The sequence below is a fragment of the Paraconexibacter sp. genome (assembly GCF_059438195.1).
The window spans coordinates 1-51,655 of the sequence record NZ_JBLKKY010000016.1; the positions used below are offsets into that span (position 1 = coordinate 1).

The following is a 51,655-nucleotide window of genomic DNA, read 5'->3' on the forward strand; positions in this document are numbered from 1 at the left end:
ACCACCGCGGCAAGGTGTCCACGCAGCAGGAGTTCGGACGGTTCTTCGTCGACCTCGCCCATGGCGCCCCGCGGGTCGCCGACCACGTGGTCACGGTGAGTCCTGACGTCGCTTCGTCGACGAACCTCGGCGGCTGGATCAACCGGGTGGGCATCTGGCACATCGGGGAGCGCATCGACTGGTTCGCCGACGACAGCGACCGCCTCGTGGGTTGGCGCGAGAGCGAACACGGGCAGCACATCGAGTTGGGGATCGCCGAGGGCAACCTCGTCGGGCTGCTCGGCGAGCTGGGAGCGACGTGGTCACGTGACGGCCGACCGCTTATCCCGATCGGGACGATCTACGACCCGTTCGTCAACCGTGCGCTCGAGCCGTGGTCGTTCGGCATGTATGCGGGGGGCCAGTCGATTCTCGTCGGCACGCCGTCCGGCGTGACGCTCGCACCGGAGGGGGGCGCGCACCACTCCGTGACCACTCCTTCCGTCGGGCTCGAGCAGCCGCGCTGCATCGCATGGGAGCCGGCCTTCGGACAGGACCTCGAGTGGACGCTGCTCCACGCGATGAGCCGCGTCGGGCGCCCCGACGGCGTCTCCGCGTACTTCCGCTTGAGCACCCTCCCCGTCGACCAGGCGCTCGCCGCCCTTCCCGAGGACGCCGATGCACTCGCCGAGCGGCGACGACAGGTGCTCGCCGGCGGCTACCGGCTGCGGATCGCCGACGGCCCTCCCAGGATCACGATCGTCGCCATGGGAGCGGTGGTGACCGAGGCGCTGGCCGCCGCCGACGAGCTCGAGTCCGGCGGAGTCCGCACCGACGTCGTCTGCCTGACCTCCGCGGATCTCGTCTTTCGGGCAGCCCGCGCCCGGCAGGCCGTGGGTGACGGCGACGCGAAGTTCCTCGACGACCTTTTCCCGGTCGACCGCGCGGCGCCGATGGTCACCGTGCTCGACGGTCACGCACACACGCTCGCCTTCCTCGGAGGCGTGCGACGCGTCCCCATCACGTCGTTGGGCGTCGACGACTTCGGGCAGTCCGGCGACGTCCCCGACCTGTACCGCCACTTCGGGATCGACGCCGACACGGTCGTCGGCGCGGCCCTCGACCTCATCGACTGAGGGAGTCCGCATGACCGAGATCACGATGCCCAAGCTCTCTGACTCGATGGAGGAGGGGACGATCCTCACGTGGCTCAGGGCGGACGGCGACGACGTGGCCGCCGGCGACGAGCTCGTCGAGATCGAGACCGACAAGGCGACGGCGACGCACGAGGCCGACGTCGCCGGATCGCTGACGATCGTCGCTCCGGAGGGAGACACCGTCCCCGTGGGTGCCGTCATCGCTCGCATCGGCGAAGCCGAGCGCGCCGGGGCCGCTGGTTCCGAGGACGCCGCCGACACCGAAGCGGCGGTCCCCTCTCCGGTAAGCCGGCCTGCGGCGGCCTTGGCGACCGCGCCGCCCCCAGCGCTCGGCAACGGCCCCGCGGAGCCCGCGACGTCCCCGCTCGCACGCCGGATCGCGGCCGAGCACGGAATCGCTCTCTCCGCGGTCACGGGAACCGGCCCGCGGGGACGCGTGACCCGTCGCGACGTGGAAGCGCACATCGGGGTCGAGAGGGCCGCGGACGAGCCGGTCGCGCCGGCGACGCCCCCGGCTCCGGGTTCTCTCGAGACGGGAGGGTCGGCGTCACCCGCGACCCACGACGTCCGTCAGCCTCTCACGCGCGTGCAGAAGACGATCGCCGGGCGGATGGTGGAGACGCAGACCACCGTGCCCGACTTCCAGGTCGCGACGGAGGTGCGTATGGACGCCGCGGTCGCGCTTCGTGCGGAGCTCAAGGCGCTCGCGGCGGACGGCGACGTGGTGCCCTCGATCAACGACATCATCGTCCGCGCGGTCGCGGTCGCCTTGCGCGACCACCCCCGGGCGAATGCGCGCTTCGACGGTGACGCGTTCCTCCTCCACGAGCACGTCAACCTCGGCGTCGCTGTTGCGACCGAGGACGCGCTCGTGGTCCCGACGGTCTTCGACGTCGACCGCAAGTCGCTCGGGCAGATCGCTCGCGAGACGCGACGGCTCGCCGCCGCGGTGAGGGACGGCAGCATCGCCCCCGCGGATCTCACCGGCGGGACGTTCACCGTGTCGAACCTCGGGATGTTCGGGATGACGTCGATCTCTCCGGTCATCAACGGCGGCCAGGCGGCGATCCTGGGCGTGGGGGCGACGCGCGAGGTCCTCGCCCGACGCGATGGCGAGATCGTCGACGAGCTCCTCATGACGCTCACTCTGAACTGCGACCATCGCATCCTGTACGGGGCCGACGGCTCGCGACTTCTCGCGCGGGTCCGCGACCTGCTCGAGGCGCCTCTCCGCCTCGCGCTCTGACGGGTCGACGAGGTGCAGTCGCGGATACGGTGTGCCACCTAGACGAGGCTCCGTCCGTGGAGATTCTTCAAGAGGTTCATGTTGACGCGCCAGCGCGTGATATGGAGCGCTCTGAGGAGCTTCTGTACGCGGTCGCACGCGCCCACCGCTCGCCGCTGGCGCGCGTGTACCGGCCGGGAGCCACCGTTGCGTTCGGCCGGCTGGACATGCATCACGAGGGGTTCGAGGCGGCGGCGGCCGCGGCCCGCGCGCTGAAGTTCACGCCGGTCGTTCGGCTCGGCGGTGGCCGGGCGGCGGCGTACCATCGCGGTTGCGTCATCGTCGAGATGATCGTCCCGACGAGGTCGATCGCTGAGGGTGTTGACCGGCGGTTCGCCGCGTTTGCCGAACTCGTATCCAACGTGTTCGACGCGTGCGGCCTCGTCGTGAGTCGGGGCGAGCTCGCCGGCGAGTACTGCCCGGGCTGTTGGAGTCTGCATGCTGGCGGGTTCAAGCTGGCCGGGGTCGCGCAGCGCGCTGTGCGCGGCGCGGCTCTCGTGAGCGCACACGTGGTCGTCGAGGGGAGCGCGCCGCTGCGCCGTGTGCTGACAGACGTCAATGGGCAGCTCGGGCTGACATGGAATCCGTCGACGGCGGGGGCCGCCGAGGATGTCGTCTCGGGGCTGCAAGTCGAGACCGTCCAGGCCGCGCTCGTCGCTGAGATCCAACAACGTGGGGCGTCGTGGCTCGATGACCCGCGATAGGTGTGATCCGACGATGACCTGCCGACTCCGGCAGCGCGCTGAGGGGTGGCTGGGCTCGCCTCATTGGCGTGGATGACCTCGCGCCGGCCCGAATGCAGCAGTGAGGAGGAAGCCTGGGTGAGCCGGTCGTTGAGGGCGCTCGTAGGGCCCACGCCGCACACCGGATAGCTTCGATGGTCCGGAAGTGGTGGACGGCTGTCACGGCGCGACCTTCACGCGCACCGCGCGACTCGCGCGGGTAAGGAACGGTGCCCCGGTGTCCATGCGGGTGATGGCGCGGATGCGGTAGCGGGTGGTGCGGGTCGTGTCGCGGAATCGGTAGCGGGCGGTGAACCGGCCGCGCCGGTCGGTGCGCGGGGTGGCGAAGACGACCCATCCGCGTCCGTGGACGTAGGCCTGCACGCTGACGACGACCCCGGCGGTGGGGAGCGGCCGGTTGTGGACGCGGCCGGTGAGCGTGAGGGTGTCGCCGTTGTGCAGCGTCCGGCGCTTAGCGCGGAGGGTGACCTTGCTGCGGACCGAGAGCCGCAGCCGGGCGATGCCTTGGACGGTGGCGTTGGCGGGGTTGGCCTTGTAGGTGTAGATGATCTCTCGGCTCGGCCCGCTCCCCGCGGTCCAGCGGAACCGGCCGTCCTGGTCGGTGCGCACCGACCCGACGGTGCGCAGGACGGAGTTGGGGGCGTAGCCGGAGCGACGGGGGATGATCGCGCGCTGCTGGATCGTGATGAGCGCTCCGGTGATCGGCTGGCCGTGCGCATTGAGGAGCCGTCCGGTGGTGCGGGTGCGGCGTCCCCAGTTCACGTGCCGCGAGCGTGCCCCGGCGAGGGTCATGGCGGTCCTGTTCGTCGCGGCGGTGCCGTTGGTCGGCGGGCCGTGGATGCCGTCGCGGTTGGAGTGGACGGGCATGCCGGCGGGGCTGCTGGCGACGAGAACGGTCTGCGTGGTGGTGTGGTGCGTCGCCGCCGGGGCCGGCGCGCTCGCCGCCGGCCCCGGCGCGGCCGAGGAGGGAGGCGCGGGCTGGGTCTGCGGGGCGGCCGGTGTGCTGGCCGGCGTGTCGTCGTGCAGGGGGCGCGGGTCGCGGTCGTCGGGAATCCCGTCGCCGTCGTCGTCGGGATCGGCGTGGTTGGGGACCGCGTCGCGGTCGTAGTCGCCGCACGGATCGGTCGGGGCGGTGGGCTGGCCGGCGCAGTGGGTCTTCACGGTCTGCCCGTCGGCGAACGGCCCGCTGGTGAGCGAGCTCGACCGCGTCACGGTGCCGCCGCCGTCGGTGGCGGTGACGCGGCACAGCAGCTTGCGGCCCGCGTCCGCGTCGGTCGGCGTGTACTTCGCGCTCGTTGCGTCGGTGATCGGCGTCTCCGCGGACCCGTCCGGGTTCGCGCGCACCCACTGGTAACCGAGCCTCGGGTTCTGACCGGCGGCAGCGGCGGTGCAGGTGAGCGGCGTCCCGACCCGCGCCTCGCTCCCCGTGACGACCGGGGCGTCGAGGGTGGGGGGCTGGTTGTCGACGGTGATCGTCCAGGTCGGGGTGGTGGCGTGGTTGTCGTCGGTGATGTCCGAGACGCGCAGCGCGACCGTGTGCTCCCCGTCGGGGATCGTCGCGGTGTCGAGGGTGAAGGTGTCGGCGACGGCGAGCCGGCACGGCACCCGCGTCGTCGCGGGCTGCGTGCACGCCCCGCCGTTGGCGTCGATCACGCTCGGCGCGGTCGCAGCGCCGTCGACGATGAGCCGACGGCGGTAGATGCCGCCGCCGCGGTCGGTGGCGTTGTAGGACAGCGACCGATACCGGCTCGTCGCCGAGCTGCTGGCGAGCGGCCCGCCGACCTGCGAGAGGACGGGGGCGTGGGGGTCGCGGATGGTGAGGGTGATGTGGCTGAGGCGGTTGTACACCTCGCCGGGTGGGCAGCCGCTGCCGGTGCACTGCACCGCGATCCCGACGGTGCGGGCGTCGGCGAGATCCCAGCTGCCGGTGCCGTTGACGCCGTAGCAGCCGTAGAACACGGTGCACCCGTCGACGCGCCCCTTGTCGCTGAACAGCACGGCGTGGGAGTCGCCGTGGAACTGGTAGGAGTCGGCCCTCCACTCCCGGTAGGCGCTGATCGCGGCGAGCGTGGTGTCCTGCGGCGCGTCGATCGACCACTGGCTCGACGTGCCCGGGTCGTGCGGCTGGGCGGGGTCGAACCAGGCCTGGAGGCTGCCGCCGGTGGCGCAGCTCTCCCCGTAGTAGGTCCACGCGCTCCCCGACCACGTCGGCGTCCACCCCGCGGCGCTCGGGTTGACGGGGTCGCAGTAGCGGACGCTGTAGGTGCCCGCGTGCGCGGGCGAAGCTGACGCGAAGGCGAGAAGGCCGCAGACCAGGAGAGCGGCGATGGTGGGGCGGCGGGTGATCGTGGTCATGGTTCGAGATCCGTGCGTGGTCGTGGTCGTAAGAGCAGAGGGTCGGGTCATCAGCCGCCGCCGATGACGAACTCGCCACCCGCGGCGGGAGCGGGCGGCGGCGCGGAACGCGGGGCGGCAGCGGCGGTCGGTGTCGCTGCGGCTCGCGCCGGTGCAGCGCTTGAGGGAACGGCCGCCGCGTTGAGCGCGGTGACCGACGGCTGCGGGGCCGGCGACGCCTTCGGCGCGCTGGCGGGGCGGGTGCTGCGCTTCTTCGCCGGCGGCTTGGCGCGAGGGGCAGTCCGCTTCTCCGCGCGCTCCTTGCGGGCGGCCTCCGCTGCCTCTTGCGCCGCGGTGCGGGCGGGCGCGCCGATGCGCTGGGCGAGCGCGTCGGGCGTGTCGGCGAGCGGGGCGAGCGCCCCGGCGCTCATGGGCCCGGGCGCCGGGGGCTGCTGGCGGTCCTGAGCGAGCTTGTAGACCCCGGCGACGCTGCCGGCAACCGCGAGGCCGGCGAGCGCGACCCCGACCTTCGCGGTGATCCCGGCGAGCACGGAGCCCGACCACGCCGACGTGGTCGTCGTGCCGAGCGTGGTGCCGCCGACCTCCGCGCCGACCTGACCGGCGAGCGTGCCGTCGGCCGGCGCGCCGGGCTCGGCGCCGCCGTCGCTCGGTCCGCTCAAGCGGTCGGCCGCGAGCTGGTGCCCGGTGAGCAGGAGGGCGGGGATGGGGAGGATGACGAGCGCGCCGTTGGTGCCGATGCTCTCGTCGAGGCCGAGGAGGCGTTGGCAGGCGGTGCAGTGCTCGATGTGCCGCTTGAGCTCGCGTGCGCGCTTGCCGGAGAGCTGTCCGTCGCGGTACTGCCACAGCAGCTTCGCCTCGGTCTCGGCGACCTTCTGGCCGTCGGCGTGCTCGATGAGCATCCGGCACAGCCGCCGGGCCCGCATGAGCGCCTCGCGCGCCTGCTGATGGGTGACACCGAGATCGGCGGCGATCTCTTTGCAGTCGTCGCCCTGGGCGGTCATGAACAGGACGCGCTGCTCGAGATCGGTGAGCGTCGCGATCGCGGCGACGAGGGAGGCCTTCTCGAGGTACCCGAGCTGGTCCTTCACGAGGGACTGCTCGGCGATCGCACGCCCGAGGTCGCGGGCGAGCCGCTCGGCCGCCGGGCCGCTCGTGGGGGCGGGCCCGTCGAGATCGGCGAAGTCGACCACCGTTTCCCCGGCGCGCGGGGAGTTGTCGCGGCCGGTGCGCTTGCGGATCGCCTCGAGCGCCGCGATCCGCAGCGACTCGCGCGCGAACCGGATCCGCTCCCCGTCGTCGGTGGGCCAGCGGTCCCACTTGTTCCAGATCTTGATGAGCCCGTCCTGGAGCGCGTCCTCCGCCGCGCCGGCGTGCGGGCCGTTGAGGCGGCGTTGGACGTAGTCGGTGAAGAGGTGGCGGTTGGCGTCGACGAACTGCTGGAACGCGACGTGGTTGCCCGGCCGGATCCCGACGACCGACCCGTGGTCGAGCGGGGCGTGCCGCGCCCGGACGGAGGGTTCGCGCAGGCGGGGCGGCGGTGTGATCGTCGTGGGCGATGCGATCGGCATGCCCCGTTCTTGGAGCGACGTGCGCGCGGTGTTGCCGCGCCCGTCGCGAAATGTCGTGCTCGGCATTCCTGCCGTTCCCCTGTGGTGCTGCTCGCCGCGATCCCCTGGACCATCCGGGCCCCTGTTCCCCTCGCGGCGGTGCGTTGCCAGCACGCATGGTTATGGAGCCTCGGCGGCTTGTCACGCCCCTCGACACCGCGACGCGCGGCGCCCGTCGCGTCCAGGGCGCTGCGTCCAGCCAAGCGCGGGTGACGCCGTCCGGCCCGTCGCCACGGGCGTGCGGCGACTACTCGATCTGGGCGATCGGTGTGTCGAAGCGATCCCGCTCGTAGCGGGAAACCCGGCGGGATCTGGACGAATGTTCGAGAGGACGTGGGACGCCCACGCCGACGCCTGATGGACCTTTGCGCGCTGAGCGGGCCGGACGGCCCGGACTACGCGACGCGCGGGAGACCCTCGAGGATCTCGGCGAGCGGCGCGTCGGGGTCGGGGTCGGGTCGCAGCGCGTCGCGCAGGAGGCGGCCGTCTTGGATCTGGGGGAAGGTGAGGACTTGGACGCGGTCCATGATGCGGTCGCCGTGGGCGTCTCTGAGGGTGCGGGCGATCCAGGCGGCGCGCTGGTCGGTGGGGCAGGCGAAGAGGACGCCGGTGGTGTCGGGGTCGGCGAGGAACGTGGTGAGCTTGCCGAGGATCCGCTGGCGGGTGTAATGGCCGAGGTCGACCTCGAGCATCACCGTGCGCCGGCCGGTGCTGTCGGGGCGGGCGCGATAGGTGGCGTCGGGGCGGTGGCGGCGGTCGCCGGTGAGGTCGCTGAGGTGCTCGGGGCGCAGGACGGTGCCCAGGAGCTCGCCGACGCGGTTGACGGCGAGCTGGTGGGGGATCGCGGCGTCGTCGATGTCGCCCTTGATGCTGCGTCCCTGCAGCACGCTGCCGGCGAGCGAGCGGCGGCGCAGAGCGGCGACGCCGCGGGGGGTGAGGGTGTAGGCGTGCACCCATCCCTTCGCGTCGTCAGTCGGGTGCACGAGCGCGGCCGGCGGCTTCTCCATGTAGACGCGCTCGAGGAACCCGTCGGCGACGAGGATCCCGAGCCGCCGCCGTGCGGTCTCCAGGGCGCCGCTCGGCCAGTGGCGGGCGTGGATGCTGCCGAGGCTGTCGGTGCGCCGCTGCAGGAGGTCCTCGAAGATCCGGGTGTCACGGGTCGTCAGCCGCACCCCGCGATCACGGCGCTGCCTACCCACGACGCCGCTCCACGTTCACGACGGTGGCGGGATAGGCGACCCGGCCGCACACCTGGCGGATGAGCGCTTCCCCGGAGCCCAGCTCGGTGACGCGGGTGGGGGTGTAGCGGGCTTCGTCGCGTTGCTCGGTTCGCACGGTGGCGGGCGGGGCGGGGTCGAGAATCGACCGGGGTGGCCGGGTGGTGGTGCGCTGCTCGACCTCGTGCTCGCCGAACGCGCGGGACCAGTGCTCGGCGTCGAAGGGCAGCGAGCCGGGCGTGATGATCTGTGTGGACGCGTTGGCCAGCAGCTGGTCGCGGTAGTCGATGTCGAAGTCGGCGATCGTCTGCGTGCTCATCACCGCCGCCCCTCCCTTGGAGCGGGCTTGGGAGAGGAACTTCGTGAACGCCGGCGAGACGAAGTTGTGGAACTCGTCGAGGACCGCCACCTTCCCCACCCCCGCACTGGAGGCCAGGACGGCCTGCTGGAACTGCGCGAGCGCCACGCGCCCCAAGGGCTCGGCGATGCCGGGGAAGCTGCCGACCGGCAGCAGCATCGCCACCGACCGGCCGGCGCAGACGTCGGCGAGCGTGAAGTCCGACCGTGCGCAGAGCCGGTCGAACGGCGGGGTGAGGAACACGGCGATGCGGTTCTCGAGGTTCGAGAGCACCGCCGCGCGCTCCTTGGCGGGGAGGGCGGCGAGGGTGCGGATCTGGGCGGCGAGATTCGCGAACCGCTCCCGCGCGAGATCGGTCGCCTTGTCGTCCAGCTTGCCGTCGAGCTCCTGGGCGAGCTGCTCGAGCTGCCCGTCGGTGAACAGCACGTCGTGCAATGCGGCGATCGTCGGCGTCCCAGCGCGCGGCAGGAGCAGCGTCTCGTCGATCGCGGGGGAGGGCCGGTTGTTGTGGGTGATGAAGTCCAGCAGCGCCTCTGGGCCCTGCCGCGGCCGCGTCGGATACCAGCGCAGCTGCTCCTCGCAGCGCCCGATGCCGTAGGTGAGGGCGTAGGACGCGTCGCTGTCGGACAGGCCGACCTCGAGCAGGGCTGCGCGGATCTCGTCTTCGGTGGCGGTCGGGGGCTTCTCGATCCCGAAGCCCGTGTAGGCGATCGCCGGCGCCACCGCCCGGATCGCGAACGCGCCGCGCACCTCGTAGTACACGGCGCCGGGGAGCCCGGCGGTGGGGAAGATCGCGTCGGCGAAGCTGCGCGCCGCCGCAAACGGATCACGGCCAGCGAGCGGATTCCACCGTGCTGAGCGCCCGGGCTCCTCGGGGCAGAACACGTGGTCGAACCGCACCCCGCCGGGCCCCTCATGGATTGGGTCGCCTTTGCCGTCCATGTAGAGCACCCCGGTCGCGGGTCGGTGGATGTGGGCGCGCAGGATCGGGGCGATGAACCCGTAGCTCTTCCCCCGCCCCGTCGGACCGGTGATGAGCATGTGCTGCGGAAAGCTCTCCCACCCCAGCACATACGGACGACGTCGCGCGAGGCGCCAGTCGCCGCGCACGGTGCCGATGACGATCCCCGCGCGCGGCGGATCCTGTCGTGCGGCGAGCGCATCCCGGATCCGCGCATGGACGACCAGCGCGCCCACCGTGATCCCCGCGAGCAGAGCCATCACGGCGATCGCCACGAGGGGGTGCCGGGTGATCTGGCGGGCGACGACCAGCAGCACGACCGACATAAGCGCGGTGGCGACGAGCAGCGCGTCGCGACGGGTCTGCTCGGGGGAGCCGGAGGCCGTGCGGGGCGGCGTCATGCTCGTCCTCCGCGACCCGTCTCGTGACGGGTGGGGCTGGTGGCCGGCCGGCCTTGGAGGCGCCCGTCCGGGCGCCGGGGCGGCATCGCCGCCGGGGCTGCCCCGGCAGCCGGGGACGGCGCGCAGCGACGTCCGGGAGGCCGTCCGGCCCTCTCGCCACGGAGACGGGCGAGCGCAGCGAGAGGGCCGACGAAGGAGGCCCGGACCGGCTCGCGTGAGCGAGACCGAGCGCCCAGCGCGAGGTGTCCGACCAGGACACCTCGCACAAATACCACGATTTGCAGGTCTTTCGCGAGCGGGACGCCTGTTCGGGCCGGGGGGACTTCCGTAGGACTTCCGTAGGGGTTCCGAGCAACTTCCGTAACCCGCATCCCGCTACCTCTCCTCGGCCTGGAACGGCCCCGGGGTGAGGTGCTCCCACAGCAGGTCGAGCGCGCGCTCCGTCGACGCGCTCAGCGGGTCGCCATCACCGTCGCCGGCCGCCTCGAGGTCATCGAGCTCGAGCTCGTCACGCCACGCCCGCCACCGCGCGTAGCGCAGGTCGTGGGTGAGGCAGTAGCCGTGCGGGTCGACCGCGGGCTCACCGCAGCCGGGCCGCCGACATGCGGGGACGGGTTCGCGAGATGGGGTCACGCATGGCTTCTCGGAGCGAGCGCACTGATGTGTTGCCCGGCGGATAAGAGAGGCGCGCCCGCGGCCCCCCCGCCGTGTAGCAGCGGATGGCGGCGCGCGAATGCCCGCGGGCGTCCGTGCGCTGATCATCGCGTGCTCTGCCGCAGCCGTTGGATCGGCTGACCAGCGGCGGATATTGACCGCACCGCTGGGAGGGCCGTGTGTCTGGCCGGGCGTGAGCGCGGCTGGCGCGAGCGCCTGCGTGGCGAGGAGGCGGTCCTCCTAGCTCAGCGCCGCGATCGCTTCGTCGATCTGCTTGATCGTCTGCTCCACGAGCTTGACCGCCTTCTCGCGGTCACGGATCTCCTCGCGGATCTGGTCGCGCTGCGCCACGAGATCGCTGCGACTCGCGCGCATCGAGGCCACCGCGCCGGACGCCCGACCATTGCTCGACACCTCGGGGGATCTCGACGCGGTCCGGCGCCCGCCCGCCGACTTGCGCGCCCCGCGCGACCCTGTCGCCCGAGACGCCTTCCGCGACGACGACTTCGGGGTGCCGTCTGCCGCGGGCGTCGCCTGTGCGGCCGAGGCCGCTGCCTTCTTGCGGCCGCCCTTGCGCGGGCTGGCGGGCAGGACGCCGCGCTTGCGCAGCCGCGAGATCTGGGTGTTGATCGACCCGGTCGTGGCGCCCACCGCCTCGGCGATCTCCGCGCTGCTCTTGCCCTGCTTGTACAGCTCGACGATCTGCTGCTGACGCTCGTTGAGCGACGTCGCCGCGGTTGCCATCAGCCGGCCCCCTTCAAGGGTCGTGGAATGCGAGAAAGCGCGCTCGACGGACACGATCCCTCGTGCGCAGCCATGAGAACCGTACCCAGAGCGCAATGCTCAATCAGCATCCCGCGACCTCGCCTGCAGCTCACCACCGCGTGCCGGCGGATTCGCCGCGTGCGCGCAGCCGGGGCTGACCTTGTCGCAGCCGCGCCACGGGTTCCACGTCGCCGTGGTCCACTCGATACGCGTCCGCTCGCTCATGCGGCGGCCCGTCCGGGGTCGCGGCCGTGGTCGACGGCGCGGAGCGCGCGGAGGCGCGTGTCGACGACGCGGCAATCCCGGTCGGTGAGCGGGATGAGCTCGAGCTCGACAGCGGCGCGTTCGGCGACCGCCGCCTCGTACGTCTCGTGGTTGCGGGCGAGCTCGATGCCGCGCTGCGCGGCGGCGAGCGCCCACAGCCGGCGTGTGCGCGGTTCGCCGGCGACCGGCGGTTGGTTCGGCTTGCTCATCGGCGCCGCCTCCTCTTCCGTGTTCGGTGTTCGCGCCTCAGCCGGTCGCGGCGCGCGCGGTTCCCCGCGGTCGGCGCGTCCTCGCCGAAGTGGTGGGGGCCGGCGTGACGGCACTGCGCGCAGACGTCGTGCTCGCCGCGAACCCACGACGAGCAGACGACGCACCACCAGCGCGGGCCCGTGCCGGTTCGCGCCAGGCGTGCCGCGCGACGGTCGGCCGCCCGCTCGTGCTCCTCGTCGAGCAGAGCGAGCGCATCGTCGACGCCGGAAAGCACGGGCGGGCGGCGGATGACCGTGTGGAGGCCGGGAAGGTCGCAGGGAGTGACGGCGGTGAGGTCAGGCAGCATCGGGCCATACCTCCGTGGCGGCGGCGGGTGTCGCGGCCGGTTCGCCGAGGTGGAGTCGCGCGATCATCAGCGATGCTTCGGCGCGCGTCGTCGGCAGTTCCTCGCCCATGAGCGCGAGCGAGAGCGCGGCGATCTGCCGCCACTGCCCGCGCGTGACCGGCAGCTCGTCCGACCAGTAGTCGTGCGGGCCGCTCACGAGCTTGCGGACGGGGTCATCGCCGGCGCTCATGCCGCCTGGGCCTCCTCCTCGTCGGCTCGTGTCGCGGAGGTCGTGTCGAGGACGTGCGCGAGCTCGGCGCGGTGCCCGCGCGGGCAGGTCTCGCCGATCGGACCGTGAAGGTGCGCGCCGCAGACTCGGCCGGGCCCGGTCGGGTGCCAGCACTGCCACTCGCGGTACCAGCCGTGCGCGTCGGGACGTCGGTGCTCGTCGGGGACGCTGACGAGGACGTACCGGGCGAACCGGCCGGGCTCATCGTCGACCTTCGCGATGCGGTAGCCGAGGTCGCGGAGGTCCTTCACGCGCGCGGCGAGCCGGGTGAACCGGCTGCCGCCGTCGGCGACGTGCCCGTCGGGCCCCGGGTCGAAGTCGCGCATCGTGACCCCACGGGTGCCGCGGGCGCGGAGGAGCGCGAGGACCCTGCCGTTCTGGGAGCCCGGCTTCATGCGGGCGGCTCCATTGCTTCGAGGCGGGCGAGCTCGCGGCGAGCGTCGTCGAGCTTGCGTCGGCGGCGGGCGATGTACCTGCCGTCGCCGGTGGCGTAGGCGCGCGCGAGCTGCAGGTCGCGGTGCGCGACGAGGCGCTCCGCGCGGAGGAGGTCGTGGACGTGCTTGACCGTCCATGCCGCCTCGGCCCGGCGGTGCTCAAGCCATGCGTCGCGGGCGCGCGCGAGCCGCGGCGCGATGTCGTGGAGCGAGACGGCAGCGGTGCTCATGCTGCGAGCTCCTCGGGCTCGACGTCCTGCCAGGTGAGGGTGATGTCGCAGCGGGCGGGCCGGCCCGGCTCGACGCGGAAGGTGAGCTCGCCGAACGTGAAGTGCTCGGGGGTGTCGTCGCTGATCCATCGGTGCTGGTGGTCGCCGAGCGGCGGGCAGAGCGCGTCGCCGAGGAACTTCTCGAGCGGCGCCCGGTAGTTGCCCTCGTCCCGCCGCCGGCGGGTGGGCGTGACGATCACCGCGGTCGCGTGGACGCGGTCGCCGGGGATCGGGCGCGGGACCCTCGCGGCGAGGAGGAGCATCGCGAGGTCGCCGACGAACGCGCGCTTGCGCTTCGAGGTCTGCGCCCAGTGCTCGCCTCGGGTGCGGTTCACCGACGGCGGGACCTGGCAGGTGATCGTCGCGGACGGCATCACGCGTCGAACGTGGTCTGGTCGGGATGGACGTCCTGGGCGGCCGCGTCGACGAGGTCGATGCCGCGCCGATCGAGCTCCTCGAGTGCCGCGGCGGCGGTCGGGTGCGCGCGGTGCCGCGTGTTCGCCTCAAAGAGGAGCTCGTCGTCCTCGGCGTTGCGCGCCCACCGCTCGAGGTACTCGGGGTCGTGTTCCGGCGGCGGCCGCTCGTCGAGGGTGGACGGGCCCGCCCCGGTGGGAGGAGAGTCGGGGGCGGGCCCGTCCGGTGTGCCCGCCTCGGTGGCGGGGGCGGCGGGCACGGTCTTGGCGACGGCGCGCATGAACACGACGAGCGCGTCGGGGACGCACCCGAGGTGCCCGGCGGTCGCGTCGACGAGGCGACTCGCGGCGTCGGGGTCGGTGAGACCGCCGACGATGTCGACGAGCTCGCGACGGCGGTCGTCGGTCGTGTCCTGCGCCCACGCCGGCATCTCCGCGGCCGCGGCGACGCGAACGGGGGTGGGGGCGTTCGGGTTGTCGGTCTCGGTGGGGAGGAGCCACTGCGACCGGATGAACGTCTTGACGGCGTTCGTGTACGCCTTCTGCGTGGCCTTGTCGCCGTAGTCGACGGCCTCGCCGCGCCACCCGGGGATCGTGAGCTCGTCGCCGGTCGGGCCGTGCCGGAACGTGAAGTCCATGACGACGACCGCGCGGACACCGATCGCGCCTTTCGCGCTCTTGACCTCCTGGTAGTCCCAGGCGGCCGGGTGCTGGGTGAGTACGAGGCCGCGCGCGAGGAGCGGGCCGCGGACGGCGGCGAGGATCTGCTCGGCGCTCGCGTAGTCGTAGTTCTGGTCGTTGTTCCGCTGGCTCTTCGTGACCTCGGCCGCGTCGTTCCTGGCGGCGGCGAGGTCCTCGACGAGCGAGCGGGAGGCGGCGGCGTTCGTCTTCTCGGTCATCGCGTGCTCGTGTGGCGGGGCTGGACGTGGACGCCCGACGGGGCGGGGCGGAGCGCGGCGGTGATCTGCGCCGGCGTGAGGGGCTGAGGCTGGCGGCGTGTCATCGCGCGCCCCGGTCTCGTTCGGTGGGGAGCCGGCCGTGGTCGTCGAGGCCGGCGTGCTCGAGCTGCCGGTCGCGAGCGTCGAGGCGCGCGTCGAGCTCGTCGCGCTCGTCCTCGCGTTCCTCGCGGCGCTCCCACGGCTCGCGGCTGTCGACGAGCGGGTCCATTCAGAGGGCCGGCTCGTGGTCGTCGCGGACGATGAACTCTTCCGCCTGGGCGCGCGCGCCTCCGTAGCCATCCCAGTACGCGCGGTGCAGCGCCTCGTCGAGGTCGCGGACCCCGCGGAGCATCCAGCCGCCGAGGAACACGGCGACGAGCGCGCATGTGAGGCCGGCGGCGAAGATCACGTCCGGGCTCATTGGGACGGCTCCGTCAGGTCACTGCGTCGCTCGGTTAGCGTCTCCTCATGGGAGATACGGAAGACGTTGTGTCGCGCCTCGAGCAGATCGAGGTGCGCCTCCGCCGCCTCGAGGCGCAGCAGCAGGCGATGAACCAGGCTGCCGAGCGGGCACGCGCAGCCCCTGTCGCGATCTTCCCGCCGCTCGACGGGGCGAAGTTGATCGAGCGGCTCGACCTGATCGTGGGCGCCCTGAACTCCATCGAGCGAAACCAGCGGCGCTGACCCGGTGAGGCGGGTGGCGTGCTCCCGCGCTCGGGCGGCGCGCTGCGCAAGACTGGCGAGGTCGGGGCTCATGCGGCCACCCGGACCGTGCCGCGCTCCCACAGGCTCACGAACTCGCCGTAGCCCTCGACGTGCGCGATCCCGAACGCTCCGAGGTCGCGCATGCACTGCTCCCCGTCGTACGGGGTGATCTCGGTGACGCGGAACCCGCGGTCGCGGAGGACGAGCGTGTCGCCGGCCTTGAGGTCGACCGCTGCGATCTCCCGAGAGCGCATCACGCCGCCTCGCGATCGAGCGGCATGAGGTCCACGACTCGCACGCCCATGTCGTCCGCGACGAGCTTCGCGTTCGCCGGGTGCACCCCGAGTCCGGCCTCGAGGCGACGCAGCGACTGCTCGGGGACGCCGAGCTTGTCGGCGTAGGCGCGCCGGCTGAGCCCGGCGTTGAGGTAATGCGCGCGGATCTCGGCGCCGGGGATCATGCGGCCTCTCGCTGACGCTCGAAGGGGAAGAGGACGACCCGCGGCACGTCCAGCGCGCGGGCGATCGAGTACTGGCTGCGCGGGTCGACGTAGTCGCCGCGCTCAGCGGCCCGGACCGTGTTCCCGCTGATGCCCGCCCGACGAGCGAGGTCGTTGCACGTGAGCCCTGCGTCGAGACGATGTTCGATCAGGACTCGGTTCCTCGAGGCCGCGGAACGACGCGATTTCGTGAACGTGCGTGTCATTTCGCGCATCGTAACACAGATTTGTGCTCCTGCGCGATCTTGTCTTCCCGCTGCGCGTAACGGCGCAACAATGCGCGGCGTGAAGGTTCCCGACGGACCCGAGAGGCTCCGAATCGCGAAGGCGATGATCGCCTACACCCGGGCGACGCAGCCGGTCATTGCGGCTCGCGTTGGCCTCACGTACAACCAACTGCGCAACGTCATCAACGGTCGGGGCGGCTACCCGTCGACCGACTTCCTACGTGACCTCGCGGAGGCAACGGGATGCCCGGACGCGTTCGCGGTCTACGGCTGGCGCATAGTCGACGACTGGGACCCTGAGGCCGCGGACGAGGCTATGGCCGCGCTGACAGCCGCGGCTGAGCAGGACGCCGAGACGCCCGATGACACTTCCGCCAGAGTGCCGCGAACGCGCCGCGCCGCGGATGATCAGCGTCCAGGGTCATGAGGGCTTCGGCGACGGCGTCCGCGACGATCGCCCACGCGCACGCGGTCTGCTCGTCGTGGCTCTTCCCTTCGCCATCGACGACGCGCATGAGGGGGTGCTGCAACTTCGGTCCTTCCTCGCGGTCCGCCTTCACCCGCCATCCTGCGCTGGGAGATGACCCCTCCGCCGGGCGCGCCGCGCTGCGTGAGCGAAGGGATGAGGAACCTACGATGCGGGTCGGACGGCGCACGTCACTACGCGAACACACCGGAGGGCGCAGATGACGCGCAACAGGACAATCGGTGCAACAGGGCTGCTAGCGCTCGCGCTGGCGCCGGCCGCTCAGGCCGCGGACCGACCGGCGACGCTCAAGGTGCGCGACGCGAAGATCCGCACGCGAGACGTGGTCGAACCCCGCGCAGGCGTCCGGCCGAAGAACGTCACCTGCCAGCGCCGCAGCCGACTTCGCGTCGCCTGCGAGGTGGACAAGATCACCGACGGTCGTCTCGATCTCTACAACGTCACGATCACCCGGTCGGGAACGCGCCGCTCACCGATCGATCGCTGGCGACTGCGGAACGACTACCTCACGGAGTTCGACGAGGGCGTGCATCGCGCAGAGGGGCGATTCGCAGAAGACCGCCGCGCCCCGGCCGGCAAGACGCTGCGTCTCTGGGTCGAGGACGACGTAGACCTCGAGATCACGATGGGGGAACCGGTCGACCCACTGTTCATCGCGAACCCCGTCGAGACACCCGGCTTCGGGCGGCGCTTCGTCGGTGTCGCCGTGTCGATGAGGAACGTCTCCGACGAGCGGATCGAGTCGTTCTCGTGGGACTTCGACGGTGTCCTCAGCGATCGCACGACTGCGCGCCGGACGTTCATCCACGGGTGCGAGCCACCTGGCGACATCGGCGCGGGCGAGATCCGGCGTGGCTGCGTCGCCTTCAATGTGGCGTACGGGGAGGGGCTCGCTCAGGTCGAGTTCGACGCTGGCCGCGAGACTGGGTCCTGGGAGATCTCGCCCTGAGCCAGGGAACTGTGTTCGTAGCGCGAATCTTCGCTGCACGATGCTCCTGAGTCCGTCGCGAGCACGAAGTCTCCCGCGCACTTGAGGAACGCGCCGAGACTTGAGTGCGCATAGGTGGCTATGCACGCGGGCTGGTCTGCATAGGGCTATAGGCAGCCCTGCGCGTCACGTGCACGGGTGCCTATCCCCCTAGGCAGACGAAGACACCACCGGGGTACAGGTTCTACAGGTGGGGGCCCCGGGGTAGGACCAGTCGATGGCGTCACGAACGCGGCGCGAGCTGATCACGGAGCTACGAAGCGTGACGTCCGCCGCGCTCGAGCTCACCGAGCTGCTCGACGTCGAGCAGTCGGCCACGGTCGCCCCGGTCGAAGCGCAGGATCTCGAGGACATCACCGTCCTGTTGCGTCGCGCCGGGGAGCTTGCCGCCGCGATGACCGATAACACGCCGGCGCCTCATCATGCGGAGCATCTCCGCCGGATCGTGCGTCGCCACATCGACTCTGCGCACGTCGCGGCTAACTGGCTCGGCTACAGCGAGCGGCATCACTGGGCGAACGAGGTCGCCCGACGCCTCGACGAGGTTCGCGTGCGGATCGAGGCCGCGGAGAACGACGGATGATCGTCCAGACCTCGGGTTTGGTTGGCGCGGGGCGGGTAGCGATATGTGCAACAGCGGTGGTATCTCGCCGGTCGAGGAGGATTCCGTGGGAAGCAACACCCGATATCCCGTGTACAAGTCCGCAGAGCTCACGCAGGCGCAACTCGAGGTGATCTCCGACCTCATCGACACTGCCGGCGACGTGCGGTCGATCTGGGTCGTGGAGTCGGACCTCCAGGGGACAGACATCTACGACGCCGTCACAGTCAGCGTCCTCTCCGGCGGCGCCGTGGACCCGGCGCGCCGCTGGGAGACCGTCGCCGTCGTCGCCGCCGATGGGGATCTCCTCGCCAGGACGACACGCGCCGCCTGACGGCTCGAACGGCACGCGGCGCGCATACCCCCCTAGGCAGACGAAGACACCACCGAAGGGCAAGTTGTTCAGACGGTGAGACGGGTACGCCTTCATCGGAGCCGGCTCGTCCCCTGCCCCGGCCGGCTCTGAGCCGAACGAGACTCCCCTGACGCTCGTTCGCAAGCGGCGATGCCCCCGGGGCTCGGGCCCCGGGGGCATCCACCGGTTGCGCGCGACTCCCTGTCGCGAGTAGCTTCACGCGATGAGGTCCAGAATCTTCGCTGTCGCGGTGGCGATGTTCGCGTTCGCCGCCCTCCCGAGCTCAGCGTCCGCCGCCACGTGCTCCGACTACGACAACCAGGCGGAGGCCCAGCGCGCCGCCGACACCCGCGACGCCGACGGGGACGGCATCTACTGCGAGTCGCTCCCCTGCCCGTGCTTGAAGCCCGGGTCGGGTGGCGGCGGCAGCGGGTCGGGTGGCTCATCCGGTGGTTCCACGAAGCCCAAGACGACGCCGAGGAAGAAGGCGCAGAAGATCAGCGCCAGGATCACGAGCGTCGTAGACGGCGACACGATCAAGGTGCGGGCGTTCGGCGCGAAGCGCGACTTCTACACGGTCCGCCTCATCGGGATCGACACGCCGGAGACGAAGCGGCCTGGTGTCGGGGTGGAGTGCGGCGGGAAGCGCGCGACGGCGCGCATGCTCAGCCTCGCGTTCACGAAGCCGCGCGACACCGACGACGACGGGCTGGCCGATGAGGAGGGCGGCGATGGCCGGCGCGTGACTCTTCGCACCGACCCGACGCAGGACACGTTCGATCGGTACGGCCGGCTCCTCGCGTACGTCACGACGCGCGGCGGGACCTACCTGCAGTCCCGGATGCTCGCAGACGGGTGGGCGAAGAACTACGTCTACCGCGGTAAGCGGTTCCAGAGGTACGACCGGCACCGCACCGCGGAGCGCCGCGCGAAGAAGCGCAAGCGCGGCGTCTGGCGGATCTGCGGCGGCAACTTCCACAAGGACGGCTGAACACCGGTCGTGCCGGCGTCGAACGCGACACGCGGAGGAAAGTCGCGCGGGCGGATGATCGTTCTGGCGGTTGCCGCAGCCGCGGTTCTCGCGGGGTGCTCGGATGACGATCCCGAGACGTCGGCCGTTGGCCTGCAGCTGCTCCCAGCGGTGCCGACGGTGACGACCGCTGCCGAACCCCCGCGTATCGATCGGGGGGCCGAGGTCGACACGGAGGACGCGGCGTCCGACGCCGGGGCGTCCCCGGTCGCGGACTTCCGCATCGCGATCGACGACCTCGCGATTCGCCTCGACGAGGCGATCGAAGCGGCGCTCGACAGCGGGGGCGCCGGCGCAGGCGAGATCGACCAGGTCCGTAGCGAGATCCTGTCCACGATCAGCGATCGGTTGCTCGCGGGCGAGGAAGTGCACAAGGGCGCCAACCTCCTGCTGTCGGCGGCCACGGACGCGCGCACGGCCGCTCGCGATAGCGACCTCCCGCGGCTGGCGGCCGCCCGTCGTGATGTCGCCGAGGCTCGGGCGACGCCGTGACCGTGGCAGCGGTCTCGCCGTGCCCTGAAACAGACGCCGCGGGCGTCGTCCCGCGCCGCCGCGCCCTGTCGTGAGGTACGACCTACGCCAGATCCGCGACCGGCTCGCCCGCGAGGAAGAACGTCACGCGGAGAAGATGCGCGAGCTACGCGAGGAGCGCGCCGAGCTCGCCAGGTCCGCGCGCCGCGGCGGACTCTCGGTCGCGGACATCGCGCACGAGCTCGAGCTGAGCCCTGGGCGCGTCCGCGAGATCCTCCGGAAGGTTTGACCAGTCGCCGGCTCCGGATAGACTCAGGCACCGCCTCGGTCTACACGGATGTCCACGCGCCCTCACGGCGCAGGCGGTACCGGCCGATAGCTAAGGTGGAGACATGCACCCGGGCAGCGTCGAGACACACCGCTTCCTCGCCGAACTCGTCCTCGAGACTGAGGCAGCCCTGCCCGAGAACGAGGTCCTCGACTTGGCGTGCGCCGTCGCCGAGACGATCGAGACGCGTTCGCACGAGGCGATCCTGGGCGTCGCCGTCGCGGGGTCATACTCGCCACCGGCGATCGAGGTCTCGCTCGACATCGCGGCGGTCCGCCTTAGCGACGTTCACGCACGCATCGCGGAGGTTCTCGGTCTTCTCGAGAACGAGCTCGGCCTCGCGCTCAACATGGCCGCCACGAGCGCTCGCGAGGACGAGCGCGACGACGAGCGCGAGCTCGTCTGCGCCTAGAAGTCGAGCCCGCGCTGCCGGAACTTCCGGCAGATCATGTTCTTCGTGCCCTGCTTACTCGGGGTCGCCTGCACCGCGATGAAGTGCGGCTTCACATGCTCGGGGAACTTCGCGACCCAGCTCGGCGGGGGCTCACAGACGATGTAACCGTCGCTACGGCGCCGTTCGCACCACCATCCTGCCTTCCACGCCGCCTTGACCGGGCGATCGAGGTCCTTGTCCTGGTGCTTCGGCCTCCTCTTCTGGGGATTCGCGAGGCGCTTCGGATGGATGTCCGGCGGCTCGTCGTCGGTGTCGTCGGTGGATGTCATGTCGTCACTTCCGTCCGGACGACGTGATGACCTATTCGAAGCTCAATGCCATCACGTCGAAGGTCTCGGGCCGTCCGGTTGCCGCCGGGCGGCCCTGTTGTTCGTGGGCGAAGCATTCTCCCCGGTGGACCGGACGACCCAGACTCCCGCCTGGGGCGGAAACGACAGAGCCCCCGCACCCTGTTCGGGTGCGGGGGCTCTGCGACGGCCAGCGAGCGAGAGGCCGCAGGTCTCAGCCGGACCGGACGACGTTCTGGTTGTGTGGCCCGGTCCACGAGGCGTCGGCGTCGAGGGCGGCCTCGGCGAGGTGCCGCCATCGGGACTGTTCCGAGGGTTGGAGGAGGTGCCAGTCGAGCGGCTGGGGGAGGTGCCGCTCGCGGTAATCGGCGCGGCGGATGCGGTCGGCGACGAACTCGACGTGCGTCATCGCCCTGCGAGGAACTCGAAGCGACGCATCGCCGGTCACGCCTGGGGGGTCACGCGGTGGCGCGCCGCCTCCCCGCCGAGGAGGATCGGCACGACGACCAGGAGCGCCTCGACCACGGACTGCTCGTCCACGACGACGCCGGCCTTCGCGAGGACGAAGACGACGACGGACGCGACGAGCGACGCGCAGCGCACCGGCTCCGCCGCCCAGAGCGCGCGCAGACCGTTGACCGCGGCGCTCATCGCGCCCTCTGCGCCGCGCGGTAGAACGGCGCCGGGTCACGATCCCCGCTGCCGCGGGAGTCGGAGCGGTGGTGGATCATGAAGTGGGCGTGCCACGCGTTCGCGAGGCCGCACCTGCCGATCGCGTCCCCCGCCTTCACGGTCGACCCGGCGCGGATACCCGAGACGGGGCCGCAGTGCCCGAAGCAGACGCGCATCCCACGCCGGAACGGCCCCGCATTCTCGGTGACCCGAAGGATCACGATGCCCGCGGCGGGGGGCGTCGGGTTCGCGGGGGCGCCCTTCCCCCACCAGCCGGCGTTGTCGGCGCGGATGATCTCCCCGGCGACGGGGGCGTAAAAGATCGCGCGGGGCGGGGTGATGATGTCGAGGCCGTCGTGGACGCCGGGCACCCAGCCCCACGTGTCGGCGTGCACCTGTGACGTGACGGGGTGCAGGCGGCCGCCGTGGGTCGCGCGGTGCCGCTTGCGCAGCGCCCGCCGGTACGCGATGCACTTCGGCCCGTACATGCGGGCCCGCTCGCGGGGGGTGAGGCGACGGTGCCGGATGCGGGTGCGGAGCTCCGGCGTGACGCCGTGCTCCATCACCTTCCAGTGCAGCATCCCGAGCGCCTTGCACAGCGACGCGCACGCGGCGCGCATCGTCGTGTCGTACACGCCGCGGGGACCGACCGCGGTCTCGGGCCAGTCGATGTCCATCCGCGAGAACTCGTGGATGATCTCCCGCTGCCACGACGCGATGTCGTCGCCGCGCAGGAGGGCCTCCCCGGGCGGGATGTAGAAGCGACGAGGGTCGCCAGGCATGTGGACCTCCTCGAGGTCGGTGATGGGTGCGACCGCTGGTCTTCAGTGGTCGCCGGTGGTCACGGTTCGGGGACCGTGGTGAGCGGCACGACGCGGCGGGCACTGGAGTTCGCGCTGCAGGGGGAGCGTCAGCCGATGAGGCTGATCACGCCGAGAACGACGGCGGTGATCGATGCCAGGACCCCGATGGTCCAGCCGACGACGCGCGCGTTGTTCCGCCAGGCGTTGCGGACCGCCTGGCCGTCGAGATGCGCGGCGCGGATCGGCGCGAGGTCCTGCGCGATCTGGTCGAGCTTCGCCTCGACCTGGGCGTGCTCCCGGGTGGATTGCTCGCGGGTTTGCGCGGCCTCGTCGCGCACCCGGTCGAACTCGACAGCCATGTCACGGCGCAGCTCGCCGATCTGCGCTTCTAGGTGCTCACGGAGTGAGACGCGTTCGTCGTCGGTCATTCGCTCCAGGTGCCCTCGATGTTGTCGAGCTGGCCGAGCAGGAGCCGGATGACCGCGTTGGTCTGGCGGGTCAACGCGCGGACCTGGCGCACCGCCTCTTCCGTCGTCGGCTTCTCGATCGTCAGGAACTCGATGTTCGCGGCGATCGCCTGCTCCGCCCGGCGCCGCAGGTAGTCGGCGTTCGCCTCGGTGTCGGGCACCGTGATGGTCTCCGTATGGATGAGCTCGCCGTCGCGGTGGGTTTCGATGGTGCGAGTCGTCGTCGCCATGGTGCCGCTATCTGATCGCGATCCAGTAGAACGGCGTGGTGATCGTGTTCGGGACGCTCGACCCGTCGACGATCCGGCCACGGACCGTGACCTGAGTCGAGGTGATCGCCGTGACCCCGAAGTTGACGTCGGGCCCGTTGGCCTGCACCACGAGCGCCGCGGAGGGCGTGGTGGCGAGCCCGTGGTCGACGGCCTTCGTGTTCGACGTGTCGGACCCGCCGGGCCAGCTGACGCTGTCGGTGCCGCCGGCCGCGATGCCGAGTCCGCTGGCGAGCCGGCCGAGGACGAGCGCGTCGGACCCCCACTTCAGGACGCCGACGGGGTCCCCCGTCTCGAGGCGCGCCCCGTCGATCGCCCGGACGTCCTCGTAGGGCTGGTCGGCGCCGCCGAGGGTGACGTCGAGCGGCTCGGTGTCGTCGACGACGCCGAGCCGGAAGCGGACCATCGAGTCCTCGATCCGCTTCACGCGCTGAAGAAGCTGGCGGAGCGTCTCGTCGTTCATGACGTCACCTGCTGCGCGCGTGTCTGCCCGGTCATGTCGCCATCGGCTGACAGCGGGATCGTGACCTGGTCGAGGATGTGATCCTCGTCGATGCCGGACCTGGCGCGCGTGATCCTCACGACGTCGTACGGCTCGAGATGCGGGAGCACGAGCGATCCGAACGTGACGCGCTCCGTGGTGCCGAGCTCGCGCGCAAGGATCGTCTCTGCCGCCGACGCGGCCTGGTCGTCGGTTGTGAGCAGCGGCGACGCGTAGAACCTCGGGACCCGCCCGAACGGCCCGTAGTAGTAGGTGGGGCTCGCGGGGTTCGTGTCGCGTGCGACGCCGCGCGCCGGCGTGGTCTGCCCGGTGTTCTCGCCGGTCGCGACGACCGCGTTGAACGTCCCCTCCCGCGTCCAGCCGCGGGACGCCTGGAGCAGCACGCCGTCCGTGCCCTCGGCGATCGTGGCGACCGGGATACCGGACCCGATCGCCGTTGAGGGTACGAGTCGGCAGTCGCCGTCCCCGTCGAAGTGGAGGTCCATGCCGATCGCCTCCGCCATCTTCTGCGCCTCCGCCCACCGGTCCGTCTGCTCCTCAAGAAGGATCGACGGGGTCGTGTACGACGTTGCGGTGAACTCGTACGGCATCGCGGGCCATGCGGCGAGGAGGAGGTCGCGGATCGCGTCCGCGTAGTTCGTGCCGGCGGCGATCTGGTAGGGCTCCTCAAGGCTGGCGTCGATGAGGCGCTGCGACCGATCGAGACCGGAGACCTGGATCTCCAGGCCGTCCGCGCCGTCGGTGACGTCCGCGGTCTGGATACGGTACACGCCGAGCGACACGAGCTCGGGCTGCGGCTGGCCGGGAAGGTAGAGGCCGCGCTCGACGCGGATCTCGTTGCCGTACGGGGCGAGGAGATCGTCGGCGTCGGACGGGACGAGCGCGGTGTCGACGAGGGTGAGGTCGCTGCGTCCGCGGACTTGGGCGGTCGCGTCGAGCGTCACCGACCCATCGACGATGTCGATCGTCTGCTCGTCGACGCCGTCGACGAGCACTGTGCATCGGGTGGCGAGAGGATGCGGCTGAGTGATCGCCTCGAGGAACGCTGCGGTGACCGGCCTCACTCCGGCCACTCCTCGACGTCGCCGCTGGGACGGGCGACCTCGACGAACGGGAGTGGGACGCGCCGGCTGTGCGCGAACGCCTTGTCGGCGATCCGCTCGGCGCCGGTCTCCCCGACGATCCGGATGTACCGGTCCGGCTCGTCGTCCGCCATCGGGCCTTGGAGGAGGAGCGTGTCGCGCGTGTCGATGAGATCGTCGATCAGATCGAGTTCGTCGCGGGAGTGGACGAGCAGCGAGAGCGAGCCGGACATGGTCGCGGTGCGGGTGTCCTGCACGATCACCGGGTACGCCGCGCCGAGCGGCTGATGCTGCCCGTGCCGGCTCTCGCGGGACACCTCGGGGAACTCGTAGATGGTGACCGCGGTGTTGAGCGACGGCCGCGTCGGGTGCTTCAACCACCACGACGTGCTCGACCACGTCGCCGAGGCGGTCACCCAGGCGGATGCGGCGTACACACCGCTGTAGTCGTGCAGCGCGCGCGCCCTGTAGTCGACCTCGACGCCGTTCGGGGCTTCGTAGTCCCACACGGTCTCGTCGCCCTCCGTGGGGTCGACGAGGTCGTCCTCGGTGACGCGCAGGTCGGCCCACGTCGCCCCGGCGTCGCGTGAGACCTGCACCTCGAACTTGTCGGTCGTCGCGTCGCCGCTGTTCGACTCGACCTGCACCGAGATCCGCGCGTTGTCGGCGTCAGCGGTGAGGGTGAGCGTCGGCTCGGCCGGGAGCGCGACGTCGACCACGAACCCGGAGAACGCGTAGTCCGAGAGGTGCAGCGACCCGTTGACGGTCTGCCCGATGATGACGTACGCGCGGTACGTGTCGTCGGGGAGAATCTCGTCGACCTGCCAGCTTGACGCCGAGCCGTACACCTCGCCGGACTCGGCGACCGGCGTCGACGTGAACGGGTCGAACCCGCCGCCCCCGTAGGTCGCGGAGTCGAAGATCTTCACGCGGTAGAACGTCTGCGCGCCACCGTCGACATCGAGCGTCGGTGTCCACTGGACCGTCGGCCGGTTCGTGTCGGTGATCGTCCCCGACGGCGCGTCGACGGCCACGACCGGCTTCTCGACGTAGATCGTGTCCTGGTACACCTCGGTCACGTAGTACGTGCCGCCGCCCAGCCGGTAGACGACGACCCGCGTGTCGTCAGCGTCGATCGGTGGGGTCGTGTCCTGGCACGCGGTCACCGTCTGGTCAGCGGTGTTGACGACGAGCTGCGTGCCGCTCGCCATGACAGTCCCGTCACTGTCGGAGACGAGGTTCACTTGGTTCTGAACGTTCGCGCCCGCCTTGTGATGCCGGATGCGCACCGAGACCGCCTTGACGACCGCGCCGGCCGGGACGGTCGGGTCGTCCATCCCGAAGCTGATGAGCGCGGTGCCAGAGGTGTACGCGTAGGACGCGTCGCTGTCGTCCTTCACCGCGGCTTCCTCGTCGGCCGCACCATCGGCCGCCCACGACGAGCCCGGATCGAAAAAGTCGTAGGGGCGTGTCGTCACGGTCCCCATCAGCGCACACCTGCCATCTGGCGGCGCTGCGTCCGCCGGTCACGCTGCTCCACCCGAACATCGATCAGGTCCGCGAGCGCCGCGTGCCGCAGATCGACGACGACCGCGGTCTCACGGTTCGCCGGGGTGATCGTCTCCCCCGCGTGCACGTGCGCGAGGCCGTCCCTGGGGACGACGCCGCCGGTCGCGTACGAGCCGACGAACGGGCCGATCGTCGCGCCGTCACCGCCGAACACACCGCCGCGCGCGAGCGCGAGATGCACGTGATCACCATGCCCGCCGAACGGGAATCCGCGTACCTGCCCGTTCTTCACGTGCTCGCCCATCGGGTCGTAGAACAGCTCCTTGATCGACGTCCCGTAGGACGCCTTCAGGAGGTTGTAGAGGCGGACCATCTCGCCGCTGGACTTGCCCGCGTCGCCGAAGTCGACGGCGCGGCCCACCCCGTGGTACGTCTTGCCCCCCGGCCGGTGAAGCTGCCCCGGACCGAAGTCCCAGTGAGCGATCGTCCGCGACAGCGCGATCGCTCCCTTGATCGCCTCCGTCACACCCGACGGACCGTCACCGCCGGTCGGGACGATCGACGCGACCTTGTCGACGATCCAGTCCTTCGCCCGCTTCAGCGCCGCCGACCCGACGCCCTTCAGCCAGCCGAGCCCATCGGTGCCGGGGAGCTGCTTGATCAGCCAGCCGGGGCCGAGCTCGACGAGCTTCCCGAGCACGCCGCCGATCGCGCCGGTCAGATCACCGATCGAACTGCCGGCGTAGCTGTCGAGGCCACGCATGTAGAACGATGCGGGGCCGCGCATCTGGTCGTACCGGTGCGGGAACGCGGACCCGTGCGTGCCCTGCGCGACCATGCCGGCGGTGAACCCCGGGTTGCGCGCAGCGATGCCGATCGCACCGCCGGGGTACTTCCAGAAGCCGCGGGTGAGGAACGCGAGCGCCGACGCGTACGGGTCCATGTTGTTGACGCCCATCGGCCGCGCCGTGCTGTCGCGGATCTGCAGCGCGCCGCGCGAGTCGCGGTCCCCGTACGGCAGGTTCCGCAGCCCGGACTCGACGAGCCCGGCCATCCACAGCGCCAGCTCCGGCTTCGGGTTCGCGTCCGTCCGGTCGATCGCGCGCCGAAACGCGCTGACGACGCCGCCCTCCGCGTACCCGATCGCGCCGGCCGCCTGCTCGAGGAGGCCGTGCGCGCGCTTCCGGTAGGCGGGGTTCGTCGGGATCACGAACTCCGGGTGGAGGGGCGCCTCTTCGCCCATCATGATCATCGGCGCGTTCACGACGCCACCCGTGCGGCCATACGCGCCGCCGCGCGCCAGGCCGAGGACGTTGTCGATCGCCTCGACGCCCTTCTTCGCGAGGCCACCGACGCCGGGGATCTTCCCGATGATGTTGAGGATCTTCTTCGCGAAGCTGCCGATCTTCTCGAGGCCGCTCGTCAACCCGTCGACGATCCAACCGACGACCGTGGACCCCACACCCTTGAAGCCGTCCGACGCGGCGGTGACGAGATCGACGAGCCGGTTCTTCAGCCAGCCGCCGAAGCTCGCGAGGTGACCGAACACGTCGGTGCTGGTGACGAACCCGAAGATCGCACCGACGACCGAACGGCCGATCGAGCGCAGCGCGTCAGCGACGAGACGGATGCCGTCCTGGATGCGGTTCTTGATCCACCCGCCGATCTGGCCGACCTTGTCGGTGATCACCATCACGCCGTCCGCGATGCGGTTGATGACCCACGAGCCGACCGCGACGTACGCGCCGGCGGCGCCCTTCACGAACTCGACCACGCGGTTCTTGATCCAGCCGGCGGCGCCCGAGAGCGCGCTCACTGTCGACTTGATGCCGCTCACGATCTGGTCGACGAGCCACTTCCCGAGGCTGCCGAGCGCGGACCCGAAGCCCTTCACGGCCCGGATGACCGCGTCCATGCCCGCCTTCACGACGAGCTTGAGCTGATTCCACGCGCCGGTCACGGCCGCCGTCATCGCCTGCCACGCGCCGCCGAAGATCGCCTTGATCCCGTCCCACGCGCGACCCCAATCGCCGGTGAAGACGCCGGCGACGAAGTCGATGAGCCCGCCGAGGATCTGCGCGATGCCCTCGACGATGCCGCCGATCGTGGCGAGCGCGTTCTGCGCGACCGCAATGATCGTGCCGCCGAATTGGTCCCACGCCACGATCGCGATGTCGACGGCGCCGCGGACCGCGTCGCGGATCGAGTCGAAGGATGAAGACAGGTTCCCGAGGAGGCCGGACAGCCGTGACGACTCGCTGCCGGTCCCGGTGAACATCGCCTTGAGCGACTCGAACGCGCCTCGGACCCGGTCGACGATCTGCGGGAGCTTGTCCATCGCCGTGCCGATCGCGTCGAAGACGCGGATCGCGACGGGCTCGAGCCAGACGAGGACGCGGTTCTTGAAGAGCTGCCACTTCTCCGAGAAGGACTGCGTGTCCTTCCCGGCCTTCATGATCGTGTCGGACCCGTTGCGGATCGCGTCGGTCATGTCGTCGAGCTCGAAGCGGCCCTGCCGGATCGCTTCGACCATGTCCGCGCCGGCGCGCTGCCCAAAGATCTCGAGCGCCTCCGACGACCCGATCGTGCCGTCCTGGATGCCGCGGAAGGTGTCGCGGAGCGCCTTGCCCGGCTCGAGTCCCTCCTTGAGGAACGTCTTCAGCGCGAACTTGAGGCCGGGCATCATCGTCTGCGTGTTGACGCCGGCCTTCTCGAAGCTGGCGAACAGGGCGGTCGCCTCGTCGAGCGAGAACCCGACCTGCCGCAGCGGCGCCCCGAACTCGACGACCTGCCGGGAGAGCTCGTTCACCGACGCGCCCGACATCTGCGAAGCGCGGAAGAACCGGTCGAGCGTCCGCGACTGGTCGCGGGTCTTCACGTCCCAGTCCCCGAACGCGCGCGTGACGTCCTTCACGTTCGCGCCGACGTCGGTGCCGGTGATCCGCGACAGCTCGAGGAACTGCTTCGAGATGCGCTGCAGTGGCTTCCCGGTGAGACCGAGCCGCGTGTTGATGTCCGCGATGGCGGTCGACGCGGACCCGAAGTCCGCGGGGACTTCCTTCACGACCTGCTTGAAGTCCTTCTTGAGCCCGTCGAGCGCCTTCCCGGTCGCGCCGGTTCCGACGCGGATCGTGTCGTAGGCGGCGTCGAACTGCTTGCCGACGTCGAACAGCGCCTTGCCGATGCCGGCGGCGGCGAGCGCCCCACCGAACGCGACACCGGCCGCCTTGCCGAGCTTCCCGAACCGGCTGCCGCCGAGCTGCGCGCCGATCTGCTTGTTCAGCGTCGAGAAGTCCGGCTGGATGTCCAGATACGCGGTCCCGATCGAGGCCATCGGCGCACCTCCCTTCAGCTAGTTGCGGTGGATGAACGCGGCGAGCGCGAGCGTGTCGGTGACGACCTCGCCCTGCGGCCGCGGGTCGGGGCGGCCCGGATGCTCGAGGCGGTCCGGGGCGGGGAACCGGCGGAGCTTCGGCGCCCACACGGCGCGCATGAGCTCGGTCTGCGCCCATCCCCACCCGTTGACGATGTCGGCGATCTGCGCGAGCAGCTCGTCGCGGTTCGTCCACACGTCGTCGTCGCGCCACGTCGCGGCGTCCGCCGGGAGGCCCTCGACGAGCGCGAGGAGCCGGCGGACGCTGACGCGGTGAACCTCGACGGTGAGGTCGAGGTTGTAGAACCGCTGCAGGTCGGCCTCGACGCTCCCCCACCTCGCGGTGAGGAGAGCGCCGAGGCTCACGATTCCCCCGGCCCCGCTCCGTACGGCTCGACGACGGCGCGCACGAGCTCGTCGAAGAGGACACCGAAGGCGTCCTGCAGCGACACGTCGTCCGCGACGAGCTGCGCGCGGACCTCCTGCATCTGCTCCTCCCCGAGGACGGAGAGCAGGACGCTGTAGACGCCGCCCGGGGTGCCGGACGCCTCGGCTGCGGCGAGGTCGAACGCAATCGTGCCGGGCAGCGTCGGCGGGCCCTCGAAGGTGAGTCCCCGCCACGTGATGACCTTCGGCTCGTCGGTCGCTTCGGCGCGGGCGGCCGCCGCCTTCTGCGCGGCGGTCGCCTTGCCGGTCTTCTTCTTCGCCTCGCTCACGGGACCGGGTCGTACGCCGGATCGTCGGAGAGGAAGTACCAGGCGCGATCTTCGCCGTCCGGGGTGAGCGCGTTGAGCGTGACGGGGATCGTCGCCGCGCCGTTGCGGACGAGCGACGTCTCGATGTCGTCGGTGATCGTCGCGCGCTTGAGCACGACGCGCGAGTTCCGCGTGCCGTCCTCGAAGTCGACGACGACTGCGTACTCGGCGAGCGCGTCGGTGTCCGCCGGCGGGTCGTACCGGAAGACGCCGGCGGTCGGCTCGGTCCACGTGCCGCCGCCGAACCCGAGCGCGAACGTGTCGAGGTTCGTCTGCAGGAGCGTGAAGCCCACGGAGGCGCCGCGGCCGGTGACGACGCGGCGGACGGGCGTCTGCTTCTGCCACGCCATGATGTCCTCGATCGTCTGCGAGCCGCTGAACGAGACGCCGTCCTCGGTCGTGTACCCGAGGTCCTCGAACGCGGCGTCGGGGGTCGCGAGCGTCTCGGGAAGCACGAGGCTGTCTGAGAACGTGGCGACGTAGATGCGCCCGGTGAGGGCGACTGTGATCTGGTCGGAGTCCTGCGCCATGAGGGTTGCCTTCCTCGCCCCGCGGGGCGGTAGCGGTGCCCGGCGTGTCGTGCGGTGCGCACACCGCGCCGGGATGGATGTCGAGCGGCGGTCCTGCCGCCGTCACGGGGTCAGCTCTCGGTGAGCTTGAGTCCGGCCGACTGGGCGCCCCTGCGGAGCGGCGCGTGCGGCGGGTTCTTCGCGCCGCCCCACTCCTGGAGGTGGCCGGCGTGGTCGGTGTTCACGAGGCGAAGACGGCTGCCTTGCCGCTCGAGCACGATCGGCTGGCGGCGTCCGGCGCGCGGCATCCACGGCGCGCCCGCCTGGGCGGCAAACTCGTCGGCGAGGCGCCGCGCGTCGTCGGCGAGCTCGTCGAAGCCCGCCTGGAACCCGGGGTCCGCCTGCATCTCGGCGGCGAAGTCGCGGTTTGGCCGGAACATGCCTAGCCTCCCGGTGCGTTGTGCATCCACACGGTCACGGTGCGCACGACGCGCTCACGGGCTGGCTCAAAGTCCGCGTCAGGGATGCGCGGGGCGGACACGAACTCGACGCCGGTCACGACGGCGCCGTACCACGTGCCGGGCATGGAGCGCAGCGACTCGCGGACGGTGCGCGACAGGGTCTGCGCTTCGGGTTGCCCGCCGGTCGCGCCGGCGTAGCAGTCGAGCTGCACGAGGAACTCGATCAGGTGATCGGAGCGCGACCCGCCGACCGCCCGGTCGTCGAGCTGCGTCAGACGGACCCACGGGGTCGACGTGTCGTCCGGGGTCTTCCCGACGATGCGCGCGCCGAGCGCGATCACGTCCGCGTGCTCGCGGAGGTAGCGGCCGACGATCTTCTCCCCGTCGGGGATCATGCGGTGCGCCTCAGCGTCGCCTCGACGTGCGACTCGCGGCCGGTCGCCGGGTCGCGCGCCTGCCACGGCGCACCGACGACCTCGTACGTGTCGCCGTCGACGGTCACGACGTCGGCGGTCGTGATCGTCGTACCAGCGGGCAGCACGAGGAGCCAGACGGTGTCGGACATCTCGCCTTGCGCGTCCTGCTCGTCGCGGCGGTTCTGCTGCAGCTCGCAGCGTGTCGTCGTCTGCGTCTCGTCGGGGATCGCGTTGCCGTAGTCGTCGAGAGTCGGCGACGCGGTGCGCGTCGTGATCGTGCAGTCCCTACTCAGGAGCGCCGTCGGAAGCATCGCCCTCGCCCTCCCCGCCCGGGAACAGCGCGTCGAGCCCGCGGAGGTGCTCGAGCTCGGCGTCGACCTCGGCGGGGTCCGCGTCGCCGTCGTCGAACGGGGACGGCTGCGAGAGCTCGAGGAGGTCGTCGGCGTCGAAGACGAGCGGCGACTCGCGGAGCGCCGTGATCTCCCGTTCGTCGTCGGTCTGGTAGCACCCGTCCTCGAAGCGGACGCGGACACCGTGCCGCGGCGAGTAGAAGCCGAGCGTCGGATTGCCGCCGGGCTGCACGTAGAACGTCGTCATGTCGGGCCTCCGGGTCAGCGGATGGGAAGGGGTTCGGAGCGGCGGCCGACGAGGCGACGCAGGCGACGGCGGGTCGCGGCGTCCACGGCGAGACCGGGTGGCGGCGCCTGCAGGCTGTACGTCGCGCCCGCCTGCCCGAGCCGGTAGATCATCGCCCCGGACGGGTTCGTCCAGACGCGCACGGTCATCTCGAGGACCTCGGTGACGACAGCCTCCGGCACCGGGTCGAACCCGTGCGTGTAGGTGATGACGAGCGCCTCGCCGGCGTGCCCCCATCCGCCGACGCGGACGAGGTGATCGCCGTCGAGGTAGTAGCTGCCGGCGTCGATCATCTCGCCGTCGAGCGTCACCGAGGAGACGGAGACGACGGGCCGCTCGGGGAGCAGGAGCGTCGACTCACGGGTGCCTCGGCGCGTGAGGACGTCGTCGGCGACCAGCTCGATCGTCTGGCCGACCGCGTCCTGCACGACCCCGGACGCGAGCTCGATCAGCGTCGCGGCGCGCGTCGCGTCGTCACCGGTGAGCGTGATCCCGAGGCGGGCGGCGAGCTGGTCGGTCGTGGCGAAGCTAGCCATCGTCGCCGTCGTCGTCCTCCGAGACGCCGTCGTCCGGCTCCTCGTCGGCGTCGAGGTGCTCGTCGAGGGCGTCGATCAGGTCGCCCTTCGACGCGAAGTCGTCGGGGTTGAGCCCGACGCTGCGCGCGAAGTCGTCCCACTCGCCGCGGCTCGCGGTCTTCGCCGGCCGCTCGTCGCCCGCGTCGGCCGCGGGCTCGGTGTCGGGCTCGATGGGGACGCCGACGTCGGCGTCGACGTAGCCGCGGCGGCGCAGGACCTCCGCGCCGGCGGTGGTCGCGGCGACGATGTCGCCGGTGTCCTGGTTCATCAGGTGGTGACGGCGGGCCATCGGGGGTCCTCCTCGCGGAATCTCGCGGCGGTCGCGCGCGCCATCTCGACGAGGTCGGTCGGGTAGTGCTCGGCGAGCACCGGCCACGGGTCGTCGACCTCGGGCCCGGCGGCGAGGTGCCGCAGGCGCGCGTAGGGGGTGATGTTCGTGTCGGACTTCCAGTCGACCCGCGCGAACGGGTGCGGGTCGTAAAACGTCCAGTGCGGCTTGCCCCACGTGGCACGGATGCCCGCGATGAGGTGCCCGTCGAGCCCGCTTCGCTTCCGCGGGTCGATCGGCTCGAAGCCGCACGGCTCGAGGAGGGCGCGGGGGATGATCCACGCGACGACCCCGTACCGGTTGCGCAGCGTGCACGGCTGCATCCTGCTCGTGGGAAGGTCGACGAACGCGATCCGTCGACCGCTCACGATCGGCCGCAGGCTCCCCGCCTCGAGGACCGGGCCGGCGACGGCGTCCGGATGGAGCCAGTCGTCCGAGCCGATGTGCACGAGGAAGTCGGCGCCCGCATCTCCGGCGTGCCGGAACCCGGCGTTGAAGCGCCGGCCGACGCCGCCATCGTTGTCGAGCTCGACGACGTCCGCGCCGTACTCACGCGCGATGTCGACGTTCTCGTCGTCGGCGACGATCACGCTGCGGCAGTCGATCCCGCGGGCGGCGAGCTCGACGGCGAGGTGCGCTCGCTGAGCGAGGGCGAGCCTCGTCACGTCGAATCGCCGGAAGGCCGGCGAAACGAGCCATACGCTAGGTCGCGGCACCGCAGACTGTGACGAGGGGTTGCCCGGGGGCGTAACGGCACGGCTGGCCCTTCACGTGCCCGAGGTACCTCCGCGTGCGCTTCGCGATGGCCGCAGGCTCACCGCAGCCACACATGCAGAGGCCGCTCGGGTTGGGACCAGCCGTGCTCGTCACGGGATCGCTCACCGTCAGGAGACGGTGATCTTGACGGAGCGCACGAAGCGCGCCGTGTCGTCGCCGTAGGCGGTGCCGGAGCCCGTGACCGGGTTGTCAGGGTCGGTGACGGGGACGAACTTCCCGCCGGCGGCCGGGTCGCCGTCGAACCGGCCGACGTCGGCGACCGTGTTCACGCCGACCCACGAGTCCGCGATGAAGCGGTTCTCGACCGTGTCGGGGTCCATGATCTGCACCGTGCGGATCGCGAGCCCCTGGTAGGACTGCGACGCGCCCCACGGCGCCCCGTTCGGGACGATCGGCGCGCGCTGCGCCATCGCGTACGCCGTCCGGTGGAAGGCGTACCCCTCGTCGGACGCGAGCGCCGGCGACGAGAAGACGTCGAACCCGGCGACCCGACCGATGCGCGCCTCGCGGAGCGTCTCGGTCGTGCCCGACTGGTCCGCCCGGACGAACCGGTCGGAGTTGAGGAATGCGGCCTCGAGGTCGGAGCCGCACACGATCACGCGTCCCGCCATCGGGACATGCGCGTTGTTGAGAAGCGTTCGCGCGCGTACCGCGACGTCGGAGTAGACGTCGTCGGTGGACTCGACGAACGCGATCGTGTTCGCGTAGGTCGCGCCGTTCATCGCGGTCGCGACCTCGTCCTCGAGCTGCTCGGCGATCCCCACGACGACCGGGTTGAGCACCTGCGCGGCGAAGTTGACGATGTCGAGCGTCATCTCCTCGTCGCTGATCCCGACGTCCTTGTAGACGTCGGTGTCGAGCGAGATGTCGACGGACCGCTCGTAGAGACCGTCCTTCGTGCGCGCGGCGCCGGAGCGCAGCGTGCGAGTGCGGGCCGGCGCGTAGGCGGGGAGCCGGATCGTGAGCGTGTCGTTCTTCCGACCCACCCAGTCGCCGAACCCGTCGCGCCACACGAGGCCGGGGAGCGTGAGCTCCCGCATGAGGAGGCCGAGAGCGGTCGAGACGACCTGCTCGGCCTTGACGAACGTGGACATCTGGAGGTTCTCCTATCTGGTTCTGCGACGAGTGGCGCGCACGCTCAGTACATGCGCGGCACCTTGGCCGCGAGTTTCTCCGGGTCTGACTCCTCCGGTTCGGAGGAGGGGGCGGCACCTGGCCGCAGTCGCTCCCGCGGACGCCGGCGGTCGTCGCCGTCGTCGTCGCGCTGGAACGAGGCGAGCAGCTCGTCGGCGTCCTTCTCGAGGTCCTCCTCGGAGTCACCGACGAGACGCTTCGCCTGCGTCTCGGTGAGGCCCTTGCGGAGCGCGACCCGAAGTCGCGCGGCCTCTGCCTCTGCCTTCCCGGCGCGGGACTCCGCGCCGGTGGCGCGCTCCTCGAGCTTCTCGTGGTCGCTCTTGGTCGCGTCCTCGTGCTGCTGCACCTTGCCCTTGAGGTCGTCCCGCTCGGACCTGAGCGAGCCGATGTCGTCGCGAAGGTTCGTGATGAGCTTCCACGCCTTCTCCGGGTCGAACTCCTCGGGGCTTCCCCACGGCGGCGTCTGTCCGCCGGCGTCGGCGCTACCGCCTCCGTCCGGGTTCGGGTTGCCGCCTTCGCCGGTGCCCTGCGGCTCCTGGCCGCTTTCGGCGCCGCCGCCCCCGCCGCCCCCGTCGCTGTCGAGGAGGAACCGGGGGTGTCGGTAGATGAACATGCAGACCCTCCTGGGGTCGATCGGTGTCGGCCGCCCGCCTGGGGCGGCCCGTCATCCGCCGGCGAGGAGCCGACGGAAAGCGTTGAGGGCGTCGTTGCTCGTGCCTCGCTCGAGCTCGCCCGCGTCGCGCGCGTCGCGCTGCGCCTGGTTGTAGAGGTCCCGGAACCGCTGGGACGCCTCGGGCATCCGCGTGTCCGCGTACGCCGGTTCCGCCGAGCACGCGCACGCGTCGTGCGCCTGGAACTCGGCGGTGTCCTCCCCGTGAAACACGGCGCCGCGCGAGGCGACCATCGCGCAGAACGCGCAAGGCCGCCCCGACGTGACGCGCTGCCAGCCGGTCGCGCGCCGGTCGGCTCCCGCGGAGAGGACGAGAGTGTCGCGTCCGCCCTGCAGGACGTGGCGGGTGACGGCGCCCGAAGTCTTCACGAGCGCGGTCTGCATCGCTGCCTGCGGCGACCGTCCGCCGGCGACGGCGCGCCCGACCGTCTGCTGCGCGGTGACGACGAGCGACGCGACGACGCGGTCCTCGTCGAGCGGTGGCGCCGGGATCGAGCGCGCCGCACCGCCGGCGCGCTCGGCGCGGCGGAACGACCCGAAGTAGTCGGCGGCCGCGGCACCCGAGACGCGGTGGTAGGTGCGGATGAGCGGGATCGTCGCGGCGGTGAGCTCGCCGAACGACGCGCCGTCGCCCTGCCAAATCGGCCAGACGCGCATGAAGTCTCGGAGGGCGCGCGCTCGCAGCTCGAGTTGCGCTTGCCGGTGCTGCGCCGTGAGCGTGGCGCCGGCGTCGGTGCGCGCCACGTCACGCCGCCTTGACGATCCGCACTTCGCGCTGCATCTCCCCGAACAGGAGGGTGTGCGAGGCGGGTTTCTGACCGCGCGCGATCTTGAGGTGCTCGATGTATCCGTCGCGCGCAGCCACCATCGGCACGCCGGCGTCGCGTAGCCGGGCCGACAGGTTGAAGTCGGAGCTGTAGCCGCGGGCGCGCCGCTCGGTGAACGCGCGGTAGGGGAAGCGTTCCCACATCTCGCGCGGCATCCCCGTAAGGCTGAAGCCCATGAAGTGCGTCGGGACGATCGCGTCCGGCCACGCGCGGACCGTGTCGACCGCGTAGAACGGGTACGCCTCGAGGCGCGGCTCGTCACCGACGAGCGGTGCGTGGCAGAGGTTCGCGAGCGGGGAGGTCGTGTGGAGCTTGCACCAGCCGGTCGCGGCCGGGTGTCCTTCCTCGAGGAGACGGACGACGCTGTCGAGCGCGGCCTGATCGACGATGCAGTCGTCGGAGCAGATGAGGTACGCGTCGTGATCGGTGTCGGCGACGATGCGCTCGTGGACCGGCCCGAGTCCGGCGTCGGTGTAGCCGCTCATCCATGCGACATCGCAGTCGAGCGCCTCGAAGCTGGCGAGCGCCTCGGGGATGCGGCGGATGTTCATGACGCAGACGAGCGGCTTCATGTGGCGTCTCCTGCCTGCCGCTCGAGGAGGTCCGCGAGGACTCGGAACGAGTCGCCTTGCTCGGCGGCCTGCTTCCACCGCTCGATGTCCTGGCGCGTCGCGCCGGGCACTCGCTCCCAGAGCTCCTGCGGCGGGATGCCGAGCATCGTCACGAGCTTGCCGAGCGCGTCGACGGTCGCGGCGAACGCGCGCGCCGACGTGTCCCGCCAGACGACCTGGGCGTCATCCGGGACCTCGGTCCCCATGAGGCGGCCGCTGAGCCAGAACGTCTGCTCGTGCGACTCGCCGAGGAGCGTCTTGCGCTCGTCGACCTTGCGGTCGCGGCCCGCCTCGGCGGCGGCGAGCGCCTCCGCGGACAGGTTGATGAGCTCGCCAATCAGCTCGTGCACCGGGGTCTGTGACAGCGTCGCGGCGTGCCGCAGCGACGCCTCCCGCGACTCGATGTACCCCTTGAGGTCGGTCTGCGAGAACTCGCCGAGCGTGAGGTCCTGCGGGTCCTCGTCGAACGTCCAGAGCGTCGAGGCGGCCGCCTTCATTTTCTCGGCCTCGTCCTCGGCGACCCACCCGATCGCGTACCGCTGCCGGAACGCGCTGTAGTGCTGCGCGACGAGGAGTCCGAACGTCGTGAGGTCGACCTGATCCTGCAGCCGCATGAGCGGCGCGATCTGCCCGCCCGTGGGCGTGTCGACGCGGGCGACTCCCGCGATCATGTCCGCGGGCTCGACCTCGTCGTCGGCGTCGAGGTCGTCCTCGTCGAGGTACCGGACGACGGGGACGACGGGGCTGCCGTGCGACCGCGTCTCGTCGTGCTCGAACTTGCCGTCCGACTTGCGGCGCACGTAGTAGACGTGCTCCTCGTCGAACATCCGCCAGAGCGTCCCGTCGAGCTGCTCGAGCGCCCACATCGGCCAGTCGAGGTCCTCGCCGTAGATGGCGGTCAGGCGACGAGGCGACGCGCCGCGGATCACGGGGCCGCGGTCGCCGGGCAGCACGACGGCGTACGCGGCGCCGTACGCGAACGCGGCGCGATGGATGCCGGACTGCCTGGCGTCGAGCCGGTTCCGCTGCCACGCCGCCCACACGTCGAGGTCGTCCTCGTCGTCCTTCCCGCGGAACCCGTCGACGAACGTCGACTGCGCGAGCGTCGAAACGACGATCTCGCAGAAGTTCACGCGGGCGATCCGCGCGAGCTGCCGGACCTGCGCCGGCGTGCTCGACGGGATGACCGCCGGGATCGCCTGGCGTCCCTTCCAGTACCGGCGGATCGTGTCGAGCTGGCGTCGCTCGCCAGCGTGGATCTCGTAGAGCTTCGCCGCCTGGTCGGCGGCGGCCTGCGCACTCAGCGGCACGCGAACCTCCTGACGTCACGTGAACACGGCGCGGCCGCTGCGCTTCTTCCGGGTCCGCTTGCCGCTGTTGAGGACGATCCGCCGGCCGAGGCGCGCGCCGACCATCGCGACGGCGTAGTCGACGAGCTTCGAGCTCGAGCGGGTCTGCTTCCCGATCGCGACGCCGAACTGGTTCGGACGCCGGCGCGCGTTGTGGACGTGGATGCGGAACATCGGCGGGCCGTCCCACGTGAGCGACGCGTCCTCGTCGATCGCCTGCGCCGTCTTCTCCGCTTCTTCGGTGAGCGCGCGGACGCGGTCGCGGCCGCCCGGTGTCGAGAAGCGCATGTCGAACGAGACGGCGGAGCCCTTCTTCCCTGGTGTCGCCCACTCGAGGACGTCGTCGCGGAAGTCGCGGTGCCACGCGTCGACGAGCTCCGCCCAGTAGAGCGCCTCGTCGTCGTCATCGCGGGCCGGCGACGGGTCGACGCCGAACCACTGGACGTGCCAGCGCTCGAACGCGTCGCGGACCTTCGCGTCGACCTCGTGCCGTGGCGCGAGCCATCCGGTGCCGCGGTCGCCTCGTGGCCGCTGCCAGCCGCCGAGCGCGAAGACGTGCCCGTCGCTGATCCGGCACCCGACGAGCACCGTCGCGTCCGAGGACTTCGAGCAGTCGAGGAACATCGCGATCCGCTCGCCCTCCTCGACGGTCGACTCGGACCGCAGGTCGTCGAACTTGCGCGGGTCGATCCACGCGTCCTCGGCGACGGGAAGGCTCGAGAAGTAGAACCGGATCGAGTCGGCGAGCGGGACGCGCGGGTCCTGCGCCTCGTCGCGGATGCGCTCGAGGTCGACCCACTGCGCGTCCGCGTACGCGGCGGCGAGCCCGGCCATCAGCTCGTCCTCGTCGTGCAGCGACAGGTGCGGCGGCGCCTCCCGCGAGTCGTAGAGGATGTCCCGCCGGCGCGTCCTGCCGGTCGCCTGCGCTTGCCACGCCTCGTAGGAGTCCTCGGCGACGGAGCCCTCGCCGGGCATGTGCGCGTTCGTCATCTCGAGGACGCGCGCCATGCCGCCGGGCGACTTGCCGACGTTGCGCCGTGCGACGCCGGCGAGCGCCTGCCCGCCGGACGTCTCGGTCATGTGGTGCGACTCGTTGAGGAAGACGGCGGTCGCCGGGTCGCCCTCCGCGGACCGCTCCGAGTTCGTGAGGAGCTCGATCCGCGAGCCGCCCTCGAGCTTCGTCGACAGGATGCCCTTGTCGAACCCGAACTCGGCGGCCATGTGCGAGTCGACCATCGCGTTCGCGACGCGCAGAGGGTCGGTCGCTTGCGCCTCCGAGTTCGCCGCGATCTGGACGAGCGCCATGCGATGGCGCTCCCCGATCCACCGGTCGCGGTGCCACACCGGCCGCGTCGGGCCGCAGAGCTCGGCGAGCGCCAGGACCGCGAGGAGCGGGTCCTTCCCGACGCCCTTCGCGCCGCGCTTCACGCCAGACCGGTAGCGCCAGCGTGGCACCGGGCCCGTGTCGCGCAGCGCGTACCAGAGGTGCACGAACCGGAGCTGGCCGCGGGTGAAGCGCCACGGCTCGCCGGTGAGGTGGTTGCGCAGCCATCGCTCGCACCACGCGACGACCTGCGGCCCGATCGTGAGGGAGTCCTCGAAGTCCGGTGGCCACGGGAGCGTGAGCCATGCGCCGGTCTCGGGCTCGACGTAGTAGCCGGGGAGGACCTCGCTCTCAGCCGACGCGGGCACGGTAGTCGTCGAGGTGCGGGACGTCCGCGTCCGCGTCCTCGGCGGCCGGCTCTGCGATCGTCCAGCGCAGGTCGGCGAGCGCCTTCGGGTTGAGGCCGAGTCGGTTGTCGAGCTCGCGCATCTCCTTCATGAGCGCGGTCGCGCCGCTCGCTGACTTCTTCAGCGTGGAGAGCGCGAACTCGACGCGCTTGATCGCGTCCTCGTCGGCGCCGGCGAGGAGATCGCCGAGGTCGAGGTCGTCGGTGAAGGCGATCGCGGCGAGCTCGTCCTCGAGCTGCGCGCGGCGAGCAACGAAGTACAGGGCGCCGTCGTCCCAGCGCGTCGCCTGGGGGAGGCGCCATGCCCAGCGCCACCACTTCGTGCCGGCCTCGCCGAGCTTGTACGCCTTCGGCACGGCGGGCGCTCGACCCTTGCGTCCCTCCGCGGGGAGGTGCGAGGTCTTGATCGTCGGCGCGTTGCGCCGACGGCGGTTCGGGTCCGGCAGCGGTCCGGACATCTCGGGGCCTCCTGGGCTCGTCCCGGCTCCTGGCCCGGGGTCCGATCGTGCGTCTCGAAGTTCGTGGCCGTTCGCGCGCCCGGGGGGAACTGAGAACCCGTACGCACTGTCAGGCGCTAACTCCCCGGTCTACGACGGAGAGGGATAGGGGGCTCCCCCCCCCACCCGCCCCTGCGCGGTCACGAGAGGAGACCGGGGTGCGGCTCGTTGCGAGCTGCGGTCGGCCGGCGGCTCGCGGTCGCGCGGTTGCATCGCTGGTGCTCAGGTCCGCGCGTGATCGACCGATCATCGTCGTCGTGCCCGAGGTCCCACGGCTCGTCGGGGCCGATGGGCTTGCCGCACCGCCAGCACGTGGCCGCGCCGGCAGCGACGTCACGGGCTGCGCGGGAGCGGCGCTGCTGGTGCGCAGCACCGTAGCCGCGGCGGGCGGAGCTGGGGCGCTTGCCGCTCACGCGTCGTCCTCGCGTGGTGATGGGACGATCGCGGAGATCGCGTCGATGCAGACGAGCGCGATGTCGCGCGTGTCGCCCCGGTCGATCGGCAGCTCGATGAACGCGAGCTCGTTGCTGAGGTTGCTCACCATGTCGGCAAGGTCGAGGAGCCGGGTGCGGATCGCGTCGACGGTCGCCGTCGTTCGGAGCGGAACGGGGTCGCCGTGGAGATAGACGTCCGTGCTCACGGTGGCGGCCAGGTCACTCATGCGGCCTGGCGGTGCTCGGCCTGGGCGGCGGCGATGATCTCGTGGGCATCGCGTGCGCTCAGCTCGCCGGCCTGGACGAGACGCACCGTGCGCTCGAGCTCGGCGACCTGGTCGTCGGGGAGGTCGAGCGCGGCGCGACGCACGAGCGCTGCGAGGCGCTCGTGCTGCCGGCGGCGGGCGGTGAGAATGCTGTCACGCATGACGAGGGGGGAGCGCGAGGCTCGTGTCGTCAGGCGGGGAGGAGAGGTCGTGACGCGCAGGAGACGAGGCCGATTCGTGCTGCTCGGCGTCGAAGGTCTCGCGCTCATCCGGGATGCTACGGCACGCGGCGGCAGGTGTCACGCGTCTTGGGGCGGCGCATCGTTACTCATGCCGACGTGCTCGCGGAGCAGGTCAATTGCGACTCGGATCTCGGCGATCTCCTGCATGCAGACGTTAAAGATCCCAACGAGCGTTGGCGAGTCGGGATAGTCCTCGTTTAGCTCTACGGCCTTGGCCCGCTCGGTGATCCGGTCGAGTTCTTTCTGAAGGCGATCCTCGTAGTTCATGACCTCACGGTAGACGGCGACCCGGAGACTTCTGGCGCCTGCCCGTGACGCACGAACTCCCGCTCACCTACGATCGGGTGATGTTCAAGGTCGGCGATCGAGTCCGCGGCACGCGCGGTCAGACCAGCGTCGAGGGGACCGTGCGTCGCGTAACGCCGCGGCGGATCTCCACGCTCGGCGGTGAGATTCCTGGGGACACGCAGCTCGACGTCGAGTGGGATGAGATCCCAGGCGCTACGACCGCCAAGCAGCGGACGTCCCGCGTGGTCGCCTCAGCGGTCGAGCCGGTGGTGCCTGAGTAGTTCACGAAGCGAGCCGCCGTGCGAGGTCGGCTGCGAGCGAGCGGCGGTCTCGCGCTCCGGCGTGCCGGCGGCTGGCCTGCTCGCGCCAGTGCCGGCCGAGCAGCCCGACGTCGACCGCCTCGGGCTCTTCGCGCATCGCCCGTGCCGGGTTGTTGGTGATCCCGAGCTCAGTGCCTGCGGGCCGAGAGGCTGGCGTCAGGAGGCGAAGTCCTTCGGCGAGCTCGAAGCGGATCACCCACACGAGCGTCTGGGCGTGCCGATCCTCGAAGCGATCGTGGACGTCCTGGTCGTCGACGGCGACGAGCTGCTCACCGGTCGCGTCGCACCGGTCGCACGGGTGCGCGTCGAGTGCGTGGACACGCAGCGGCCCTGCCGGCGCTTCCTTCCAACATTCGTGGCAGTCGACGGTCCCGTCCCCGTCGCACGCGTTGCACGGTTCGACCGGCGGCCACGCGTGGTCGTAGAGGGTCATCCAGTAATCGCGGAACGCGGTCGTGGTCTTGAAGCCTTCGCGCTGCGCGGCGCGCTGGTCGACTCGGCCGACCGGCTCGGGGCCGTCGACGCTCACGATGCGGATGCGCGCGATCTCGGGTTTCCCGCGGCCGCGCTGGACGGCGTAGTCTCGGCCGGACTTGAAGCGGCACGGGATGAGCCGGCCGTGGTTGTCGGTCTTCACCGGGCGGCGGGTCTCGGTCTTGCGACCTTCGAGGACCAGCCGGTCGAGGGGCTTCGAGAAGATCACGAGGGCACTTTCGTCGAGGCTTCTACGGTGGTCGCCATGCTTGAACTTCGGAAGTACCACCACATCCACGACATGGGCTGGAAGCGATTCGAGGACCTTGCGGAGGTGCCTCCGCTCGAGTTGCTCAGGGCGATGGACCGCCCCACCTTCAACGCCGACATGAGCGATGCGCTCGCCCTTGCCGCCGTGGTCTCCACGCTGCACCAGATGCAGGCGTCCGCGCGAGCTGCGGAGCGGCGAGCCCTGCGCGCCGCGTGGGCCGCCGTTCTTGTCGCGGCCGCTGCGGTGATTGTGACGGTGTTGCAGTAGCTCCCGGAGGTGACGTCGCGGTCGGCGCGTCGCCACCGGATGCGCCCGGTCGTCGACGCGGTTGGGGCGGGCCGGCCGATGCACTCGGCGAGGTAACGGTGGACGCGCTTACAGGTCCAGCGGTGCGACAGTCGCCGCTCGGCTTCCTCGCGAGCCCGTGCGAGCGGGTGAAGGATGCGTCGCGGCGCGAGCTCGTCGAGCGGTCGGCACAGGGCCCATCTGCCGGGCGGACTCGCGACCGGCGCGGGGAGGAGGGCTGTCGTGAGGAGCGCGCCCATGGTCATCCGCACGGGCCCCACTCCTCGACGCTGGCGATCTCGCTCGGAGGTCCGAGCTCGTCGTCGGCGGCGCGTGGGTGGCGGCGCTCGAGCGCATCGACACGGGTGCGCGCGAAGAGGAGGTTGAGCTCCGCGCGGTCGAGGGCGCGGTACGCTCGGCGGAGCTTGCGGGTGTGCCTGCCCGTCGTGAGGAACGCGGCGAGGCGTGCGAACTCAGTGCGAACACGCGGAGCCTCGTCGGGGTCGCCTGGGACCCCTTGAGGCATGTCGTTCGCCGGGGATTCGTCGGTTCCTGGGCCGGGGAGACGCCCATGGTAAGGAAGGGGTCGCCGGTTCGAGTCCGGCAGAGGGCTTCCGTCGTGTGCAGGTCTTCGGCGAGGCGGGCTGGGTCTCGCGGAGAACCGGGTTGGCTGGTTCCCTCTCATCGTTCACACGGGAGTCGCACCGCTCGGCCGAGGGAGCGGAGCGCTGTGCCGAGCGTCACTGGAAGGTGGAGCCGCACGGAGCCTGCAAGGGCGGTCGGCGCGGGGGGGGGGTCTGGATCAACCGCGATCCAGGTATCCGGTACGCCACGACCGCGTCTCTGTCGTGGGCCGACCTCCCGGCAGAGGGATCGTGAACCGGCGTAGCCTGGTTCCGTGAGCGTCGAGCCGAACGACCTTCCGGCAGTCCGGTGGCGCGTCCGTCCGGGCCTGCCCGTGGAGGCCGAGGCGGCGATGCGAGAGCTCGCGGCGACGCTGCTCGACGACGTCTCGTCCATCTCCCAGCATCTCGCCGACCACGTCCTGCGGCACGTGCCCGAGCTGTCCCGGCCGCAGGATCCGACGTGGCCGGCGACGGTCTACCGGGCCGCGCGGTCGAACGCCAGCGCGATCCTGTCGATGCTCGCGGAGGGGGTCGCGGGGAGCGCGGCGGAGACGCCGCTCGAGGCGCGCGCGTTCTACGAGCGCCTGGCCGAGCACGAGGACGGCCTGGTCGCGGTGCTGCGCACCTACCGGCTCGGCATCGCGGAGCTGTGGCAGATCTGGGCGGCACACGTCGGTGCCTCCGAGGACCAGCACGAGGCGACCTGCGCCATCCTCGCGGCCAGTACCGCCGACTTCGACGCCTACCAGGACCGGATGGCCGAAGAGTCGATCGCGCACTGGCGCGAGACCCGGCTGCGCAAGAGCGCGGGGCTCGACCGGTCCCCCGCCGACATCGTGCGTGAGGCTCTCGCCGGCGGGCGGGCAGAGGACCTCGCGAAGCTCGGCTACGACGTCGAGGCCGCGCACCTCGCGATCGCGCTGCCGCCCGGGGACGACGAGGGCCTCGCCTCCGCGCTGGCCACCCGGATCCGCGGCCGGCTTGCGCTCGCGACGGTGCTGCTCACCCACGAGGCGGCGCAGGTGGTGTGGGTCGCCATGACCGACGCAGCGGTGTCCGAGGAGCAGATCGGCCGGCTGGTGGCGCCGAAGGTCGCCGCGGGCTTCAGCAACCGCAACCGCGGCGCGGCGGGGTTCCGCACGAGTCACCGCGAGGCCGTCGACGCGCTGCGGCTGGGCGTCCTCGGCGGCCGCGATGCCGTCACGCACCACGATGACATCGCGCTCGTCGCCGCGCTCAGCGCCGACCCGGAACGTGCTCGAGCGCTCATCCGGCGCGAGATCGGGCCGCTGCTCGGCGACCGGGAGCCGTCGCGGCGGCTGCGGGAGACGCTGCGCGCGTACTTCGCCGTGGGAGAGAGCCACGTGCGGGCGGCGCAGCGCCTCGGGGTGCACGAGAAGACCGTGACCTACCGGGTCCGGCAGGCCGAGGACCTGCTCGGGCGCCGTCTCGCCGAGCGCCGGGTCGAGCTCGAGTCGGCGCTCCTGCTCCACGAGGTCATGTCGGTCGGCCGCTGAGCGCTCTTGTCGTCCGCCGATAAACGGCCGAGCGGATTCCTCTTCGGCCGCGGTCGCCTCCGGCGTGCGGCGCGCGTACGGTCGGCGCATGAGGACAGCGGTCATCGGAGGCGGTCCCGCGGGGTGCGCCGCGGCCTACACGCTCGGCAAGCGCGGGCATCAGGTGCTGCTCCTGGAGGCGCAGGACCAGATCGGAGGCCGCACGCAGCAGAAGCACCGCGAGGGGTTCAACCTCGGCTCCGGCGCGCTGTTCCTGATGGGCGGCATCTACCCGCGGACGAACGCGCTGCTGAAGGAGCTGGGCCGCGACGACGAGCTCGTGCCGTGGGACGCCCGCACGCACGTCATCGACGCCGACGGCTCCCGGTACGAGGTCGGCTTCGATCAAGTCATCAGCTTCCTCAAGCTGCCCGTCTTCTCCACGGCGGAGAAGCTCAGGATCGCGGCCGGGGTCGCGTCGCAGCTCGTGCGACGCGGCCCGACGTCGTGCTTCGACGGCCGGGACCTCGCGAAGTACGACCGCGGCGAGACGCTCGAGACGTGGTCGCGCCGCGTGCTCGGCGACAAGGGGCACGACTACATCACGGTCCCGTACATGGGGTTCCTCTACGCGGTCCCGATGACGTGGCTGTCGACGCCGCTCTTCCAGGCGATCCTGCAGCAGTTCTACAAGCTCGAGCTCTCCGTCCCGCCGGGGGGCGTCGGCCAGATCTCCGACTGGCTCATCGCCGGGACGCCGACCCTCGACGTGCGGACCTCGGCCCCGGCGAAGGAGCTCGCGCGGACCGCGTCCGGCTGGGCGGTGACCGCCGGCGGCGAGATCCACGAGGTCGACGGCGTCGTCATCGCCTCCGAGCCCGGCGTGAGCGCCGACCTGCTCGACGGGCTCGTGCGCGACGAGGCGATCGTCAAGCTCCGCGGCTGCCAGTACTCCGAGTACGCCCACGCGCAGGTGTGCTGGAAGAAGAACCCGTACCCGGGCGAGCGGATCAGCGTCGCCCTGCCCGCCAACCAGCCCGAGGCCGTGTGGGGAGCGGCCGTCCTGCAGAGCCACCGCCACCCCGGCACGGTGCCGCCCGGCGGCGAGGCCGTCGGCGTCTACTTCTACACGCCGCCGCTCGCCACGATGACCGACGAGGAGATCACGCAGGCCGCGATCGACGCCGCCACGCAGGCCTACGGCCCCGCCCCCGACCCGGACTTCGTGGAGCTCTTCCACTACGAGCGCGGGTTGTCGATCGCCGGCCCCGGCCACTACGCCACCCTCAACTCCGTGCACCGCGACATGCCGCAGGGCATCGCGCTCGCCGGCGACTACTTCGCCCACGCCGGCGTGGAGGCCGCCATCGTCAGCGGCGAGCAGGCCGTCGACCGTCTCGCCGAGGGCGCCGCGGCGACCCAGGTGGCCGCGCTCGGCCGCGCCCCCGAGGCGCTCTTCGCGCAGGTCCCCGCCCGTGAGCGGGTCGGCGAGGACGCCGCGCGCTGACCCGCGGGCCGGTCATCGGAGAAGCTCCCGCTCAGCGTGAGCGTCTCCGATCGGTGTCGTGAGCGCTGCCGCACCGCGTCCGTCGCGGATCCGGCCCATCCCCTGACGTCCCCACTCCGCGCGGGTACCGAAGATGACCCCCGCGGGAGAGGCGCGGCAGCGAGGCGTCGGCGAACGTGTGGCCCACGCACGTCGGAGCGAGGAGAGGCCAGGTCGGCGGCAGGTTCGCGACCCGCCCTCGTCCCCTCCGTCCCTCGACGAAGGCGACATCGGCACGCCGGTGTCCGTCGAGGCGTGAGAGCGCGCCGTGACTCACTGCAAGGAGACCAGAAGATGACCGCCACCCCACCCTCGTCGAGTACCGAGCTCCACCCCGGCTCACCGCAGGCCTTCGTGGATGGCAGCTACAGCTCGATCTTCGCCAAGCTGCGGGCGGAGGATCCCGTCAGCTACTGCCCCGAGAGCGAGTTCGGCCCTTACTGGTCCGTCACGCGTCACGAGGACATCATGTTCGTCGAGAGGCACCCGAAGGAGTTCTCCTCGGCCTCGCGGCACGGAGGCGTCCTCATCATGGACATCTTCACGTCGGACCTCCCGGCCTTCATCCAGATGGATCCGCCGGAGCACACCCCGCGTCGCAAGGCCGCATCCCCCGCGGTGGCCCCGGACAACCTCGCGAAGCTCGAGGACCTCATCCGCGAGCGCACGGGCGACGTGCTCGACTCGCTGCCGATCGGCGAGGAGTTCGACTGGGTCGAGAAGGTGTCCCTCGATCTCACCGCGAAGATGCTCGCGACGCTCTTCGACTGGCCGATCGAGGACCGCTTCCAGCTGACGCGCTGGTCCGATCTCACGACGACGATCCCCGGCGTCGGCGGCATCGTCGAGACCGAGGAGGAGCGCACCGCCGAGCTGATGGGCGCCGGCGCCATCTTCGGCGAGCTCTTCCAGCAGCGCGGCGCCGAGGAGCAGAGGGGCGACCTCATCAGCATGCTCGCGCACAACCCGGCGGCGGAGGACATGACCCCGCAGGACATCCTCGGCGACATGCTCCTGCTGATCGTCGGCGGCAACGACACGACGCGCAACTCGATGACCGGGAGCGTGCTCGCCATGAATCGCTTCCCCGAGCAGTACGCGAAGCTCTGCGCCCGCCCCGACCTGGTCCGCAACGCGGTGTCGGAGTTCATCCGCTGGCAGACCCCGCTCGCGCACATGCGCCGGACCGCGATCGAGGACGTCGAGCTCGCCGGCAAGCAGATCCGCAAGGGCGACAAGGTCGTCATGTGGTACATCTCGGGCAACCGCGACGAGTCCATCTTCGCGGACGCCGAGAGCCTCGACATCGAGCGCGACAACGTCCGGCGACACGTCTCGTTCGGCTTCGGGATCCATCGCTGCGTCGGCAACCGCCTCGCCGAGCAGCAGCTGCGGATCCTCTGGGAGGAGATCCTGAAGCGCTGGCCCGAGCCCGGCCAGATCGTCGTCACCGGCGACGCGGCGCCGGTCCCGTCGTCCTTCGTGAAGGGCTACCTCAGCATGCCCGTCCGCATCGACGCCTGAGCCGGGGAGGAGACGATCATGGGAACGGTCAAGTTCATCGCCGACGGCGGCGAGACGCACGAGGTCGAGGTGGCCGACGGCGAGAGCCTGATGGAGGCGGCGACCGCCAATCTCGTGCCGGGGATCGACGGCGACTGCGGCGGCGTGTGCGCGTGCGCGACCTGCCACGTCCACGTCGAGCCCGCCTGGGCCGACAAGCTCGCGTCCATGGGCGACGACGAGGACACGATGCTCGAGCTGACGGACGCCCGGGACCAGCAGTCGCGGCTCGGCTGTCAGATCAAGATGTCGCCCGAGCTCGACGGCATCACGGTCCGCCTGCCCCTCGGGCAGCACTGAGCCGGGAGGCGAGCGCCCGTGGGTGAGCCACGCTGCGTCGTCGTCGGCGCCGGCCACGCGGCGGCGCAGATCGCTCCCTCGCTGCGGCAGTCGGGCTGGGAGGGGGCGATCACGATCCTCGGTGAGGAGCAGGCCGTCCCGTATCACCGGCCGCCCCTGTCGAAGGCGTACCTGGCCGGGGAGAAGAGCCTCGACGAGATCCTCATCCGCCCGGCCGCCGCCTACGAGAAGATCGACGTCGAGCTGCGGCCCGGGTGCCGCGTCGAGTCGCTCGCCCCGGACGACGGGGCCGTGCTCCTCGCCGGCGGCGAGCGGGTGCCCTACGACGCGCTCGTCCTCGCGGTCGGCTCGCGCGCCCGACGCCTGCCGCTGCCCGGCAGCGATCTGCCCGGCGTCCACTACCTGCGTGACATCGCCGACGTCGAGCGCATCCGCCCGGACGTCCGCACCGGGGCGAACGCCGTCATCGTCGGCGGCGGCTACATCGGGCTCGAGACGGCCGCGGTCCTGAGGAGACTCGGGATGAGGGTCACGGTCCTCGAGATGATGGACCGGGTGATGCAGCGGGTGACCGCCGAGCCCGTGTCCGACTTCTACGCGCGCGTGCACCGCGAGGAGGGCGTCGAGATCGTCACGAACGTGGGAGTGACGACCTTCGAGGGGGACGGGCACGTGCGGTCGGTCGTGTGCGACGACGGGAGCGACCACCCTGCGGACCTCGTCGTCATCGGCGCCGGCATCGTCCCCAACGTCGAGCTCGCCGCCGAGGCCGGTCTCGACGTCGATGACGGCATCGCCGTCGACGAGCACTGCCGGACGAGCGGCGAGCGGATCTACGCGATCGGGGACTGCGCCAGGCACTACGACCCGCGGTACGGCCGCCGCGTCCGACTCGAGTCGGTGCAGAACGCCACGGGGCAGGCGAAGGTCGCCGCCGCGGCGATCTGCGGGAAGGCGCGGGCCTACGACGAGCTCCCGTGGTTCTGGTCCGATCAGCACGACCTCAAGCTCCAGATCGCCGGCCTCTCCCAGGGCTTCGACGACGTCGTGATCCGGGGCGACGCCGAGAACGGCCGGAGCTTCGCCGCCTTCTACTTCGCGGGCACCCGCCTCCTGGCCGTCGACGCCGTCAATCGCCCGGCCGAGTTCGTCTTCGGGAGGAAGGCGCTCACGACCGGCTCGCCCGTCGACAAGGGCCGTCTGCACGACGAGGGGGTGCCGCTGGGCGAGCTCGTCGGCTAGGACGACGCCCGGACCCTGTGCCCAGGGCCCCGGTGCATGTTAGGCGCGATTCACGCCAGGTTCGAAAGCACCCTTGATCACTGGTGGAAATCGTGACGAAGGCACGTTAGCCTGGTGCTATGTCACCGGGAGGGGTCGCCGCTGCCACCGTCGCCAAGCGCCCGAACCGGCGCACCGTGCGAGCACGTCGCGACCGCGGGTGCCGCGAGCCGCTGGAGTCCGCTCGGGCGCTGCTGCGACAGGCCGCGACGCTGACCGGCGACCCGGCGTTCGCCGAGCCCGTGGACGGGACGGATCCCGATGCCGTCGCACGACTGCTGGAGTCCGGCGTCGACGCGCTGTTCGACCACCTCAACGCGCCCGGCTCCAGGCACCCGGTCGAGGCGACCACGATGCTCATCGCCGGCATGTACCGCTGCCAGCGGGAGCTGCGCGAGCACGGAGCGCAGCGCCGGCTGCACGGCCTGATGTCGGTGCAGGAGGGGCTCACGCACCTGCACGCGGCGACGACGATGCAGCGCCTGCTCGAGCTCGCGCCGGCGGAGCTGTGTCGCAGCTGCGGCGTCGAGCGTTGCGTGGTCTTCCGGGTCGAGGACTCCACGCTCGTCGCGACCGGGGTCCACGTCGAGGGGGACGCCGAGCGTGCCGCGCAGCTGCTCGACTTCGCCAGCGCGCAGCCGCTGCCGCTCACCAGGATGGTCATCGAGACCGAGATGCTGCGTCGCCGGGCGCCGGCGATCGTCCACGACGCGGTCGAGGACGCCCGCACCTTCAAGCCCTTCGTGCGCGAGTTCGGCACCACGTCCTACGTCGCCGCGCCGGTCGTCTTCGAAGCCAACGTGATCGGCTTCGTGCACGCCGACCGAGGGGTCACCGGGCGGCCCGTGGACGCCGTCGATCGCGACCTGCTGTGGGCGTTCGCCGAGGGCTTCGCGTGGGCGGTCGAGCGCGCCACGCTGATGGAGCGCGTGGAGGCCCAGCGCGCGCACGTCAAGCAGATGCTGGCATCGACGTCGTCGGTACTCGACGAGCTGTCGGCCAGCGGCGTGGCGATCGTGGCCGGCGGGCAGCGAACCGGCCGCGCGGCGGTCACCGCCGCTGCGCGCATGGTCGCGCCGGAGCTGTCGGCCCATTCGCAGCTCGAGTCGCTGCTGACGCGACGCGAGCGGGAGGTGCTCGCCCTCATGGGAACGGGCGCCACCAACGCCGAGATCGCTCAGCAGCTGGTGATCGCCCACGGGACCGCCAAGTCGCACGTCAAGCACGTGCTGCGCAAGCTGCGGGCCTCCAACCG

General features: G+C 71.4%; 69 protein-coding genes and 1 pseudogene (1 of these 70 cut by a window edge). 19 read left to right on the forward strand and 51 right to left on the reverse strand.

Translation table 11 applies throughout. The features are described from left to right. From ACME2J_RS07650 to ACME2J_RS07660, 3 genes are all read left to right on the forward strand, one after another. Positions 1 to 1,115: transketolase-like TK C-terminal-containing protein (locus ACME2J_RS07650; protein WP_495544297.1), on the forward strand; the 1,115-nt coding region annotated here is incomplete at its 5' end. Positions 1,116 to 1,125: 10 nt separating this feature from the next. After that, a complete protein-coding gene (locus tag ACME2J_RS07655; RefSeq protein WP_495544298.1) occupies positions 1,126 to 2,382 on the forward strand; it encodes a dihydrolipoamide acetyltransferase family protein in 1,257 nt (418 codons plus the stop codon). Between the two features lie 56 nt (positions 2,383 to 2,438). Then, a complete protein-coding gene (locus ACME2J_RS07660) occupies positions 2,439 to 3,125 on the forward strand; it encodes a lipoyl protein ligase domain-containing protein (protein ID WP_495544299.1) in 687 nt (228 codons plus the stop codon). Between the two features lie 198 nt (positions 3,126 to 3,323). Here ACME2J_RS07660 and ACME2J_RS07665 read toward each other — a convergent pair whose 3' ends face one another. The 16 genes and pseudogenes from ACME2J_RS07665 to ACME2J_RS07740 form a co-directional block, all read right to left on the reverse strand. Beyond that, a complete protein-coding gene (locus tag ACME2J_RS07665) occupies positions 3,324 to 5,519 on the reverse strand; it encodes a hypothetical protein (RefSeq protein ID WP_495544300.1) in 2,196 nt (731 codons plus the stop codon). Between the two features lie 50 nt (positions 5,520 to 5,569). Next, on the reverse strand, positions 5,570 to 7,087 hold the full coding sequence (locus ACME2J_RS07670) for a zf-HC2 domain-containing protein (RefSeq protein ID WP_495544301.1): 1,518 nt from the start codon (positions 7,085 to 7,087) through the stop codon (positions 5,570 to 5,572). 434 nt (positions 7,088 to 7,521) lie between these two features. Beyond that, the gene (locus ACME2J_RS07675) at positions 7,522 to 8,298 is read right to left on the reverse strand and encodes a replication-relaxation family protein (RefSeq protein ID WP_495544302.1); all 777 of its coding nucleotides are present in this window, start codon (positions 8,296 to 8,298) and stop codon (positions 7,522 to 7,524) included. 19 nt (positions 8,299 to 8,317) lie between these two features. Further along, entirely contained in the window at positions 8,318 to 10,063 is a 1,746-nt protein-coding gene (locus ACME2J_RS07680) for a type IV secretory system conjugative DNA transfer family protein (protein WP_495544303.1), read from the reverse strand. Positions 10,064 to 10,438: 375 nt separating this feature from the next. Beyond that, positions 10,439 to 10,696, reverse strand: coding sequence for a hypothetical protein (locus ACME2J_RS07685; protein WP_495544304.1), 258 nt, complete (start codon positions 10,694 to 10,696; stop codon positions 10,439 to 10,441). Positions 10,697 to 10,957: 261 nt separating this feature from the next. Then, entirely contained in the window at positions 10,958 to 11,515 is a 558-nt protein-coding gene (locus ACME2J_RS07690) for a sigma factor-like helix-turn-helix DNA-binding protein (protein WP_495544305.1), read from the reverse strand. Positions 11,516 to 11,620: 105 nt separating this feature from the next. Then, positions 11,621 to 11,707 (reverse strand): annotated as a pseudogene (locus ACME2J_RS07695) (DUF5131 family protein); the annotation flags it as partial. After that, positions 11,704 to 11,955 carry a hypothetical protein gene (locus tag ACME2J_RS07700; RefSeq protein ID WP_495544306.1) on the reverse strand — a complete coding sequence of 84 codons (252 nt, stop codon included), beginning with the start codon at positions 11,953 to 11,955 and terminating at the stop codon, positions 11,704 to 11,706. The pseudogene ACME2J_RS07695 and the gene ACME2J_RS07700, both read right to left, overlap by 4 nt. After that, the gene (locus ACME2J_RS07705; protein WP_495544307.1) at positions 11,952 to 12,302 is read right to left on the reverse strand and encodes a hypothetical protein; all 351 of its coding nucleotides are present in this window, start codon (positions 12,300 to 12,302) and stop codon (positions 11,952 to 11,954) included. Before ACME2J_RS07705 ends, ACME2J_RS07700 begins: the two co-directional genes overlap by 4 nt. Next, positions 12,292 to 12,531 carry a hypothetical protein gene (locus ACME2J_RS07710; protein WP_495544308.1) on the reverse strand — a complete coding sequence of 80 codons (240 nt, stop codon included), beginning with the start codon at positions 12,529 to 12,531 and terminating at the stop codon, positions 12,292 to 12,294. The genes ACME2J_RS07705 and ACME2J_RS07710 overlap by 11 nt, the downstream gene beginning before the upstream one ends. After that, positions 12,528 to 12,965 carry a helix-turn-helix domain-containing protein gene (locus ACME2J_RS07715; RefSeq protein WP_495544309.1) on the reverse strand — a complete coding sequence of 146 codons (438 nt, stop codon included), beginning with the start codon at positions 12,963 to 12,965 and terminating at the stop codon, positions 12,528 to 12,530. Before ACME2J_RS07715 ends, ACME2J_RS07710 begins: the two co-directional genes overlap by 4 nt. After that, positions 12,962 to 13,234 carry a hypothetical protein gene (locus ACME2J_RS07720; protein WP_495544310.1) on the reverse strand — a complete coding sequence of 91 codons (273 nt, stop codon included), beginning with the start codon at positions 13,232 to 13,234 and terminating at the stop codon, positions 12,962 to 12,964. Before ACME2J_RS07720 ends, ACME2J_RS07715 begins: the two co-directional genes overlap by 4 nt. After that, the gene (locus tag ACME2J_RS07725; RefSeq protein WP_495544311.1) at positions 13,231 to 13,647 is read right to left on the reverse strand and encodes a hypothetical protein; all 417 of its coding nucleotides are present in this window, start codon (positions 13,645 to 13,647) and stop codon (positions 13,231 to 13,233) included. Before ACME2J_RS07725 ends, ACME2J_RS07720 begins: the two co-directional genes overlap by 4 nt. After that, complete coding sequence (locus tag ACME2J_RS07730; RefSeq protein ID WP_495544312.1) at positions 13,647 to 14,585, reverse strand: ERF family protein; 939 nt, start codon at positions 14,583 to 14,585, stop codon at positions 13,647 to 13,649. Before ACME2J_RS07730 ends, ACME2J_RS07725 begins: the two co-directional genes overlap by 1 nt. Positions 14,586 to 14,685: 100 nt before the next feature. Continuing rightward, entirely contained in the window at positions 14,686 to 14,853 is a 168-nt protein-coding gene (locus ACME2J_RS07735) for a hypothetical protein (protein ID WP_495544313.1), read from the reverse strand. After that, complete coding sequence (locus ACME2J_RS07740) at positions 14,854 to 15,045, reverse strand: hypothetical protein (RefSeq protein WP_495544314.1); 192 nt, start codon at positions 15,043 to 15,045, stop codon at positions 14,854 to 14,856. A 47-nt stretch (positions 15,046 to 15,092) separates the two neighbouring features. On the opposite strand from ACME2J_RS07740, the gene ACME2J_RS07745 reads away from it, so the two are divergent. Next, the gene (locus ACME2J_RS07745) at positions 15,093 to 15,308 is read left to right on the forward strand and encodes a hypothetical protein (RefSeq protein ID WP_495544315.1); all 216 of its coding nucleotides are present in this window, start codon (positions 15,093 to 15,095) and stop codon (positions 15,306 to 15,308) included. Between the two features lie 68 nt (positions 15,309 to 15,376). On the opposite strand, the gene ACME2J_RS07750 is transcribed toward ACME2J_RS07745, so the two are convergent. From ACME2J_RS07750 to ACME2J_RS07760, 3 genes are read right to left on the reverse strand one after another with little or no spacing between them, the layout of a single operon-like run. After that, positions 15,377 to 15,583 (reverse strand): hypothetical protein, encoded by a 207-nt coding sequence (locus ACME2J_RS07750; protein ID WP_495544316.1) that lies wholly within the window; start codon positions 15,581 to 15,583, stop codon positions 15,377 to 15,379. After that, a complete protein-coding gene (locus ACME2J_RS07755; RefSeq protein WP_495544317.1) occupies positions 15,583 to 15,789 on the reverse strand; it encodes a helix-turn-helix domain-containing protein in 207 nt (68 codons plus the stop codon). Before ACME2J_RS07755 ends, ACME2J_RS07750 begins: the two co-directional genes overlap by 1 nt. Further along, positions 15,786 to 16,043: a helix-turn-helix transcriptional regulator gene (locus ACME2J_RS07760; RefSeq protein ID WP_495544318.1), complete on the reverse strand. Its 258-nt coding sequence runs from the start codon at positions 16,041 to 16,043 to the stop codon at positions 15,786 to 15,788. Before ACME2J_RS07760 ends, ACME2J_RS07755 begins: the two co-directional genes overlap by 4 nt. 70 nt (positions 16,044 to 16,113) lie before the next feature. Here ACME2J_RS07760 and ACME2J_RS07765 point away from each other — a divergent pair, with 70 nt between their 5' ends. From ACME2J_RS07765 to ACME2J_RS07800, 8 genes are all read left to right on the forward strand, one after another. After that, the gene (locus ACME2J_RS07765) at positions 16,114 to 16,482 is read left to right on the forward strand and encodes a helix-turn-helix domain-containing protein (protein WP_495544319.1); all 369 of its coding nucleotides are present in this window, start codon (positions 16,114 to 16,116) and stop codon (positions 16,480 to 16,482) included. Between the two features lie 259 nt (positions 16,483 to 16,741). Then, on the forward strand, positions 16,742 to 17,491 hold the full coding sequence (locus tag ACME2J_RS07770; protein ID WP_495544320.1) for a hypothetical protein: 750 nt from the start codon (positions 16,742 to 16,744) through the stop codon (positions 17,489 to 17,491). Between the two features lie 256 nt (positions 17,492 to 17,747). Next, the gene (locus ACME2J_RS07775; RefSeq protein WP_495544321.1) at positions 17,748 to 18,113 is read left to right on the forward strand and encodes a hypothetical protein; all 366 of its coding nucleotides are present in this window, start codon (positions 17,748 to 17,750) and stop codon (positions 18,111 to 18,113) included. Positions 18,114 to 18,198: 85 nt separating this feature from the next. Beyond that, positions 18,199 to 18,465 carry a hypothetical protein gene (locus tag ACME2J_RS07780; RefSeq protein ID WP_495544322.1) on the forward strand — a complete coding sequence of 89 codons (267 nt, stop codon included), beginning with the start codon at positions 18,199 to 18,201 and terminating at the stop codon, positions 18,463 to 18,465. Between the two features lie 244 nt (positions 18,466 to 18,709). Continuing rightward, on the forward strand, positions 18,710 to 19,477 hold the full coding sequence (locus ACME2J_RS07785; protein ID WP_495544323.1) for a thermonuclease family protein: 768 nt from the start codon (positions 18,710 to 18,712) through the stop codon (positions 19,475 to 19,477). Between the two features lie 54 nt (positions 19,478 to 19,531). Then, positions 19,532 to 20,008 (forward strand): hypothetical protein, encoded by a 477-nt coding sequence (locus tag ACME2J_RS07790; protein WP_495544324.1) that lies wholly within the window; start codon positions 19,532 to 19,534, stop codon positions 20,006 to 20,008. Positions 20,009 to 20,078: 70 nt separating this feature from the next. After that, positions 20,079 to 20,276 carry a hypothetical protein gene (locus ACME2J_RS07795; RefSeq protein ID WP_495544325.1) on the forward strand — a complete coding sequence of 66 codons (198 nt, stop codon included), beginning with the start codon at positions 20,079 to 20,081 and terminating at the stop codon, positions 20,274 to 20,276. A gap of 103 nt (positions 20,277 to 20,379) precedes the next feature. Further along, positions 20,380 to 20,727 carry a hypothetical protein gene (locus ACME2J_RS07800; RefSeq protein ID WP_495544326.1) on the forward strand — a complete coding sequence of 116 codons (348 nt, stop codon included), beginning with the start codon at positions 20,380 to 20,382 and terminating at the stop codon, positions 20,725 to 20,727. Here the strand turns inward: ACME2J_RS07800 and ACME2J_RS07805 are convergent. From ACME2J_RS07805 to ACME2J_RS07950, 30 genes are all read right to left on the reverse strand, one after another. Further along, the gene (locus ACME2J_RS07805) at positions 20,724 to 21,038 is read right to left on the reverse strand and encodes a hypothetical protein (protein WP_495544327.1); all 315 of its coding nucleotides are present in this window, start codon (positions 21,036 to 21,038) and stop codon (positions 20,724 to 20,726) included. The two genes, ACME2J_RS07800 and ACME2J_RS07805, sit on opposite strands and share 4 nt — an antisense overlap. Before the next feature lie 232 nt (positions 21,039 to 21,270). Further along, on the reverse strand, positions 21,271 to 21,465 hold the full coding sequence (locus ACME2J_RS07810; RefSeq protein WP_495544328.1) for a hypothetical protein: 195 nt from the start codon (positions 21,463 to 21,465) through the stop codon (positions 21,271 to 21,273). A 35-nt stretch (positions 21,466 to 21,500) separates the two neighbouring features. Further along, entirely contained in the window at positions 21,501 to 21,707 is a 207-nt protein-coding gene (locus ACME2J_RS07815) for a hypothetical protein (protein WP_495544329.1), read from the reverse strand. Further along, positions 21,704 to 22,510 (reverse strand): M23 family metallopeptidase, encoded by an 807-nt coding sequence (locus ACME2J_RS07820; protein WP_495544330.1) that lies wholly within the window; start codon positions 22,508 to 22,510, stop codon positions 21,704 to 21,706. The genes ACME2J_RS07815 and ACME2J_RS07820 overlap by 4 nt, the downstream gene beginning before the upstream one ends. A 128-nt stretch (positions 22,511 to 22,638) precedes the next feature. Further along, positions 22,639 to 22,959: a hypothetical protein gene (locus ACME2J_RS07825; protein WP_495544331.1), complete on the reverse strand. Its 321-nt coding sequence runs from the start codon at positions 22,957 to 22,959 to the stop codon at positions 22,639 to 22,641. Then, positions 22,956 to 23,228 carry a hypothetical protein gene (locus ACME2J_RS07830; protein ID WP_495544332.1) on the reverse strand — a complete coding sequence of 91 codons (273 nt, stop codon included), beginning with the start codon at positions 23,226 to 23,228 and terminating at the stop codon, positions 22,956 to 22,958. Before ACME2J_RS07830 ends, ACME2J_RS07825 begins: the two co-directional genes overlap by 4 nt. Before the next feature lie 7 nt (positions 23,229 to 23,235). Continuing rightward, positions 23,236 to 23,730 (reverse strand): hypothetical protein, encoded by a 495-nt coding sequence (locus ACME2J_RS07835; RefSeq protein WP_495544333.1) that lies wholly within the window; start codon positions 23,728 to 23,730, stop codon positions 23,236 to 23,238. Continuing rightward, positions 23,727 to 24,833 carry a DUF5047 domain-containing protein gene (locus ACME2J_RS07840; protein ID WP_495544334.1) on the reverse strand — a complete coding sequence of 369 codons (1,107 nt, stop codon included), beginning with the start codon at positions 24,831 to 24,833 and terminating at the stop codon, positions 23,727 to 23,729. The genes ACME2J_RS07835 and ACME2J_RS07840 overlap by 4 nt, the downstream gene beginning before the upstream one ends. Then, on the reverse strand, positions 24,830 to 26,329 hold the full coding sequence (locus tag ACME2J_RS07845; protein ID WP_495544335.1) for a hypothetical protein: 1,500 nt from the start codon (positions 26,327 to 26,329) through the stop codon (positions 24,830 to 24,832). Before ACME2J_RS07845 ends, ACME2J_RS07840 begins: the two co-directional genes overlap by 4 nt. A gap of 8 nt (positions 26,330 to 26,337) precedes the next feature. Then, the gene (locus ACME2J_RS07850) at positions 26,338 to 29,694 is read right to left on the reverse strand and encodes a phage tail tape measure protein (protein ID WP_495544336.1); all 3,357 of its coding nucleotides are present in this window, start codon (positions 29,692 to 29,694) and stop codon (positions 26,338 to 26,340) included. An 18-nt stretch (positions 29,695 to 29,712) separates the two neighbouring features. After that, the gene (locus tag ACME2J_RS07855) at positions 29,713 to 30,099 is read right to left on the reverse strand and encodes a hypothetical protein (protein WP_495544337.1); all 387 of its coding nucleotides are present in this window, start codon (positions 30,097 to 30,099) and stop codon (positions 29,713 to 29,715) included. Further along, positions 30,096 to 30,449 (reverse strand): hypothetical protein, encoded by a 354-nt coding sequence (locus ACME2J_RS07860; RefSeq protein ID WP_495544338.1) that lies wholly within the window; start codon positions 30,447 to 30,449, stop codon positions 30,096 to 30,098. The genes ACME2J_RS07855 and ACME2J_RS07860 overlap by 4 nt, the downstream gene beginning before the upstream one ends. After that, positions 30,446 to 31,018 carry a phage tail tube protein gene (locus tag ACME2J_RS07865; protein ID WP_495544339.1) on the reverse strand — a complete coding sequence of 191 codons (573 nt, stop codon included), beginning with the start codon at positions 31,016 to 31,018 and terminating at the stop codon, positions 30,446 to 30,448. Before ACME2J_RS07865 ends, ACME2J_RS07860 begins: the two co-directional genes overlap by 4 nt. A 110-nt stretch (positions 31,019 to 31,128) precedes the next feature. Next, on the reverse strand, positions 31,129 to 31,437 hold the full coding sequence (locus tag ACME2J_RS07870) for a hypothetical protein (RefSeq protein ID WP_495544340.1): 309 nt from the start codon (positions 31,435 to 31,437) through the stop codon (positions 31,129 to 31,131). A gap of 2 nt (positions 31,438 to 31,439) precedes the next feature. Next, entirely contained in the window at positions 31,440 to 31,853 is a 414-nt protein-coding gene (gp17, locus tag ACME2J_RS07875; RefSeq protein WP_495544341.1) for a tail completion protein gp17, read from the reverse strand. Then, positions 31,850 to 32,185: a hypothetical protein gene (locus ACME2J_RS07880; RefSeq protein WP_495544342.1), complete on the reverse strand. Its 336-nt coding sequence runs from the start codon at positions 32,183 to 32,185 to the stop codon at positions 31,850 to 31,852. The genes gp17 and ACME2J_RS07880 overlap by 4 nt, the downstream gene beginning before the upstream one ends. Next, complete coding sequence (locus tag ACME2J_RS07885) at positions 32,160 to 32,471, reverse strand: hypothetical protein (protein WP_495544343.1); 312 nt, start codon at positions 32,469 to 32,471, stop codon at positions 32,160 to 32,162. Before ACME2J_RS07885 ends, ACME2J_RS07880 begins: the two co-directional genes overlap by 26 nt. A 14-nt stretch (positions 32,472 to 32,485) precedes the next feature. Continuing rightward, complete coding sequence (locus tag ACME2J_RS07890) at positions 32,486 to 33,046, reverse strand: hypothetical protein (RefSeq protein ID WP_495544344.1); 561 nt, start codon at positions 33,044 to 33,046, stop codon at positions 32,486 to 32,488. Next, complete coding sequence (locus ACME2J_RS07895) at positions 33,039 to 33,374, reverse strand: hypothetical protein (RefSeq protein ID WP_495544345.1); 336 nt, start codon at positions 33,372 to 33,374, stop codon at positions 33,039 to 33,041. The genes ACME2J_RS07890 and ACME2J_RS07895 overlap by 8 nt, the downstream gene beginning before the upstream one ends. Then, the gene (locus ACME2J_RS07900) at positions 33,353 to 34,078 is read right to left on the reverse strand and encodes a hypothetical protein (RefSeq protein ID WP_495544346.1); all 726 of its coding nucleotides are present in this window, start codon (positions 34,076 to 34,078) and stop codon (positions 33,353 to 33,355) included. The genes ACME2J_RS07895 and ACME2J_RS07900 overlap by 22 nt, the downstream gene beginning before the upstream one ends. A gap of 219 nt (positions 34,079 to 34,297) precedes the next feature. Then, the gene (locus ACME2J_RS07905) at positions 34,298 to 35,284 is read right to left on the reverse strand and encodes a phage major capsid protein (protein ID WP_495544347.1); all 987 of its coding nucleotides are present in this window, start codon (positions 35,282 to 35,284) and stop codon (positions 34,298 to 34,300) included. A 44-nt stretch (positions 35,285 to 35,328) separates the two neighbouring features. Further along, positions 35,329 to 35,937: a hypothetical protein gene (locus tag ACME2J_RS07910; protein ID WP_495544348.1), complete on the reverse strand. Its 609-nt coding sequence runs from the start codon at positions 35,935 to 35,937 to the stop codon at positions 35,329 to 35,331. Between the two features lie 51 nt (positions 35,938 to 35,988). Then, a complete protein-coding gene (locus ACME2J_RS07915; RefSeq protein WP_495544349.1) occupies positions 35,989 to 36,738 on the reverse strand; it encodes a VG15 protein in 750 nt (249 codons plus the stop codon). 1 nt (position 36,739) lies between these two features. Then, complete coding sequence (locus ACME2J_RS07920; protein ID WP_495544350.1) at positions 36,740 to 37,393, reverse strand: hypothetical protein; 654 nt, start codon at positions 37,391 to 37,393, stop codon at positions 36,740 to 36,742. After that, positions 37,390 to 38,742, reverse strand: coding sequence for a phage portal protein (locus tag ACME2J_RS07925; protein WP_495544351.1), 1,353 nt, complete (start codon positions 38,740 to 38,742; stop codon positions 37,390 to 37,392). The genes ACME2J_RS07920 and ACME2J_RS07925 overlap by 4 nt, the downstream gene beginning before the upstream one ends. 15 nt (positions 38,743 to 38,757) lie before the next feature. Next, positions 38,758 to 40,473 (reverse strand): terminase, encoded by a 1,716-nt coding sequence (locus tag ACME2J_RS07930; protein WP_495544352.1) that lies wholly within the window; start codon positions 40,471 to 40,473, stop codon positions 38,758 to 38,760. Continuing rightward, on the reverse strand, positions 40,457 to 40,969 hold the full coding sequence (locus ACME2J_RS07935) for a hypothetical protein (RefSeq protein WP_495544353.1): 513 nt from the start codon (positions 40,967 to 40,969) through the stop codon (positions 40,457 to 40,459). Before ACME2J_RS07935 ends, ACME2J_RS07930 begins: the two co-directional genes overlap by 17 nt. A gap of 448 nt (positions 40,970 to 41,417) precedes the next feature. Then, positions 41,418 to 41,669, reverse strand: coding sequence for a hypothetical protein (locus ACME2J_RS07940; RefSeq protein WP_495544354.1), 252 nt, complete (start codon positions 41,667 to 41,669; stop codon positions 41,418 to 41,420). After that, a complete protein-coding gene (locus ACME2J_RS07945) occupies positions 41,666 to 41,869 on the reverse strand; it encodes a hypothetical protein (RefSeq protein WP_495544355.1) in 204 nt (67 codons plus the stop codon). The genes ACME2J_RS07940 and ACME2J_RS07945 overlap by 4 nt, the downstream gene beginning before the upstream one ends. Positions 41,870 to 42,007: 138 nt before the next feature. After that, positions 42,008 to 42,217, reverse strand: a complete 210-nt coding sequence (locus ACME2J_RS07950; RefSeq protein WP_495544356.1) for a hypothetical protein — start codon at positions 42,215 to 42,217, stop codon at positions 42,008 to 42,010. Between the two features lie 80 nt (positions 42,218 to 42,297). On the opposite strand from ACME2J_RS07950, the gene ACME2J_RS07955 reads away from it, so the two are divergent. Further along, positions 42,298 to 42,519 carry a hypothetical protein gene (locus tag ACME2J_RS07955; RefSeq protein WP_495544357.1) on the forward strand — a complete coding sequence of 74 codons (222 nt, stop codon included), beginning with the start codon at positions 42,298 to 42,300 and terminating at the stop codon, positions 42,517 to 42,519. Position 42,520: 1 nt separating this feature from the next. Here the strand turns inward: ACME2J_RS07955 and ACME2J_RS07960 are convergent, their stop codons facing one another. Both ACME2J_RS07960 and ACME2J_RS07965 read right to left on the reverse strand, forming a co-directional pair. After that, complete coding sequence (locus tag ACME2J_RS07960; RefSeq protein ID WP_495544358.1) at positions 42,521 to 43,654, reverse strand: ASCH domain-containing protein; 1,134 nt, start codon at positions 43,652 to 43,654, stop codon at positions 42,521 to 42,523. Between the two features lie 196 nt (positions 43,655 to 43,850). Then, positions 43,851 to 44,114 carry a hypothetical protein gene (locus tag ACME2J_RS07965; protein WP_495544359.1) on the reverse strand — a complete coding sequence of 88 codons (264 nt, stop codon included), beginning with the start codon at positions 44,112 to 44,114 and terminating at the stop codon, positions 43,851 to 43,853. A gap of 372 nt (positions 44,115 to 44,486) precedes the next feature. Between ACME2J_RS07965 and ACME2J_RS07970 the strand changes: the two genes are divergently transcribed. The 6 genes from ACME2J_RS07970 to ACME2J_RS07995 form a co-directional block, all read left to right on the forward strand. Continuing rightward, positions 44,487 to 45,731, forward strand: a complete 1,245-nt coding sequence (locus ACME2J_RS07970) for a PucR family transcriptional regulator (RefSeq protein ID WP_495544360.1) — start codon at positions 44,487 to 44,489, stop codon at positions 45,729 to 45,731. An 88-nt stretch (positions 45,732 to 45,819) separates the two neighbouring features. Next, entirely contained in the window at positions 45,820 to 47,217 is a 1,398-nt protein-coding gene (locus tag ACME2J_RS07975) for a protoporphyrinogen/coproporphyrinogen oxidase (protein ID WP_495544361.1), read from the forward strand. Positions 47,218 to 47,550: 333 nt separating this feature from the next. After that, a complete protein-coding gene (locus ACME2J_RS07980; protein ID WP_495544362.1) occupies positions 47,551 to 48,780 on the forward strand; it encodes a cytochrome P450 in 1,230 nt (409 codons plus the stop codon). Between the two features lie 18 nt (positions 48,781 to 48,798). Continuing rightward, the gene (locus ACME2J_RS07985; protein WP_495544363.1) at positions 48,799 to 49,119 is read left to right on the forward strand and encodes a 2Fe-2S iron-sulfur cluster-binding protein; all 321 of its coding nucleotides are present in this window, start codon (positions 48,799 to 48,801) and stop codon (positions 49,117 to 49,119) included. A gap of 18 nt (positions 49,120 to 49,137) precedes the next feature. Then, complete coding sequence (locus tag ACME2J_RS07990; protein ID WP_495544364.1) at positions 49,138 to 50,361, forward strand: NAD(P)/FAD-dependent oxidoreductase; 1,224 nt, start codon at positions 49,138 to 49,140, stop codon at positions 50,359 to 50,361. Between the two features lie 392 nt (positions 50,362 to 50,753). After that, positions 50,754 to 51,655 carry the 5' portion of a LuxR C-terminal-related transcriptional regulator gene (locus ACME2J_RS07995; RefSeq protein ID WP_495544365.1) on the forward strand. The gene runs 55 nt beyond the window's last position, so only the first 902 of its 957 coding nucleotides appear in the window; the start codon lies at positions 50,754 to 50,756; the stop codon falls past the right edge of the window.

Excerpts from the sequence above, each read along its gene's own strand:
- ACME2J_RS07720 (WP_495544310.1), bottom strand. The coding sequence starts at position 13,234 with ATGAGCACCGCTGCCGTCTCGCTCCACGACATCGCGCCGCGGCTCGCG.
- ACME2J_RS07785 (WP_495544323.1), top strand. The coding sequence starts at position 18,710 with ATGAGGTCCAGAATCTTCGCTGTCGCGGTGGCGATGTTCGCGTTCGCC.
- gp17 (WP_495544341.1), bottom strand. The coding sequence starts at position 31,853 with ATGATCCCCGACGGGGAGAAGATCGTCGGCCGCTACCTCCGCGAGCAC.
- ACME2J_RS07920 (WP_495544350.1), bottom strand. The coding sequence starts at position 37,393 with ATGAAGCCGCTCGTCTGCGTCATGAACATCCGCCGCATCCCCGAGGCG.
- ACME2J_RS07940 (WP_495544354.1), bottom strand. The coding sequence starts at position 41,669 with ATGAGTGACCTGGCCGCCACCGTGAGCACGGACGTCTATCTCCACGGC.
- ACME2J_RS07905 (WP_495544347.1), bottom strand. The coding sequence starts at position 35,284 with ATGTCCACGTTCGTCAAGGCCGAGCAGGTCGTCTCGACCGCTCTCGGC.
- ACME2J_RS07800 (WP_495544326.1), top strand. The coding sequence starts at position 20,380 with ATGCACCCGGGCAGCGTCGAGACACACCGCTTCCTCGCCGAACTCGTC.
- ACME2J_RS07935 (WP_495544353.1), bottom strand. The coding sequence starts at position 40,969 with ATGTCCGGACCGCTGCCGGACCCGAACCGCCGTCGGCGCAACGCGCCG.
- ACME2J_RS07670 (WP_495544301.1), bottom strand. The coding sequence starts at position 7,087 with ATGCCGATCGCATCGCCCACGACGATCACACCGCCGCCCCGCCTGCGC.
- ACME2J_RS07825 (WP_495544331.1), bottom strand. The coding sequence starts at position 22,959 with ATGACCGACGACGAACGCGTCTCACTCCGTGAGCACCTAGAAGCGCAG.
- ACME2J_RS07730 (WP_495544312.1), bottom strand. The coding sequence starts at position 14,585 with ATGACCGAGAAGACGAACGCCGCCGCCTCCCGCTCGCTCGTCGAGGAC.
- ACME2J_RS07750 (WP_495544316.1), bottom strand. The coding sequence starts at position 15,583 with ATGCGCTCTCGGGAGATCGCAGCGGTCGACCTCAAGGCCGGCGACACG.
- ACME2J_RS07910 (WP_495544348.1), bottom strand. The coding sequence starts at position 35,937 with ATGTTCATCTACCGACACCCCCGGTTCCTCCTCGACAGCGACGGGGGC.
- ACME2J_RS07955 (WP_495544357.1), top strand. The coding sequence starts at position 42,298 with ATGTTCAAGGTCGGCGATCGAGTCCGCGGCACGCGCGGTCAGACCAGC.
- ACME2J_RS07950 (WP_495544356.1), bottom strand. The coding sequence starts at position 42,217 with ATGAACTACGAGGATCGCCTTCAGAAAGAACTCGACCGGATCACCGAG.
- ACME2J_RS07665 (WP_495544300.1), bottom strand. The coding sequence starts at position 5,519 with ATGACCACGATCACCCGCCGCCCCACCATCGCCGCTCTCCTGGTCTGC.
- ACME2J_RS07705 (WP_495544307.1), bottom strand. The coding sequence starts at position 12,302 with ATGCTGCCTGACCTCACCGCCGTCACTCCCTGCGACCTTCCCGGCCTC.
- ACME2J_RS07740 (WP_495544314.1), bottom strand. The coding sequence starts at position 15,045 with ATGAGCCCGGACGTGATCTTCGCCGCCGGCCTCACATGCGCGCTCGTC.
- ACME2J_RS07805 (WP_495544327.1), bottom strand. The coding sequence starts at position 21,038 with ATGACATCCACCGACGACACCGACGACGAGCCGCCGGACATCCATCCG.
- ACME2J_RS07790 (WP_495544324.1), top strand. The coding sequence starts at position 19,532 with ATGATCGTTCTGGCGGTTGCCGCAGCCGCGGTTCTCGCGGGGTGCTCG.
- ACME2J_RS07835 (WP_495544333.1), bottom strand. The coding sequence starts at position 23,730 with ATGAACGACGAGACGCTCCGCCAGCTTCTTCAGCGCGTGAAGCGGATC.
- ACME2J_RS07710 (WP_495544308.1), bottom strand. The coding sequence starts at position 12,531 with ATGAGCGCCGGCGATGACCCCGTCCGCAAGCTCGTGAGCGGCCCGCAC.
- ACME2J_RS07880 (WP_495544342.1), bottom strand. The coding sequence starts at position 32,185 with ATGCTTCCGACGGCGCTCCTGAGTAGGGACTGCACGATCACGACGCGC.
- ACME2J_RS07980 (WP_495544362.1), top strand. The coding sequence starts at position 47,551 with ATGACCGCCACCCCACCCTCGTCGAGTACCGAGCTCCACCCCGGCTCA.
- ACME2J_RS07755 (WP_495544317.1), bottom strand. The coding sequence starts at position 15,789 with ATGATCCCCGGCGCCGAGATCCGCGCGCATTACCTCAACGCCGGGCTC.
- ACME2J_RS07745 (WP_495544315.1), top strand. The coding sequence starts at position 15,093 with ATGGGAGATACGGAAGACGTTGTGTCGCGCCTCGAGCAGATCGAGGTG.
- ACME2J_RS07865 (WP_495544339.1), bottom strand. The coding sequence starts at position 31,018 with ATGGCGCAGGACTCCGACCAGATCACAGTCGCCCTCACCGGGCGCATC.
- ACME2J_RS07820 (WP_495544330.1), bottom strand. The coding sequence starts at position 22,510 with ATGCCTGGCGACCCTCGTCGCTTCTACATCCCGCCCGGGGAGGCCCTC.
- ACME2J_RS07815 (WP_495544329.1), bottom strand. The coding sequence starts at position 21,707 with ATGAGCGCCGCGGTCAACGGTCTGCGCGCGCTCTGGGCGGCGGAGCCG.
- ACME2J_RS07760 (WP_495544318.1), bottom strand. The coding sequence starts at position 16,043 with ATGCGCGAAATGACACGCACGTTCACGAAATCGCGTCGTTCCGCGGCC.
- ACME2J_RS07725 (WP_495544311.1), bottom strand. The coding sequence starts at position 13,647 with ATGCCGTCCGCGACGATCACCTGCCAGGTCCCGCCGTCGGTGAACCGC.
- ACME2J_RS07885 (WP_495544343.1), bottom strand. The coding sequence starts at position 32,471 with ATGACGACGTTCTACGTGCAGCCCGGCGGCAATCCGACGCTCGGCTTC.
- ACME2J_RS07830 (WP_495544332.1), bottom strand. The coding sequence starts at position 23,228 with ATGGCGACGACGACTCGCACCATCGAAACCCACCGCGACGGCGAGCTC.
- ACME2J_RS07890 (WP_495544344.1), bottom strand. The coding sequence starts at position 33,046 with ATGGCTAGCTTCGCCACGACCGACCAGCTCGCCGCCCGCCTCGGGATC.
- ACME2J_RS07775 (WP_495544321.1), top strand. The coding sequence starts at position 17,748 with ATGGCGTCACGAACGCGGCGCGAGCTGATCACGGAGCTACGAAGCGTG.
- ACME2J_RS07715 (WP_495544309.1), bottom strand. The coding sequence starts at position 12,965 with ATGAAGCCGGGCTCCCAGAACGGCAGGGTCCTCGCGCTCCTCCGCGCC.
- ACME2J_RS07895 (WP_495544345.1), bottom strand. The coding sequence starts at position 33,374 with ATGGCCCGCCGTCACCACCTGATGAACCAGGACACCGGCGACATCGTC.
- ACME2J_RS07770 (WP_495544320.1), top strand. The coding sequence starts at position 16,742 with ATGACGCGCAACAGGACAATCGGTGCAACAGGGCTGCTAGCGCTCGCG.
- ACME2J_RS07870 (WP_495544340.1), bottom strand. The coding sequence starts at position 31,437 with ATGTTCCGGCCAAACCGCGACTTCGCCGCCGAGATGCAGGCGGACCCC.
- ACME2J_RS07965 (WP_495544359.1), bottom strand. The coding sequence starts at position 44,114 with ATGCCTCAAGGGGTCCCAGGCGACCCCGACGAGGCTCCGCGTGTTCGC.
- ACME2J_RS07810 (WP_495544328.1), bottom strand. The coding sequence starts at position 21,465 with ATGACGCACGTCGAGTTCGTCGCCGACCGCATCCGCCGCGCCGATTAC.
- ACME2J_RS07945 (WP_495544355.1), bottom strand. The coding sequence starts at position 41,869 with ATGCGTGACAGCATTCTCACCGCCCGCCGCCGGCAGCACGAGCGCCTC.
- ACME2J_RS07850 (WP_495544336.1), bottom strand. The coding sequence starts at position 29,694 with ATGGCCTCGATCGGGACCGCGTATCTGGACATCCAGCCGGACTTCTCG.
- ACME2J_RS07735 (WP_495544313.1), bottom strand. The coding sequence starts at position 14,853 with ATGGACCCGCTCGTCGACAGCCGCGAGCCGTGGGAGCGCCGCGAGGAA.
- ACME2J_RS07700 (WP_495544306.1), bottom strand. The coding sequence starts at position 11,955 with ATGAGCAAGCCGAACCAACCGCCGGTCGCCGGCGAACCGCGCACACGC.
- ACME2J_RS07680 (WP_495544303.1), bottom strand. The coding sequence starts at position 10,063 with ATGACGCCGCCCCGCACGGCCTCCGGCTCCCCCGAGCAGACCCGTCGC.
- ACME2J_RS07975 (WP_495544361.1), top strand. The coding sequence starts at position 45,820 with ATGAGGACAGCGGTCATCGGAGGCGGTCCCGCGGGGTGCGCCGCGGCC.
- ACME2J_RS07985 (WP_495544363.1), top strand. The coding sequence starts at position 48,799 with ATGGGAACGGTCAAGTTCATCGCCGACGGCGGCGAGACGCACGAGGTC.
- ACME2J_RS07655 (WP_495544298.1), top strand. The coding sequence starts at position 1,126 with ATGACCGAGATCACGATGCCCAAGCTCTCTGACTCGATGGAGGAGGGG.